This window comes from Halobacillus sp. BAB-2008, assembly GCF_000328325.1.
Classification (GTDB): Bacteria; Bacillota; Bacilli; order Bacillales; family Halobacillaceae; genus Halobacillus.
This window is the reverse complement of sequence record NZ_ANPF01000001.1, coordinates 1-57,671: the sequence shown is the minus strand read 5'-3', so window position 1 is coordinate 57,671 and position 57,671 is coordinate 1. Positions and strand designations below refer to the sequence as shown.

At 47.4% G+C, this 57,671-nt stretch carries 55 protein-coding genes, 3 pseudogenes and 1 riboswitch; of the genes and pseudogenes, 13 read left to right on the top strand and 45 right to left on the bottom strand.

Annotated elements, in window-relative coordinates; all coding sequences use genetic code 11:
• Positions 1–19: 19 nt before the first annotated feature.
• From D479_RS00285 to rpoE, 3 genes are all read right to left on the bottom strand, one after another.
• Positions 20–385, bottom strand: a complete 366-nt coding sequence (locus D479_RS00285) for a response regulator (protein WP_008632294.1) — start codon at positions 383–385, stop codon at positions 20–22.
• Positions 386–632: 247 nt separating this feature from the next.
• Positions 633–2,237 carry a CTP synthase gene (locus D479_RS00280; RefSeq protein WP_008632293.1) on the bottom strand — a complete coding sequence of 535 codons (1,605 nt, stop codon included), beginning with the start codon at positions 2,235–2,237 and terminating at the stop codon, positions 633–635.
• 237 nt (positions 2,238–2,474) lie between these two features.
• Positions 2,475–3,020: a DNA-directed RNA polymerase subunit delta gene (gene rpoE, locus D479_RS00275; RefSeq protein WP_008632292.1), complete on the bottom strand. Its 546-nt coding sequence runs from the start codon at positions 3,018–3,020 to the stop codon at positions 2,475–2,477.
• Positions 3,021–3,362: 342 nt separating this feature from the next.
• Here rpoE and D479_RS00270 point away from each other — a divergent pair, with 342 nt between their 5' ends.
• Positions 3,363–3,677: a hypothetical protein gene (locus D479_RS00270; protein WP_008632291.1), complete on the top strand. Its 315-nt coding sequence runs from the start codon at positions 3,363–3,365 to the stop codon at positions 3,675–3,677.
• A 43-nt stretch (positions 3,678–3,720) separates the two neighbouring features.
• On the opposite strand, the gene icmF is transcribed toward D479_RS00270, so the two are convergent.
• From icmF to D479_RS00230, 8 genes and pseudogenes are all read right to left on the bottom strand, one after another.
• Positions 3,721–6,966 (bottom strand): fused isobutyryl-CoA mutase/GTPase IcmF, encoded by a 3,246-nt coding sequence (icmF, locus tag D479_RS00265; RefSeq protein ID WP_008632290.1) that lies wholly within the window; start codon positions 6,964–6,966, stop codon positions 3,721–3,723.
• Positions 6,967–6,990: 24 nt separating this feature from the next.
• Positions 6,991–7,625, bottom strand: a pseudogene (locus tag D479_RS00260) (TetR/AcrR family transcriptional regulator).
• A complete protein-coding gene (meaB, locus tag D479_RS00255) occupies positions 7,615–8,565 on the bottom strand; it encodes a methylmalonyl Co-A mutase-associated GTPase MeaB (protein WP_008632289.1) in 951 nt (316 codons plus the stop codon). Before meaB ends, D479_RS00260 begins: the two are co-directional and overlap by 11 nt.
• A gap of 23 nt (positions 8,566–8,588) precedes the next feature.
• Positions 8,589–9,728: an acyl-CoA dehydrogenase gene (locus tag D479_RS00250; RefSeq protein ID WP_008632286.1), complete on the bottom strand. Its 1,140-nt coding sequence runs from the start codon at positions 9,726–9,728 to the stop codon at positions 8,589–8,591.
• Between the two features lie 13 nt (positions 9,729–9,741).
• Positions 9,742–10,888: pseudogene (locus D479_RS00245) on the bottom strand (acyl-CoA dehydrogenase).
• Positions 10,889–10,909: 21 nt separating this feature from the next.
• Positions 10,910–11,761, bottom strand: a complete 852-nt coding sequence (locus tag D479_RS00240) for a 3-hydroxybutyryl-CoA dehydrogenase (RefSeq protein WP_008632284.1) — start codon at positions 11,759–11,761, stop codon at positions 10,910–10,912.
• A gap of 13 nt (positions 11,762–11,774) precedes the next feature.
• On the bottom strand, positions 11,775–12,962 hold the full coding sequence (locus D479_RS00235; protein ID WP_008632282.1) for an acetyl-CoA C-acetyltransferase: 1,188 nt from the start codon (positions 12,960–12,962) through the stop codon (positions 11,775–11,777).
• Positions 12,963–13,115: 153 nt separating this feature from the next.
• Positions 13,116–15,248, bottom strand: a complete 2,133-nt coding sequence (locus D479_RS00230; protein ID WP_008632281.1) for a heterodisulfide reductase-related iron-sulfur binding cluster — start codon at positions 15,246–15,248, stop codon at positions 13,116–13,118.
• A gap of 187 nt (positions 15,249–15,435) precedes the next feature.
• On the opposite strand from D479_RS00230, the gene D479_RS00225 reads away from it, so the two are divergent.
• On the top strand, positions 15,436–16,626 hold the full coding sequence (locus D479_RS00225) for a phospholipase D-like domain-containing protein (protein ID WP_152413286.1): 1,191 nt from the start codon (positions 15,436–15,438) through the stop codon (positions 16,624–16,626).
• Positions 16,627–16,628: 2 nt separating this feature from the next.
• Here the strand turns inward: D479_RS00225 and D479_RS00220 are convergent, their stop codons facing one another.
• The 6 genes from D479_RS00220 to speE form a co-directional block, all read right to left on the bottom strand.
• Positions 16,629–16,808 (bottom strand): DUF1427 family protein, encoded by a 180-nt coding sequence (locus tag D479_RS00220; protein WP_008632279.1) that lies wholly within the window; start codon positions 16,806–16,808, stop codon positions 16,629–16,631.
• A gap of 187 nt (positions 16,809–16,995) precedes the next feature.
• Positions 16,996–18,663, bottom strand: coding sequence for an arginine--tRNA ligase (gene argS / locus D479_RS00215; RefSeq protein WP_008632278.1), 1,668 nt, complete (start codon positions 18,661–18,663; stop codon positions 16,996–16,998).
• Positions 18,660–19,100: a DUF1934 domain-containing protein gene (locus tag D479_RS00210; RefSeq protein WP_008632277.1), complete on the bottom strand. Its 441-nt coding sequence runs from the start codon at positions 19,098–19,100 to the stop codon at positions 18,660–18,662. Before D479_RS00210 ends, argS begins: the two co-directional genes overlap by 4 nt.
• A gap of 88 nt (positions 19,101–19,188) precedes the next feature.
• Positions 19,189–19,635, bottom strand: coding sequence for a hypothetical protein (locus D479_RS00205; protein WP_008632276.1), 447 nt, complete (start codon positions 19,633–19,635; stop codon positions 19,189–19,191).
• A gap of 80 nt (positions 19,636–19,715) precedes the next feature.
• Positions 19,716–20,588, bottom strand: a complete 873-nt coding sequence (gene speB, locus D479_RS00200) for an agmatinase (protein WP_008632275.1) — start codon at positions 20,586–20,588, stop codon at positions 19,716–19,718.
• A gap of 6 nt (positions 20,589–20,594) precedes the next feature.
• A complete protein-coding gene (gene speE, locus D479_RS00195; protein ID WP_008632274.1) occupies positions 20,595–21,425 on the bottom strand; it encodes a spermidine synthase in 831 nt (276 codons plus the stop codon).
• A 131-nt stretch (positions 21,426–21,556) separates the two neighbouring features.
• Here speE and D479_RS00190 point away from each other — a divergent pair, with 131 nt between their 5' ends.
• Complete coding sequence (locus D479_RS00190) at positions 21,557–23,200, top strand: transglycosylase domain-containing protein (protein ID WP_008632273.1); 1,644 nt, start codon at positions 21,557–21,559, stop codon at positions 23,198–23,200.
• Positions 23,201–23,205: 5 nt separating this feature from the next.
• On the top strand, positions 23,206–23,607 hold the full coding sequence (locus D479_RS19730; RefSeq protein ID WP_008632272.1) for a hypothetical protein: 402 nt from the start codon (positions 23,206–23,208) through the stop codon (positions 23,605–23,607).
• 67 nt (positions 23,608–23,674) lie between these two features.
• On the opposite strand, the gene D479_RS00185 is transcribed toward D479_RS19730, so the two are convergent.
• From D479_RS00185 to D479_RS00165, 5 genes are all read right to left on the bottom strand, one after another.
• On the bottom strand, positions 23,675–24,016 hold the full coding sequence (locus D479_RS00185; protein ID WP_152413285.1) for a YolD-like family protein: 342 nt from the start codon (positions 24,014–24,016) through the stop codon (positions 23,675–23,677).
• A gap of 124 nt (positions 24,017–24,140) precedes the next feature.
• Positions 24,141–24,683, bottom strand: coding sequence for a YwhD family protein (locus D479_RS00180; RefSeq protein WP_008632268.1), 543 nt, complete (start codon positions 24,681–24,683; stop codon positions 24,141–24,143).
• Positions 24,684–24,804: 121 nt separating this feature from the next.
• A complete protein-coding gene (locus D479_RS00175) occupies positions 24,805–26,805 on the bottom strand; it encodes an ABC transporter permease subunit (RefSeq protein WP_008632267.1) in 2,001 nt (666 codons plus the stop codon).
• Positions 26,806–26,933: 128 nt separating this feature from the next.
• Positions 26,934–27,434 (bottom strand): hypothetical protein, encoded by a 501-nt coding sequence (locus tag D479_RS00170; RefSeq protein WP_008632266.1) that lies wholly within the window; start codon positions 27,432–27,434, stop codon positions 26,934–26,936.
• Positions 27,435–27,447: 13 nt separating this feature from the next.
• On the bottom strand, positions 27,448–28,743 hold the full coding sequence (locus tag D479_RS00165; RefSeq protein WP_008632265.1) for an HD domain-containing protein: 1,296 nt from the start codon (positions 28,741–28,743) through the stop codon (positions 27,448–27,450).
• 192 nt (positions 28,744–28,935) lie between these two features.
• Here D479_RS00165 and D479_RS00160 point away from each other — a divergent pair, with 192 nt between their 5' ends.
• Entirely contained in the window at positions 28,936–29,778 is an 843-nt protein-coding gene (locus D479_RS00160) for a lipoate--protein ligase family protein (protein WP_008632264.1), read from the top strand.
• A gap of 20 nt (positions 29,779–29,798) precedes the next feature.
• Here D479_RS00160 and D479_RS00155 read toward each other — a convergent pair whose 3' ends face one another.
• The 3 genes from D479_RS00155 to pta all read right to left on the bottom strand — a co-directional run bounded on the left by D479_RS00155 (position 29,799) and on the right by pta (position 33,330).
• Positions 29,799–30,926, bottom strand: coding sequence for a hypothetical protein (locus D479_RS00155; protein ID WP_008632263.1), 1,128 nt, complete (start codon positions 30,924–30,926; stop codon positions 29,799–29,801).
• A 64-nt stretch (positions 30,927–30,990) separates the two neighbouring features.
• Positions 30,991–32,148 carry a hypothetical protein gene (locus D479_RS00150; RefSeq protein ID WP_008632261.1) on the bottom strand — a complete coding sequence of 386 codons (1,158 nt, stop codon included), beginning with the start codon at positions 32,146–32,148 and terminating at the stop codon, positions 30,991–30,993.
• 210 nt (positions 32,149–32,358) lie between these two features.
• On the bottom strand, positions 32,359–33,330 hold the full coding sequence (gene pta, locus D479_RS00145) for a phosphate acetyltransferase (protein ID WP_008632260.1): 972 nt from the start codon (positions 33,328–33,330) through the stop codon (positions 32,359–32,361).
• A gap of 250 nt (positions 33,331–33,580) precedes the next feature.
• On the opposite strand from pta, the gene hemQ reads away from it, so the two are divergent.
• From hemQ to D479_RS00125, 4 genes are all read left to right on the top strand, one after another.
• Entirely contained in the window at positions 33,581–34,318 is a 738-nt protein-coding gene (gene hemQ, locus D479_RS00140) for a hydrogen peroxide-dependent heme synthase (RefSeq protein WP_008632257.1), read from the top strand.
• Positions 34,319–34,503: 185 nt separating this feature from the next.
• A complete protein-coding gene (locus D479_RS00135) occupies positions 34,504–34,926 on the top strand; it encodes a cell wall hydrolase (protein ID WP_008632255.1) in 423 nt (140 codons plus the stop codon).
• A 21-nt stretch (positions 34,927–34,947) separates the two neighbouring features.
• Entirely contained in the window at positions 34,948–35,412 is a 465-nt protein-coding gene (gerQ, locus tag D479_RS00130) for a spore coat protein GerQ (protein ID WP_008632246.1), read from the top strand.
• Positions 35,413–35,480: 68 nt separating this feature from the next.
• On the top strand, positions 35,481–35,729 hold the full coding sequence (locus D479_RS00125) for a hypothetical protein (RefSeq protein ID WP_008632244.1): 249 nt from the start codon (positions 35,481–35,483) through the stop codon (positions 35,727–35,729).
• On the opposite strand, the gene D479_RS00120 is transcribed toward D479_RS00125, so the two are convergent.
• The 6 genes from D479_RS00120 to D479_RS00095 form a co-directional block, all read right to left on the bottom strand.
• On the bottom strand, positions 35,726–36,094 hold the full coding sequence (locus D479_RS00120) for a DUF423 domain-containing protein (protein WP_008632242.1): 369 nt from the start codon (positions 36,092–36,094) through the stop codon (positions 35,726–35,728). The two genes, D479_RS00125 and D479_RS00120, sit on opposite strands and share 4 nt — an antisense overlap.
• Before the next feature lie 15 nt (positions 36,095–36,109).
• Positions 36,110–36,394, bottom strand: a complete 285-nt coding sequence (locus D479_RS00115; protein WP_008632241.1) for a YwdI family protein — start codon at positions 36,392–36,394, stop codon at positions 36,110–36,112.
• A 164-nt stretch (positions 36,395–36,558) separates the two neighbouring features.
• A complete protein-coding gene (locus D479_RS00110) occupies positions 36,559–37,902 on the bottom strand; it encodes a sodium-dependent transporter (RefSeq protein WP_008632240.1) in 1,344 nt (447 codons plus the stop codon).
• Positions 37,903–38,031: 129 nt separating this feature from the next.
• Positions 38,032–38,250 (bottom strand): hypothetical protein, encoded by a 219-nt coding sequence (locus D479_RS00105; protein ID WP_008632239.1) that lies wholly within the window; start codon positions 38,248–38,250, stop codon positions 38,032–38,034.
• A 103-nt stretch (positions 38,251–38,353) separates the two neighbouring features.
• Positions 38,354–38,656: a hypothetical protein gene (locus D479_RS00100; protein WP_008632238.1), complete on the bottom strand. Its 303-nt coding sequence runs from the start codon at positions 38,654–38,656 to the stop codon at positions 38,354–38,356.
• Positions 38,653–40,305: an AarF/ABC1/UbiB kinase family protein gene (locus tag D479_RS00095; protein WP_039870319.1), complete on the bottom strand. Its 1,653-nt coding sequence runs from the start codon at positions 40,303–40,305 to the stop codon at positions 38,653–38,655. Before D479_RS00095 ends, D479_RS00100 begins: the two co-directional genes overlap by 4 nt.
• A 170-nt stretch (positions 40,306–40,475) precedes the next feature.
• On the opposite strand from D479_RS00095, the gene D479_RS00090 reads away from it, so the two are divergent.
• Positions 40,476–41,366 (top strand): GNAT family N-acetyltransferase, encoded by an 891-nt coding sequence (locus D479_RS00090; protein WP_008632235.1) that lies wholly within the window; start codon positions 40,476–40,478, stop codon positions 41,364–41,366.
• A gap of 26 nt (positions 41,367–41,392) precedes the next feature.
• Complete coding sequence (locus D479_RS00085) at positions 41,393–42,259, top strand: fructosamine kinase family protein (RefSeq protein WP_008632234.1); 867 nt, start codon at positions 41,393–41,395, stop codon at positions 42,257–42,259.
• Between the two features lies 1 nt (position 42,260).
• Here the strand turns inward: D479_RS00085 and D479_RS00080 are convergent, their stop codons facing one another.
• On the bottom strand, positions 42,261–43,232 hold the full coding sequence (locus tag D479_RS00080) for a DUF523 and DUF1722 domain-containing protein (RefSeq protein ID WP_008632233.1): 972 nt from the start codon (positions 43,230–43,232) through the stop codon (positions 42,261–42,263).
• 200 nt (positions 43,233–43,432) lie between these two features.
• Here D479_RS00080 and D479_RS00075 point away from each other — a divergent pair, with 200 nt between their 5' ends.
• The gene (locus tag D479_RS00075; protein WP_008632232.1) at positions 43,433–44,785 is read left to right on the top strand and encodes a YjiH family protein; all 1,353 of its coding nucleotides are present in this window, start codon (positions 43,433–43,435) and stop codon (positions 44,783–44,785) included.
• 81 nt (positions 44,786–44,866) lie between these two features.
• Here the strand turns inward: D479_RS00075 and D479_RS00070 are convergent, their stop codons facing one another.
• From D479_RS00070 to D479_RS00030, 9 genes are all read right to left on the bottom strand, one after another.
• A complete protein-coding gene (locus tag D479_RS00070; RefSeq protein ID WP_008632231.1) occupies positions 44,867–45,529 on the bottom strand; it encodes a type 1 glutamine amidotransferase domain-containing protein in 663 nt (220 codons plus the stop codon).
• 60 nt (positions 45,530–45,589) lie between these two features.
• Entirely contained in the window at positions 45,590–46,606 is a 1,017-nt protein-coding gene (locus D479_RS00065; protein ID WP_008632230.1) for an acyltransferase family protein, read from the bottom strand.
• Between the two features lie 204 nt (positions 46,607–46,810).
• Positions 46,811–48,052 carry an aminopeptidase gene (locus tag D479_RS00060; protein ID WP_008632228.1) on the bottom strand — a complete coding sequence of 414 codons (1,242 nt, stop codon included), beginning with the start codon at positions 48,050–48,052 and terminating at the stop codon, positions 46,811–46,813.
• 22 nt (positions 48,053–48,074) lie between these two features.
• Positions 48,075–49,499 carry a deoxyribodipyrimidine photo-lyase gene (locus D479_RS00055; RefSeq protein ID WP_008632227.1) on the bottom strand — a complete coding sequence of 475 codons (1,425 nt, stop codon included), beginning with the start codon at positions 49,497–49,499 and terminating at the stop codon, positions 48,075–48,077.
• Positions 49,500–49,611: 112 nt separating this feature from the next.
• Positions 49,612–50,079: a 6,7-dimethyl-8-ribityllumazine synthase gene (ribE, locus tag D479_RS00050; RefSeq protein WP_008632226.1), complete on the bottom strand. Its 468-nt coding sequence runs from the start codon at positions 50,077–50,079 to the stop codon at positions 49,612–49,614.
• 15 nt (positions 50,080–50,094) lie between these two features.
• Positions 50,095–51,288, bottom strand: coding sequence for a bifunctional 3,4-dihydroxy-2-butanone-4-phosphate synthase/GTP cyclohydrolase II (locus tag D479_RS00045; RefSeq protein ID WP_008632224.1), 1,194 nt, complete (start codon positions 51,286–51,288; stop codon positions 50,095–50,097).
• 12 nt (positions 51,289–51,300) lie between these two features.
• Positions 51,301–51,951, bottom strand: coding sequence for a riboflavin synthase (gene ribE / locus D479_RS00040; protein ID WP_008632222.1), 651 nt, complete (start codon positions 51,949–51,951; stop codon positions 51,301–51,303).
• Between the two features lie 5 nt (positions 51,952–51,956).
• On the bottom strand, positions 51,957–53,048 hold the full coding sequence (ribD, locus tag D479_RS00035) for a bifunctional diaminohydroxyphosphoribosylaminopyrimidine deaminase/5-amino-6-(5-phosphoribosylamino)uracil reductase RibD (RefSeq protein WP_039870282.1): 1,092 nt from the start codon (positions 53,046–53,048) through the stop codon (positions 51,957–51,959).
• 130 nt (positions 53,049–53,178) lie between these two features.
• Positions 53,179–53,327, bottom strand: a riboswitch (FMN riboswitch).
• A gap of 70 nt (positions 53,328–53,397) precedes the next feature.
• Positions 53,398–53,913: a hypothetical protein gene (locus D479_RS00030; RefSeq protein ID WP_008632218.1), complete on the bottom strand. Its 516-nt coding sequence runs from the start codon at positions 53,911–53,913 to the stop codon at positions 53,398–53,400.
• A 250-nt stretch (positions 53,914–54,163) separates the two neighbouring features.
• On the opposite strand from D479_RS00030, the gene D479_RS00025 reads away from it, so the two are divergent.
• Positions 54,164–55,828, top strand: a complete 1,665-nt coding sequence (locus tag D479_RS00025; RefSeq protein WP_008632216.1) for an alpha-glucosidase — start codon at positions 54,164–54,166, stop codon at positions 55,826–55,828.
• Positions 55,829–55,883: 55 nt separating this feature from the next.
• Here D479_RS00025 and D479_RS00020 read toward each other — a convergent pair whose 3' ends face one another.
• From D479_RS00020 to D479_RS00005, 4 genes and pseudogenes are all read right to left on the bottom strand, one after another.
• Positions 55,884–56,339 (bottom strand): OsmC family protein, encoded by a 456-nt coding sequence (locus D479_RS00020; protein ID WP_008632213.1) that lies wholly within the window; start codon positions 56,337–56,339, stop codon positions 55,884–55,886.
• An 18-nt stretch (positions 56,340–56,357) separates the two neighbouring features.
• The gene (locus D479_RS00015) at positions 56,358–56,831 is read right to left on the bottom strand and encodes a GNAT family N-acetyltransferase (RefSeq protein WP_008632210.1); all 474 of its coding nucleotides are present in this window, start codon (positions 56,829–56,831) and stop codon (positions 56,358–56,360) included.
• Positions 56,828–57,022, bottom strand: a complete 195-nt coding sequence (locus tag D479_RS00010) for an SE1561 family protein (protein ID WP_008632208.1) — start codon at positions 57,020–57,022, stop codon at positions 56,828–56,830. The genes D479_RS00015 and D479_RS00010 overlap by 4 nt, the downstream gene beginning before the upstream one ends.
• 229 nt (positions 57,023–57,251) lie before the next feature.
• Positions 57,252–57,653, bottom strand: a pseudogene (locus D479_RS00005) (hypothetical protein); the annotation flags it as partial.
• Between the last annotated feature and the right edge of the window lie 18 nt (positions 57,654–57,671).

Below are 57,671 nucleotides of genomic sequence, written 5' to 3'. Positions count from 1 at the left end.
CATCGAGAAAAAGTCATAATCACGCCTGAACCAAGGTCCCATTAACCAATTCTTTCAAATTATGGATGTCAAAAGGCTTCTCTATGATATGGGTAACGAATGGGAAATTTATTTCTTTTTCGACGCTGTCTTTGGAAGAACCTGTAATGATCATGACGGATGAATCGTACTCACGTTCATTCAGATAAGACAGAACATCCCTGCCATGCATGACCGGCAGGTTATAGTCCATGATGATTAGATCGAAGTTTTTCTTCTTCGTACAGTCACAGGCTTCTTTACCTGTTTTGGCGGAAGTGACGGCATACCCTTCCGCTTTTAATATTTCTTCCAGCAGAAGCCGTATTCCTGGTTGGTCGTCCACGATCAGGATGCTGTTTGTCATTCTTTTCCCTGCCTTCCCTGTTTAAGTCTCTGCCTAACCCTAATTCCTTTATTTTCTCTAGATATGTACATTCGAGAAGTCCCGCTCATTTTCCTGCATGCAAGGGGTAATAGAAGAAAATATACTTCTGTGCAGAAGAAAACGAACGACCCTCCATTCTTTTGCCAAGATTGGAGGGTCGTTCGGATGTTTTTCAAGATTCCCAGAGCCCTTGCCTGGATGGGTTCGGACTTATGGAAGCTTTCTCTTACTGATTTGTCTTCATTGCAGCCCCGATAAAGCCGTGGAAAAGCTCTTGCGGGCGTGTAGGGCGAGATTTAAATTCCGGGTGGAACTGACTCGCCACGAACCAAGGATGATCTTCGACCTCAATAATTTCAACAAGGCGGCCGTCCGGGCTTGTACCGGAGAACTTGAAGCCTTTGGCCTCCATCTGCTCTCTGTAATGGTTATTGAACTCAAAGCGGTGACGGTGACGCTCGTAGACGACTTCCTCTCCGTATGCTTCCATTGCTCTTGTACCCGGCTGCAGACGGGATGGGTAAATACCAAGACGGAGTGTGCCGCCAAGGTCGGAGATATCTTTCTGCTCTGGAAGCAGGTCGATGATCGGGTGTTCCGTAGCAGGATCAATTTCTGCAGAATGCGCTCCCTTAAGACCAAGCACGTTACGGGCAAATTCAACGGTAGCCAACTGCATACCCAGACAGATACCGAGGAAAGGAATACGCTCTTCACGAGCATAGCGGATGGCATCAATTTTTCCTTCAATACCACGATCTCCGAATCCACCGGGAACGAGGATACCGTCGACTGCCGACAAGTATTCCGCAACGTTTGATTCATTCAAGTCTTCGGAATTGACCCATTTCACATCAATGTCGGAATCATAGCCGTAGCCTGCGTGCTTCAATGCTTCGACGACAGAGATATAAGCGTCAGGAAGCTCGACGTACTTCCCTACCAAAGCAATCGTCGTCTTATGCTGCAGATTCTTCACGCGGTCGATCAACTCATTCCATTCTTTCATATCCGCCGGAGGACAAGACAAGCCGAAATGATCCAATGTCAGCTGATCAAGGTTCTGTTCTTGAAGCGTAATCGGTATTTGGTAAAGCGTCTCTGCGTCGCCTGCTTCAATGACTGCATTCTTATTAATATCACAGAAGAGCGCGATTTTCTCCTTCATATCTTCAGAAATAGGCATTTCCGTACGCAAAACAATGACATCCGGCTGAATTCCAAGAGAACGGAGCTCTTTTACACTGTGCTGTGTCGGTTTCGTCTTCATTTCTCCTGCCGCTTTCAAATATGGTACAAGCGTACAGTGAAGGTACATAACGTTATCACGGCCGATATCGCTCTTAATCTGACGGATCGCTTCAAGGAATGGAAGAGATTCAATATCCCCTACTGTACCGCCGATTTCCGTGATGACGACGTCTGCATTCGTTTCGTGCCCTGCACGGAAGACCTTGTCCTTAATTTCTTTGGTGATATGTGGAATGACCTGGACGGTTCCACCGAGGTAGTCTCCACGACGTTCTTTCTTAATGACGTTGGAATAAACTTTACCAGTCGTCACATTGCTGAATTTATTCAGATTGATATCGATGAAGCGCTCGTAGTGACCAAGGTCAAGGTCTGTCTCTGCACCGTCATCGGTTACGAAAACTTCTCCGTGCTGATACGGGCTCATCGTTCCCGGATCGACGTTGATATAAGGGTCAAACTTCTGAATCGTCACTTTCAAGCCTCTGTTTTTAAGCAGACGCCCTAGTGATGCAGCCGTAATCCCTTTCCCTAATGATGAAACGACACCGCCGGTTACAAAAATGTACTTTGTTGCCACGTTGAATCCCTCTTTCTCTATTTGTCTTTTTAGTTATTGACTAATAAGCGATTTTGATAAGGGGTATAAAAAAGAAAATACGGGAGCATGCCATGTCCCGGTATCTTCCGCTGTTCTGTTGTTTTCCATGCAAAAAATAAAAAACGCTCCCCGGTCCGGGGAGCGTTTGGAATTTCGTTTCGGAAATTAAAGAGCCCAAATAAGATTGTACTGATATGACTTTTAAAAGTCAACCACTTATCTGTCGTCTTCTTCATCCTCATCGCCAATGAAGCTGATGTCATCCTCTACAATCTCTTCTTCTTCTTCATCGAGGTCATCTTCTTCATAGTCGCCTTCGAAATCGTCATCGTCCTCATCCAAATCTAGATCTTCGTCTGTCAGTTCCAGATCTTCTTCTAAATCTTCATCTTCTTCATTATCATCGAATTCAGAAATGCCAAGCTCATCTTCCAGCAGCTTGGATGGTTTCTTTTTCTTCTTCTTTTTACGCTTCTGTGGAAGACTGGCAATTTCTTCTTCCATTTGTTCTACAGGATACCAGCGCTTCAGCCCCCAACGGTTCGTTCCGATCGTCATGAATTGACCATCGACGTTGATGTCTGTGTAGAACTGCGCGATGTACTGCTCTTTCTGCGCTTCTGTAAATCCTTTAATTTTGGCGATACGATTGAACATCTCGTTGAAATCGATCGCTTCTCTTTCTTCTTCCAATATAATAGTAGCCAGTTCAATCATGGATATTTCATCAATTTGCTCTTGGCTAAAGTCTTTTAAGCTCACGGTCCAGCACTCCTTTAAATAGACAGAATAGAATAAATGACCTCTTAGGCATACGAATCACATTTAATCATACCATCCATTATATGATTTGCCCGTATAAAAATCAAATTGCTTTTATGACTCTTTATCTATTACCTTTTGTAGCCAACTTCACATAAATATAAACCCTGGAAGCAGGATAAAGCTTAGTTACACTTGGTATTCGCGCTTTATTTCCATTATAATTAAACCGATATGGGGGCTGCCTCTTTGAGAAGCGCCCTGAGCGACCGGAACCTCTCTATCGTATCATTCCCCGGGTTACGTTCTATCCCCATCATTTATGTAAAGGAGAGACGCAGTATGAAAACACACCCATTTAACTGGATCGCAACCATCATCTTCGTCATCGCTGCAGGCATCTGGTTGTTCACGAACTACGGCCTCGTCCATTCCAAGCATTTGGAGGAAGCGGTGATCACAGGGAAATCCCATACGGATGACGGATATTTCGTCATCGTCGATGATAAGAAGCTCCACGTCAAAGATACGAGCACATGGATGCTGCTGGAAGAAGGCGAAACGTATAATCTGACGTATGAATGGTATGGAATAAAGAAACCTTACGTGAAAGAAGTCAATCAGCCTCACGACGACGATCAAGTCGGAGGCCACTAATAAATATCGCCCTTGCACATCGCAAGGGCGTATTTTTACGACTTTACATATTACGACGGTACTGCCCCCCGACCTCATAGAGGGCGTTGGTGATCTGTCCGAGACTTGCCACTCGGACGGTTTCCATTAATTCAGCAAAAATGTTCCCGTCATTCGCTGCCGTTTCTTTCAGGCGGCGAAGCGAAGCATCCACTACATCTTCATGGCGACTCTGGAAATGGCGCAGTTCTCTTATCTGATGCTCCTTCTCTTCTTGAGAAGCACGCGCAAGTTCCATGGCATCAATTTCCTCCTCGGACGGCGGATGCGGATTCAAATACGTATTGACTCCGATGATCGGCAGTTCCCCCGAATGCTTCTTGCCTTCATAATAAAGTGATTCTTCCTGAATTTTCCCGCGCTGATACTGTCTCTCCATTGCACCGAGTACTCCGCCTCGATCATTGATGCGTTCAAATTCCTGAAGTACAGCCTCTTCCACAAGGTCCGTCAACTCTTTAATGATGTAAGATCCTTGCAGAGAATTTTCATTCTTCGTCAGACCGAATTCTTTATTGATGATCATTTGAATCGCCATCGCCCTCCGCACGGACTCTTCGGTCGGTGTCGTGATTGCTTCATCATAGGAATTCGTATGCAGGGAATTACAGTTATCCTGGATGGCCAGCAGCGCCTGTAACGTTGTACGGATGTCGTTAAAGTCAATTTCCTGGGCATGAAGCGAACGTCCGGATGTTTGAATGTGATACTTTAACTTTTGGCTGCGTTCGTTCGCTCCATATTTATCACGCATGACGACAGCCCAAATCCTTCTTGCGACCCGCCCGAGCACACTGTACTCCGGATCAAGACCGTTCGAGAAGAAGAAGGAAAGGTTCGGGGCGAACTTGTTGATATCCATCCCTCTGCTCAAATAATATTCTACATACGTGAAGCCGTTCGCCAGTGTGAAAGCGAGCTGAGTAATTGGATTGGCGCCTGCCTCAGCGATATGATAACCGGAGATGGATACGGAATAATAATTACGCACATCCTGGTCGATGAAGTACTGCTGGATATCCCCCATCATACGTAGAGCGAACTCTGTAGAAAATATGCACGTGTTCTGCCCCTGATCCTCTTTAAGAATATCCGCCTGCACCGTACCCCTTACAACGTGGATCGTCTCCGCTTTAATCCGTTCGGCTTCCGACTGATCCGGCGCTCTTCCCTTCTCTGCTTTGAACTTCTCGATCTGCTGATCGACAGCGGTATTAAAGAACATCGCCAGGATAATCGGAGCGGGACCGTTAATTGTCATGGAAACAGAAGTGGAAGGAGCAACCAGATCGAAGCCCGCGTACAGCTTTTTCATGTCCTCCAATGTACAGATATTGACTCCGCTCTCCCCGACTTTCCCGTATATGTCCGGTCGTTCATCCGGATCTTCTCCGTACAAGGTTACAGAATCGAAGGCCGTACTCAGACGTTTGGCATCTTCCCCTTCTGATAAATAGTGGAATCTGCGGTTCGTCCGCTCGGGGGTCCCTTCTCCAGCAAACTGTCGTTTCGGGTCCTCTCCTTTCCGCTTAAAAGGGAAGACACCTGCTGTAAACGGGAATGCCCCGGGGACATTTTCACGAAGCAGCCACAGAAGGCGGTCCCCCCAGTCCGAATAGGTCGGTAAGGCGACTTTCGGTATTTTCGTACCACTCAAACTTTCGGTCGTCAGATCCATTGTAATTTCTTTGCCGCGAACTTGGAACGTGTACGTATCTCCGCTGTATTTGTCATGGAGATCATCCCAGCCGTCGACCAGCCGCTTCGCTGCCGGATCGATGGAAGCTTCCAGATCGTCTATCCTTTGTTTCAGCTGTTCTTTTCCTGCTCCTTCTTCAAGCAAATGGAAAGATCCTTTCAATTGGTAGAGCTTGCGCGCTTGAGCTGCCTGCTTCTCCGATTCTTCGTGATAGCGGCGTACGGTCATCGAGATGTCCCGTAGATACTGTTGTCTCTCATTCGGGATGATGACGTTCTGTTTCTCTACTTTTCCGGTTTTCGAAAAGGACGTTTCTTCCTGCCACTCATAAGTTTCTTTCAATTTATCTACAAGGGCGGCGAATAACGTGTTCGTCCCCGGATCATTAAACTGACTGGCAATCGTTCCGAAGACCGGGAATTCGGCATCACTCTCATGGAACAGCATCCGGCTCCGCTGGTACTGTTTCTTCACTTGAGCCATGGCATCCTCCGAGCCTTTCTGCTCGAACTTGTTAATGACGATAAAATCAGCGAAGTCAATCATATCAATTTTTTCAAGCTGGGACGGTGCCCCGAATTCTGCAGTCATTACATACATCGATAGATCCGTGACATCTGTTATGGCCGCATCCCCCTGGCCGATCCCACTCGTTTCGACGATGATGAAGTCAACACCGGAAGCTTTCAGCACGCGGATAGCGTCGCTAACGGCCGTCGAAAGCTCGGATCGCGCTTCCCTCGTTGCAAGGGAGCGCATGTACACTCTCGGATGGAAGATGGCGTTCATCCGGATCCTGTCACCAAGCAGGGCTCCTCCCGTTTTCTTTTTCGTCGGATCAATCGATAGAATAGCAATTTTCTTATCTGGAATTTCATTCAGGAAACGACGAATCAATTCGTCTGTGAGCGAGCTTTTCCCTGCCCCTCCTGTGCCTGTAATACCAAGGACGGGAACTTCCCTGTCTGTTTTCTGTTTGACTGCTGTATCAAAAGCAGCCACAAGCTCCCGTTCTTCCTTCGGTTTATTCTCTACGTACGTGATGAACCGCGCAATCGATTGTGGATTCCCCGCAGACAGCCCTTTGACTTCTTCCTCTACATCAAGCGGCGGCAGGAAATCGCACTCTTCGATCATTTTATTGATCATGCCCTGAAGCCCGAGCGTTCTTCCATCCTCCGGCGAGAAGACACGGGCAACCCCGTAAGCGTGCAGTTCTTTGATTTCACGCGGGATGATGACACCTCCACCACCGCCGTAAACGCGGATATGTCCCGCTCCCTTCTGCTGAAGGAGGTCCACCATATATTTGAAATACTCCACATGTCCGCCCTGATAGGATGAGATAGCTATTCCCTGAACATCTTCCTGAATAGCTGCATTCACTACTTCTTCTACGGAGCGGTTATGTCCCAAGTGGATGACTTCCGCCCCTGTTGATTGCAGAATCCGCCTCATAATATTGATGGACGCGTCGTGCCCGTCAAACAAACTGGAAGCGGTTACAAAACGAACCGGATTTTTCGGACGATATACAGCCGGTTGTTTCATCTTCTCCTCCCCTTTCTATCCATTTCATTCTTTATTACCAGATGGTCTTTTCTCCTTGAGGGGAAGTCCCTCCAATAAAAGCCGAACCTGCAGATCCGCATACGCTTCAATCGTGAACGTCCTCTGCAATATCCAACGCCGGAATCCCCACATCTGGCCCTGCACGAATATATTATTGGCGATCAATTGAACCTTCTCTTCGGAACAGGGGCCTGAGATATGCTTACGGATCACCTCTTCCAGCATCGCAACCATTTCTCTTTCTTTCTGCAGAACGTAATCCTGCGCATCCTTCGGAAGGGATTTGACCTCCTGGTACATGACTACCACTTCATCCTGCATTTCATCCATTAAATAAAAGTACGAATGGACCGCCTGGATCAGGCTGCTTACCTGTGCCGGATCGATATCATCTTCCATCCGCGCCTTTACGCGCTGGTAGATAGAGTCACATACGAGGAAAAGGACATCCTCCTTCTTACGTATGTATTCATATAACGTACCAATACTGAAGCCGGACGCTTGGCGATCTCCCGTGTCGTCGTCTTGTGGAAACCTTTCTCGATGAACAAGGTGACCGCTCCTTTGACCATCTGGTTTCTCCGCTTCATCACTAAAGCTTCGTCCTTGATCGTCGAGGGGACTTGTTTATCGGCCATTCTTTCCACCCCTCTCTTTCCATTCGTCCACCCATGCACGAGCAAGCTTATACGGATCGGCGTCAGGTCGGTTCAAGCATTCGCGTTTATGAGAATCGGACTCGACTTCCGTTCGAACATCCCGCCACAGCTCTTCCCTGATCAGATCATATACTTCGAGCTGTAATTGCTGCTTCCGACGCCGCTGTCCTTCATCGGTTTCGTGTAAATACGTCCGGTGTGCTTCGATCCCACCCCATAGGTCATCAAATCCTGTGGACTCTGTGGCAATCGTCTTTACAACCGGCGGATCCCACCCTTTTGTCTGGACAATCATCTTGTATTCATCAAGCGTAGAGGCAAGCTTCCTCACACCAGGAAGATCGGCCTTATTAATGATAAAAAGGTCTGCGATCTCCATGATCCCCGCTTTGAAAATCTGGAGAACGTCCCCGCTGTTCGGCGTCAAAACCAGCCCGGTCGTATCCACTACCTTCATGATATCAAGCTCCGACTGTCCGACACCGACCGTCTCGACAAGAACGACATCGAATCCACAAGCATCACATACGCGGATACTATCCTTTGTCGCTCTTGCCACTCCGCCGAGATGTCCTCTCGTCGCCATACTGCGGATGAATATTCCCGGGTCGAGGAAATGTTGATTCATCCGCGTACGATCTCCGAGCAGAGCCCCGCCGCTGAACGGACTTGTAGGATCGACCGCAAGAACAGCGACGGTCAGCCCCTGTTTGCGGATATAGGACAGAAGCCGGTTGATCAAAGAGCTTTTTCCCGCTCCAGGGGAACCGGTGATCCCAATATAGTGCGCCTTTTTCTGTATGGAGAAAATGTCACTCATCCATTCCAGCTTCTCTTCATCATCATTTTCAATCCGTGTGATGGCTTTAGCGAGTGCGCGAATATCCTGATTACGTATCCGTTCTGCGAGTGGGTGCATGATTCTTCACCTTTCCAGCCTGGTTATTTCGTCACCATCCGACCGATGACAAGTCTTTGTATCTCTTGTGTCCCTTCATAAATCTGAGTAATTTTGGCATCTCTCATGTAACGCTCGACAGGATAATCCTTCGTATACCCGTATCCTCCATGCACCTGTACCGCTTCCGTTGTCACCTTCATTGCTGTATCTCCTGCGAAAAGTTTCGCCATCGCCGATGCTTTCGAATATGGAAGACCCTCTGATTCTAAATAGGCAGCCTGGTACGTTAATAACCTGGATGCCTCGATTTCCGTAGCCATATCGGCCAATTTAAAGGAAATGCCTTGCAGTGCCGCAATAGGCTTACCGAACTGCTCTCTTTCTTTCGCATAAGCAACGGCTTCGTCAAGTGCACCCTGTGCTATTCCCACTGCCTGAGCGGCTATACCATTACGGCCGCCGTCCAGCGTCATCATAGCAATTTTGAATCCCTGACCTTCCTCACCAAGCAGATTCCCCTTCGGTATCCGGCAGTTTTCAAAGATCAATTCGGTCGTTGGAGATGAACGGATCCCCAATTTCTTCTCTTTTTTGCCTGTCGTGAATCCCGGGGTATCCTTTTCGACAATAAAAGCGCTGATTCCTTTGTTCCCTTTGTCCATATCTGTTTTGGCGAAAACGACATAGATATCCGCCACTCCACCGTTTGTAATCCATACTTTACTGCCGTTCAACACGTAATGATCCCCTTCAAGCTTAGCATTCGTGCGCATGGAGGATACGTCACTCCCGGCCCCCGGCTCGGAGAGTGCATAGGCACCCAGCTTTTCACCGGATGCAAGGGCTTGAAGGAACGTTTTCTTCTGCTCCTCGGAACCAAATTTATAAATCGGCCAGCTGGCGAGTGAGATATGAGCGGATAATGTAACGCCGGTAGAGGCACACACCCGAGACAATTCCTCCACAGCAATAACATAGCTGACGAAATCCGAGCCGATACCGCCGTACTCTTCCGGCCACGGAATGCCCGTCAGACCGAGTTCGGCCATCTTATTAAAAATAGTCCTGTCGAAGCGTTCCTCCTCATCCCTTTCCGCTGCTGTCGGTTCTACCTCTTTTTTTGCAAAATCGCCCACCATTTTCCTCAGCATTTCCTGTTCTTCTGTCAACGTAAAGTTCATCCTTACAGCCTCCCTAATCTCTGAGCAAGTGATTGCCGATTACAATCCTTTGAATTTCACTTGTTCCTTCATATATTTCACAGACTTTGGCATCCCGGAACAGCCTTTCTACCGGGTAGTCCTCTGTGTATCCGTATCCTCCATGAACCTGAACGGCTTCAATCGCCGCTTCCACCGCAGTCTTGGATGCCATCAGTTTAGCAATCGATACTTCCTTGCCGCATTTCTTGCCTTCCGCCTGAAGGAAGGCAGCATGGTAGACGAGCAGCTTGGACGCTTCCACCTTTGTCGCCATATCTGCGAGCTTGAATGACACCCCCTGAAGATGGGCAATCGGGCGGCCGAACTGCTCCCTTTCCTTCGCATAAGCGATGCTGTGATCCAGTGCTGCTTCCGCAATCCCCAATGACTGAGCAGCAATACCAATTCTTCCGACGTTCAAATTGGAGAGAGCAATTTTATACCCTTCTCCTTCCTGCCCAAGAAGCTGGCTTTCCGACACCTTACACTGATCGAAATTCAAGGAAACGGTACTGGATCCATGCAGCCCCATTTTCTTCTCCGCTTTCCCGATCGTAAATCCAGGGGTATCTCGTTCCACAATGAATGCACTCAGCCCCTTCCCTGCCGGCACCTCCGGATTCGTCCGGGCGAAAACGATAAACGTATCTGCTTTTCCTCCGTTTGTTATGAATACTTTGGATCCATTCAATACGTAATGGTCTTCCTGCTTGACCGCGCGTGTCCTGAGACTGCCAGGCATCCGATCCAGCACTCGGTTCCGTGAGCGCGAAAGCACCCAGGTATTCACCGGAAGCAAGTTTAGGAATGTACCGCTCCTTCTGCTCCTCTGTTCCAAAATATAGAATCGGATTCGTGCCGACAGACGTGTGGACAGAGAGGATCACTCCGAGCGTCGCACTGACTCTTGAAATCTCATGAATGGCGGTTATATAGGAGATGTAATCCATTGCGGCTCCGCCGTATTGCTCAGGGATTGGAATGCCCATTAAGCCGAGCTCTCCCATCCTTGCTACCAGTTCTTCCGGAAAACGGTCTTCCTTCTCCATCCGTTCTACTGCAGGAGCCACTTCCTTCTCCGCGAAGTCCCGAACCATTTTCCTCATCATCTGCTGTTCATCCGTGAATCGCAAATCCATCGCCGTTCTCCCCTTTACCGGTTAATCGTAGATGTAGAAACCACGTCCAGATTTCTTTCCAAGCCAGCCAGCGCTGACGTATTTCCGAAGCAATGGACACGGACGGTACTTACTGTCACCGAATCCTTCATGCAGTACTTCCATAATAGAAAGGCACGTGTCGAGTCCGATGAAATCAGCAAGGGTCAGCGGTCCCATCGGATGATTCATGCCCAGCTTCATCACAGCATCGACATCCTCCGGGGTAGCCACACCTTCATAGACGGTATAAATCGCTTCATTAATCATCGGCATCAGAATACGGTTGGATACAAAGCCCGGGAAATCTTCTACCTCCACAGGTGTTTTCTCAAGCTTCACCGTCATCGCTTCCACTGCTTCATAAGTAGCATCACTCGTTTGGATCGCACGGATGATTTCGACAAGCTTCATGACAGGAACCGGATTCATAAAGTGCATGCCGATCACTTGTGATGGGCGGTTGGTTGCCGCTGCAATATCCGTAATCGGCAGGGACGACGTATTAGTCGCAAGAATCGCGTGTTCCGGTGCAATTTCATCCAGCTGACGGAATACATTCGTTTTGACATCCATCTTCTCTACTACCGCTTCAATGATCAAGTCACAGTCAGAAGCCTCTTTCAAATCTGTGGTTGTCGTTATCCTCCCAAGCACATCCCGCATATCCGCTTCCGTGATACGGCCTTTATCGACCGCCCGCCTTAAACGGTTTTCTATTCCTTTTCTCCCTTGAATCAACGCATCTTCACTGATGTCGTTGAACTTCACCTCAAGTCCAGCCTGTGCGAATACCTGGGCTATTCCAGACCCCATTTGGCCGGCCCCGATCACCATCATTCGTTTCTTCGTCATCGCGCTCTCCCCCTTACGCTTTTGGTACTTCAATCAAAACCGCATCCCCTTGACCGCCGCCGGAACAGATAGCAGCAATACCAAGTCCGCCTCCGCGGCGTTTCAGTTCAAGAGCCAAGGTAAGAATAATCCGTGCTCCGCTTGCCCCAATCGGATGCCCTAGTGCAATCGCTCCCCCATTAACGTTGACTTTCTCAGGATCAAGCCCAGCGATTTCTCCACTCGCTAGCGCTACAGCCGCGAACGCTTCGTTCACTTCGAATAGATCAATTTGATCCATCGACTTCCCTGCTTTCTTCAACAATTTATTGATGACAAGCCCCGGCGTCTGTGGGAAGTCCTGCGCCTCAACGGCTATTTCATCATGTGCAATGATTGCAGCAAGCGGCGTCTTCCCTAGTTCAGACGCTTTCCCTTCTGACATCAGGACCATTGCACAGGCTCCATCATTGACGCCTGGTGCATTCCCGGCTGTTATGGAACCCGTTTGATCGAATACAGGACGCAGCTTGGCAAGAGCCGTGACAGAAGTATCTTTTCGGGGAGCCTCATCACGGTCGACAATAACAGGATTACCTTTGCGCTGTGGTACTTCGACAGCCGCAATCTCTTCTCCAAGCACTCCGGATTCGATCGCTTTCACTGCTCGTTGGTGGCTGCGATAAGCCCATTCATCCTGCGCCTCTCTGGAGAGATCGAATTGTTCCGCCGTCCTGTTCCCGTAAGTGCCCATATGGACGTTTTCAAACGAACAAGTAAGTCCGTCATGGATCATCATATCTTTCACTGTACTGTCTCCCATCCGAAGCCCCCACCTGGCTTTGGACATAATATACGGAGCGTTGCTCATGCTTTCCATTCCCCCGGCAACGATAATTTCTTCTTCTCCCAACCGGATGAATTGATCTGCCATCGTAACACTTCTCATACCAGAGGCGCACACTTTGTTTATCGTTTCCGTCTTTACATCCCATGGAATGCCGGCATTTCGAGCCGCCTGTCGGGATGGCAGCTGGCCCTGCCCACCTTGAAGGACGGACCCCATGATGACTTCCTGAACATCCTCTGCATCTATCTCCGCTCTGCTCAAAGCCGCTTTGATCGCCGTCCCTCCAAGCTCCGATGCAGTAAGAGATGAAAGACCTCCACCAAGTTTAGCGAAAGGGGTACGGGCACCTGCTACGATTACTGTTTTTGTCATAGATCGTTCCTCCTCATTTTTGATAACGCTTTCAAAATTAGTGATTGAACGCTCGCTCGATGTATCTCCATAAGGAAAGTGTACAAAAAATTCTGTACACTTTCCACAATTTTCGAATTATTTAGATCTTTTTCCTGTTGGTCAAACGTTTAATCAAGCGGACTGTTCTTCCTTACTTTCAAACATGGATTTTGCAAGTATTTCCGCAATATCCATCGTACTTACCTGTTCTTCTACTTCCTTCGCTTTCGTCCCATCAGACAGCATCGTCAGACAGAATGGGCACCCGCTTGAAATCATCGTCGGTTCAACAGCAAGAGCCTGTTCCGTTCTTGCCACGTTGACACGATTTCCTGATTTCTCTTCCATCCACATCATTCCGCCACCGGCACCACAGCACATTCCATTGGAGCGATTGCGTTTCATTTCCACCACTTCAACACCGGGAATCATTTCTAGCACTTCGCGCGGTGGTTCGTACACTTCGTTGTAACGCCCAAGATAACAGCTGTCATGATAGGTGATCCGTTCGTTAACGACACCCTCCGGTTTTAACTTGCCATCCTTCAGCCATTCCGCCAGCATTTCTGTATGGTGGTAGACTTCCGCTTCCAACCCGAAATCCGGATACTCATTCTTAAAGATGTTGTATGCGTGTGGATCAATAGTAATGATTTTCTTTACTTCGTGCTTTTCAAATTCTTTCATGTTCTTCTCCGCGAGCTCCTGGAAGAGGAATTCATTCCCCATCCGTCGCGCTGTATCACCGGAATTCTGCTCTTTGTTACCAAGAATAGCGAATTTGACGCCCGCTGCGTTCATCAGTTTCGCAAAAGCGATAGCGATCTTCTGGCTGCGGCTGTCATAGGATCCCATCGAGCTTACCCAGAAAAGATACTCGAAGGTTTCTCCCGCTTTCTTCAACTCTTTAACTGTTGGGATAGTGGCGTCTTCATCAAGGCTGCGCCAGTCTTCCCGTTCCTTCTTAGAAAGCCCCCATGGATTACCTTGACGCTCGATGTTCATCATCGCTCTTTGTCCGTCTGCATCCATCTTCCCTTCCGTTAAAACGAGGTATCTGCGAAGGTCGATAATCTTATCCACGTGCTCGTTCATTACCGGGCACGCATCTTCACAGTTACGGCAGGTAGTGCATGCCCAAAGTTCTTCTTCGGTGATGACATCACCGATCAAGCTTTTGCTTTGGACAGCATCCAGTGTTGCCGCTGCTTCATCGGACCCACTCGACCTCGACATCTGGGCAAGTGTATTCCCTTCCGTGCCGGAGAACGCGTAGGCTGGGACCCATGGTGACTTTCCTGTAACGGCAGCACCTTTTTCAGTCAGGTGGTCTCTCAACTTGATGATAAGATCCATCGGAGAGAGCATTTTTCCTGAGCCGGCAGCCGGGCAGACATTCGTACAGCGGCCACATTCGACACAAGCATAGAAATCGATCATCTGCAGCTGATTGAAATCCTCAATTTTACCGACACCGAATGAAACATCTTCCTCCGCGGCATCTTCATCGATTTCAAAATTGATCGTCTTCAGCTTCCCAGGCGGTTCTTCTCTGCTTAAATAAACGTTGACCGGTGCGGCGATTAAGTGTGCATGTTTGGATTGTGGAACATAAACCATAAATGTGAGCAGGATAAGCAGATGGATCCACCACATGACAAAAAACACAGTCGCAGCGGCTGCTGGCGGCATCCACGAGAAAGCGCTTGCAATAGCGGACGCAACAGGTTCTGTCCACGCTCCTTCATGACCGTGCCATATAAGCCCCATTCCATTCCCTACAAGTACGGTGACCATCAGAGTTCCGATAAAAATCAATACTAGTCCCGCTTTAAATCCGCGCTTTAAGCGGACAAGTTTCTCGATATATCGACGATAGAAAGCCCAAATAACGGCTACCAGAATGGTCAGTGTTACAATTTCCTGGAAGAAGGTGAACCCTGGATAGAACGGTCCTAACGGCAGGTGACTGTCCGGTGCCAACCCTTTCCAAATAAAATCGATGGCCCCGAATTGGACAAGAAGGAAACCATAAAACATCATGACATGAATGATTCCTGATTTCTTATCTTTCAACAGCTTTTTCTGGCCGAACACATAAATCCAAATCTTTTTTAAACGTTCTTTCAGTTTGTTATCATACTCAAATTTCTTCCCTAAACGGATGTATGCAACCCTTGTCCTGATAACGCGTGTGAACAAGTAGAGACCATACACCGTGACAGCAAGGAACAAGACCCAGTTTGCCACTAATAACGGATTCATGAACTCTCCCCCTTTTTCTTTATCACCGGGCAATTCCCGCAGCACCCGGAATGTTGAATTTTCTGACTCTTATACATCAACTATAAATTATGAATGAGCATTCAGTCAATATATTTTCGCTATTTCCTGTTGAAATGTAAGGAACTGGGGAAACTATTAGGAAAATCGATCTGCAGGAGGAATGTTCGTGGTCGTCTTCTATATCATTTTATGCCTTTCCATCTTCGCCTTATTACTGATTCTCGATTTCAAATTCGGACGTGCCTCTCACCTTAAACACGCCCGTAGACTGCCGTTCTTTGAAGGAACAGGAGATGCCCGATTATACACGAACGGATCTTCCCTCTACGAGGACCTTTTTCAATCGATTCGAGATGCTGATAAACAAGTGGATGTCCAGTTCTTTTCCATAGAAACCGACTACATCAGTGATAACTTTCTTACTGTCCTCAAGGAGAAAGCGGAACAAGGTGTTCCCGTCCGTCTGCTTGTCGACCGCCTCGCCGGTTTCAAAATGAATAAACACATCCAGAAGGAACTTACAAATAATGGAGTCATTTTTCAATTCGCCGAAACTCCCGGTTTTCCTTTCTTATTCTACAAAATGAACCGAAGGAACCACAGAAAAATCACCGTTATTGATGGAAAAATCGGCTATGTCGGCGGTTTTAACATTGGCAGGAATTATATTGGTGAAAATCCGAAATTCGGAAATTGGCGGGATTACCATCTTCGGTTAACCGGTGAAATCGTCCAAGGACTCCACGATATATTTGAAGACGATTGGCAGATATCGAAAGGAAACAAGGTTCCACTTCCTAATGCACCCGGCAGGAAGAAAGAACGTGGGATCACTCTCTTTCCTACAGACGGGGTGGAACTGGAAGACGCATTCATGGAACTCTTCCGTTCTGCCGAAGAAGAAATTCTGCTCGGTTCCCCTTATTTCGTTCCTACCGAGCGCTTGATGACCGAACTGGAAAAGGGCTTAAAGCTTGGCATCACTCTCCACGTCATGGTACCGCTGAAATCAGATCACCCTTTCGTCAAAGAAGCCGGCATACCTTATCTGGAAAGGCTGTACCGACTGGGCGCACATGTTCATTTCTACGACGCCGGATTCTATCATCCAAAAATGACGATCATTGACAAAAAGATCGTCGACATCGGGACGGCTAATTTTGACCGAAGAAGCTTGTTCCTGAATAAAGAGGTGAACACGATCTTGTACGATCCAGTGTTTATCCAAACGGTCCGCGATTCCTTTTTTAAGGATATGGAAGATTCGATTCCTTTTGACGACCACTGGTTAAAGCATCGTTCTTGGAAGACCAGAATAAATGAAAAGATCGCAGTTCTCCTGCGACCTCTTCTGTAGAATTATTTCATTAAGGAAGAAAAGAAAGGACCAACCCATCCGACTATTTTAAACCCCAAATAAATGCCGATGATTCCAGATACCCCGGCAAATGCCGGAGGTGCCGGAATCGGCAGCTTGCAAAGAGCGAAGACGATACCGACCACCAGCCCTGTTACTAAAGCGAAGATGATTTCTTTCACATTTCCACAGCCTTTCTCCACAAGAGACGTTTCTGCCTTTAGCTTTCACGTCCGTCTGCGAGCTCATGCATTCTTTTACATCCTATCAGTAAGGATATAAAAAGATGTCAAAAAAACCGGACGCCCCCGCCTCATTCTGTTTACAGAATGAGAGGGATCGTCCGGTTTTTTCATTCATTCGATGTGTTTACATCTGCTCCGGAGCAGACACACCGATCAAGTTCAGAGCATTACGCAGGGTCGTACGTACTGCCTGCATCAAGGCAATACGTGCAGCAGTCGCTTCTTTATTGTCTTCATCCAGAACTTTGACAGCGTTGTAGAAGCTGTGGAGATTGGAAGCGAGATCAAACGTGTACTGGGTAATACGGTGAGGTATCCGTTTGTCAGCGGCGTCAGCAACCACCTGTGGGAATTCACCAAGTCGTTTCAGCAGGTCCTCTTCTTTCTCGGAAGCCAGATGACTTCCATCGAAGGAGTCTGCCTTCAACCCTTTCTCTTCTGCTTGTTTCAACATCGTACAAATGCGGGCATGCGCATACTGCACATAATAGACAGGGTTCTCGTTGGATTCTGAACGTGCAAGGTCCATATCGAAGTCCAAGTGAGAATCGCTGGAACGCATGGAGAAGAAATAGCGCATAGCGTCAATTCCCACTTCTTCCATCAGCTCACGAAGCGTGACAGCTTTTCCAGTCCGCTTACTCATTTTCACTTTCTCTCCATCCTGGAACAGGTTGACCATTTGAATGATTTCCACTTCCAGTGTGTCTTTATCGTAACCAAGCGCTTGAATAGCCGCTTTCATACGTGGAATATAGCCGTGGTGATCCGCTCCCCAAATATTGATCAGCGTATCAAAGCCTCGGTCCAGTTTATTTTTATGATAAGCAATATCCGGTGTCAGATACGTGTAGGAGCCGTCATTTTTAATGAGTACGCGGTCTTTGTCGTCATCAAAGCGTGTCGTCTCAAACCATGTAGCATCTTCTTTCTCGTAGACATACCCCTGGTCTTTCAACACCTGAAGAGCATCTGTGATCTGATCTCCCTGGTACAAGGATGTTTCCGAGAACCACTCGTCGAACGGAACGCGGAATTCTTCGAGGTCTGTCTTGATATTGTTCAGAAGGAACTTCAATCCGTACTCACGGAAATATTGAAGACGTTCTGCATCCTCGACGTCCACCCATTTCTCTCCGTCTTCTTCTACAAGCTTATTACCAAGACCGATAATATCCTGACCGTGATAACCATCTTCCGGCATTGCCCACTCTTTACCAAGGGCCTGCATATAACGCGCTTCAACGGAATACGCCAGATTAGCCATCTGATTTCCTGCATCGTTGATATAATATTCACGGGAAACGTCATATCCTGCTGCATCCAGGACGTTACAGAGCGAATCGCCGACAGCTGCTCCGCGAGCGTGGCCGAGGTGAAGCGTACCCGTCGGGTTGGCAGATACGAACTCGACTTGTATCTTATGGCCATTGCCGCTGTCTGTACGGCCATAGGCATCACCTGCCTCAAGAATGGTCGGGACAAGCTCCGTCAGATACTGATTGTTCATATAGAAATTGATGAACCCGGGGCCGGCAATTTCAATCTTCTCGATAGAAGCTTTCGAATGATCGAATGCTTCAACCAGCTCTGCAGCGATGGCGCGGGGGTTCTTTTTGGCGATCCGTGCCAGCTGCATCGCCATGTTCGTCGCATAGTCTCCGTGGGCTTTGTCCTTTGGCTGCTCCAGAACAACTTCCGGGAGCTCTTCCTCTGCAGCCAACCCGGCAGCCACGACGGCGCGGCTGATTTCTTCTTTCAATTTCAGTTCCATTTGTTCAACGATATTCATGTTTCGCTCTCCTCCTCAAACGTCAACGTCAAGCGGTGGGCTTGAGTCACTTCGTGATTTAACGTCATCGTATAATTCAAAAACAGTCGTCCTGGAACGGTTTCCGCCGGGGAACGAAAATCCAATTCCTTTGTATATGTCTTCATATGGAAATCACCATAGGTGTGATGATACAGGTTTTCTGTTTCCGCGGATTCTATGAATACCTGGCGCATCTCCACGCCTCCGCTCCGCTTAATGCTGACATGACCCGGCTTGACCGTCACCATCGTGCGGACCGGATCGCCTTCCTCCTGATGCTCGATAAAGGTGAGCACTTGAGTATCGCCGCGCGTGAGAAATTGTCCGGACTCTTGGATTTCCATCTTCTCCACACGATCTCCATCCCTTATTTCCGTGACGAGCTGCACCTGGACGTCCCTAGCGTTACTTGGCATATTCCCCTCCACCTTCGTTCCTCTGATTTACGTACAAGATATAACTTATTTATTATAAGAATTCATATAAAAAAACGCAAGCCGCCCCTCAGCCCGCAAGCAGCCGCACCATTTCCTTTATCTCGCCGATCTGCACGATATGTCCTGGTATCGTATAAGCCCCATATAAGATAAGGATAGCCAAAACGAGGGTGCGATACCATCCTTTGGAGAGATATTTTTGGAATGGGCGCTGATCAGGAACGAAAACAAGCAGCAGAAAAGGAAGCAGAATACCGACAGCAAGCAAATCCACATTCCATTGGGACTGCTCTTCCGAAACAGCCAGTGTGAACTTCAGGACATCATCGATCTGCTCTTCCACGTCCAGGCCCGCTACCTTATCCTTCGTAAGACCTTGCTCTATTGTCAACGTCCCTTCATTCCAGGTATAGCTGTAGTTGGACGGATTCCATTCGCCGACAAACGTGACGAGTAAAAGCCCGACCATCACGACCGCATAGATGATCATGATAATTCTTCTTTTTTTATTCAAAACAAAGCCGCTCCTTTGTATAAAAATCAAATAGAAAAACCACTATGATCCGCTCACAGTGGCTTGTTCTATTCTATCATTTATTTCACGAACCCTAAAAGCATTTCACGGACGAATTTACTCGCGACGATCGGTGTCATCTCTGTCGGGTCATAGACAGGAGCTACTTCAACGAGATCCGAACCGACGATATTCATGTCACTCGCTGCCATCGCATGGATGCTGGCAAGCAGCTCTTTCGAGGAAATACCGCCGGCTTCCGCCGTACCTGTGCCCGGTGCAAAAGCGGGGTCAAGCACGTCGATGTCGATCGTTACATAGACCGGACGTCCTGCCAAGGTTGGAAGCACTTCCTTCAACGGCTCAAGCACTTCGAATTTCGACATATGCATCCCGGACTCTTCGGCATACTGAAATTCTTCCCTCATGCCGGAACGGATTCCGAACGAGTACACGTTCTCAGGACCGATAAGTCCGCACGTCTTCCTGATCGGTGTGGAGTGGGAAAGCGTCTCTCCTTCGTACTCTTCCCGCAGATCCGCATGGGCATCGATGTGAATGACGGCAAGATCGGGGTACTTCTTATACATTGCCTTTATCACAGGCCATGTAACCAAATGTTCTCCGCCAAGTCCAAGTGGATACTTCCCTCTCTCCAATAAGTCATCCATAAAACCTTCGATAATATCAAGACTCCGGGCAGGGTTCCCGAATGGAAGCAGCATATCCCCTTTATCATGGTAACGTACTTCTTCCAAATGCTTGTCTAGATAAGGACTGTACTCTTCCAACCCGATCGAAGCTTCACGAATCCGGTTGGGACCGAAACGGGATCCGGGACGGAAGCTCACCGTCCAATCCATCGGCATGCCGTAGATGACAGCATCCGCCTCTTCTTCTGTCGCTCTGCTCATAATGAACACTTTGCCGGAATACGACTCATCAAAAATCATGGCCTGTCACTCCTCCGTCAAATCTTTTACGAATTTCGGAAGAGCGAAACTCGCTTTATGAATCTCTTCTGTATAGTACTTCGTATCAATAGACGTGAACCGCTCCTCTTTCACTTGAAGTGGATCGTACACTTTACTTCCCATCGTGAATGTCCAAAGACCGCTCGGATACGTCGGAATATTCGCCGTGTACACTTTCGTGATCGGGAACGTCTCTTTCACATCGCCGTACACCTGACGGATTAAATCTGCTTTGAACCATGGATTATCCGTCTGCGCAACAAAGATTCCATCTTCTTTCAACGCTTTGGCAATCCCTTCATAGAACCCTTTAGAGAACAAGTTCACAGCAGGGCCCACCGGCTCGGTGGAGTCGACCATGATCACATCATACTCCTGCTCACTTGTCGCAATATGCATGAAGCCGTCATCTACTTTGACTTCCACACGCGGATCATCCAGCGCTCCGGCAATGGATGGAAGATATTTCTTGGAGTATTCGATGACTTTGCCGTCGATTTCGACAAGCGTCGCCTTCTCCACCCCTTCATGCTTTAAGACCTCACGAATCACACCGCCGTCTCCGCCGCCGACAACAAGGACGTTCTTCGGATTTGGATGAGTAAACAACGGTACATGGGCAACCATTTCGTGATAGACGAATTCATCTTTCTCTGTCGTCATGACCATGTCATCAAGAACGAGCATGTTCCCCCATTCTTCCGTTTCCAGCATTTCCAACTCTTGAAAATCTGTCTTTTCCTTATGAAGCGAACGATTGACTTTCGCTGTAATACCGAAATTCTCGGTTTGTTTCTCGGTAAACCATGTACCCATGTTTCATTCTCCTTTTTCATCTATAAGTAGTTCCATTGTATATAAACTTTCACAAGAAGTTTATTTTACTACGTATTCTCACATAATAATAGCAGTCTTTATACATTCTTAACAGTTGGGAGTATAAAAAGATGCGCTCATTATTTAAACGTACGTATAAATGGGGGAAGCGAGGGTTCAAGCTGGCTTTGTTCGGTTTGATTGCCGGAGTTGTCCTCACAATCGGTGTATTGATTGCAGCCGTCATCCAAGGGCCTCCTTCCTTGACGACTGAACAAAATACGGTCTTCTATGGATCGGACGGAGAAATTATCGGCGAGGATCAAGGAGCCGAAGAACGCTACTGGATCGACATCGATGACATGCCGGAGTCCTTGAAAGATGCCACCCTTGCCATTGAGGACAGACGCTTTTATAACCATTTCGGCTTCGATTTCAAGCGAATCGCAGGCGCGGCTCTCACAGATTTGAAGCAGATGAGGATGGCGGAAGGAGCCAGTACGATCACACAGCAATACGCCAGGAACCTGTACCTTTCCCATGACAAGACATGGACGAGGAAGCTCCATGAAGCAATGTATGCCCTACGTCTCGAAATCTTCTACAATAAAGATGAAATTCTGGAAGGCTACCTAAATACGATTTACTACGGACACGGTGCCTATGGAGTAGAAGCAGCAAGCAGGTATTACTTTGATAAAAATGCGGAAGAGCTCTCTTTGAAAGAAGCCAGTATGCTTGCCGGAATACCTAAGGGACCGAGCTATTATTCTCCATTAGATAATGAAGAAAATGCGGAAGAACGTCAGGAGCTTATATTGACGGAAATGGAGAATAACGGCTACATCACGCCATCTGAGAAAGAGGCGGCCGTAACCGCAAGCATTACGTATGCAGATCCCGACAAATCCGAGGAGAAGGAAATTGCTCCTTATTTTCAGGACCAGGTCGTGACAGAAGCAGCCGGCATCCTTGACGTAAGCAGGGAAGAAATTGAAAGCGGAGGCTTCCATATCCATACGACGTTGAAGGAAGACCACCAGAATATCCTCGAAGAAAAGGTGAAGAAAAATATACCCGCGGAGGAAGAGATACAGGTCGCTGCTGCGGTCATGGATGATCAGACCGGAGCCATCACAGCCATGATCGGCGGGAAAGATTACGAAGAGAGCCCTTATAATCGTGCCACCCAGGCGGAACGACCGGTTGGATCCACGATCAAACCATTCCTCTATTACGCAGCGCTGCAGGAAGGCTACTCTCCAGTCACCATGATAGAAAGCAAACCGACAGAGTTTGAAGTGTCCGGAAAAAGTGAACCGTATGCTCCGACGAACTTCAACGGAAAGTTTGCCGATAAACCGATTACGATGGCTCAGGCTCTCGCCATATCCGATAACATCTATGCCGTCTCTACCCATATGGACATCGGACCGGAGAAGCTTGTCCGGACGCTGCAGGATTTCGGTATCGATAAGCAATTCAAACCGAACCCTTCCCTTGCCCTCGGCTACTCCTCTGTATCCCTTTTGGATATGGTAACCGCCTACGGCAAGCTCGTGCAGGGAACAGAATCGATCTCCGGGCATACGGTGAGCAAAATCACCGATCAGCACGGGAGCGTCTTGTATGAATATGAACCGGTTTACGATAAGGGTAAAGCCATTGATAAGAAAACGGCATTCGCCGTGACGCATATGATGACAGGCATGTTTGACTCGGGCTTAACGCCAACTACGCAGACGTCACCGGTTCACCAATCAACGGCAAACTGACACGTATGTATGGCGGCAAATCAGGAACAACGGATACCGACAGCTGGATGGTCGGCTTCAGTCCTCAGTATTTGTCCGCCGTGTGGATCGGGTATGATGAAGGCGGCAAAGTACTCGAAGACTTTAACGACCATCGCTATGCCAAGAACATCTGGGCAGATACGATGGAGGCTGTCCACGAGCCGCTTCCTGAAGCTTCTTTCATTCCACCGCCAGGCTTGAAAGGCGTCTATATCGACCCTGACACCGGGGCCCTCTCCGGACCGAACTGTCCTAAGGAGCGGCTTGTGTATATGGAGAAATCCGCAATTCCTGATGAAGTCTGCGGCGGAGATGACAGCAAGGATGTAGAGGAGGAATTCAAGAATGACCCTTGGTTCAAAGATGTGGTCGACTGGTTCTTCTAATTTCAATATTCTCCTAAAAATAAACCCGGGCGATCCGATAAACGGACGTCCGGGTTTTCTTTATCTGCTATAAAATAGCCAGATCCGCAAGATCATCTAAACGGAAGCTGTAGGGCTCTTTCGTTTTCCAGTTTATTGCGTTCACCCGCCGCTCCGTTTTGTTCAACTGCTTCAGCTTCAGTATGACATCCTCGTAATCAAAACCGTTATGCACTCTGGCTTTTACAGTAAGATCATCTTTCCATGCCCGCTGCAGCAGAAAATCGACTTCCGCCGCCTTCTGCTCATCGATGATTCCTTTCTCCACCCGTTCATCCTCTTTCCACAGGTTTTTAATCATTTCTACATGCTCCGGCAGCATTAAGGACGTCCACTTGATCGTCCCACGGTCACGATTTCGATTATCCATTTCGCTCTCTCCTCCAAAACGAACGTTTGTTCTCATTTTAACACAAAAAAGCAAAAGGTATACTGGGTTTTCAAGGGAATGACACATAAAAAATCCACCCCCGCAGATGCGGGAGCGGAACATTTCATTCTACTCCTAGCGATTCCTTTAAAGAAGACGTCGTATTTTCCCACAATTCCGGCTTGAAATCCCGTAAGTAGTCACCGAGAATTTTCTTGGACTTTTCATCCATGTGATCAACGACATACTTCCCTTTCAATGACTTATCCATATGATTCACGTGCTCAGGCATCAGTTTGTAGCCGCGCTTGATGGAACGGTCGACGACGATTTCGCTCGCTGCCACTCCATAATAACAAGGTTTGCCTTCTTTAAACTCCACCGTGACCCAGGCAATCCAATACAGCAGACCGTTCTTCACGACTTCTCTGTCCGTAATGAACTTGATCCGCTTCTCGACTTTACTTCTCGCATGAAGAGCTCCCATATCGACGTAGGCCTCTTCTTCATTCGGATCGACGATGACAGGCGTCATGTTCTCCAGGCTTATGGAACCGACACCGTAACCGCCGTGGCCGTCCGTGGAGTCGTCCTTAATGATGGTAAACTGATTCTTTTTCTTATCTTCCGAGTCTTTGTTGTTTTTGAACTGATCGAATTCTCTCATGCTTTAAACGCTCCTCCTCATTGTGTACACCAGCTATTTTGTCCCATTTTAACATACAACAGCAGGATTATTGTCAAGGAAGCGTCGAACACCCCATTAATCAAACGCTTGTTTAAGTCTCCTATGATTCATCTCGCCTCCAGCCCTCGCCGGACGCCCGCTTCATAAAAGTGAAGTCCTCCGTAGCAGGATCTTTATATCGGGGTTGTCTTTTCTCTTTCTTAGATCGTCGGGCACGGAGCAGGTGCAGTCCTTCCACCGGCACCCCTACCCTCCGCTGCTGGACATCTTTGATTCCCTGGATGATAAGCTGCATAGAGGCGATAATAACGACAAAACAAAGAAGAGCGGGAATGATCAGCCACCACCGGCCGGTCATGAGAGAATTCTTCGCAGAACCGATTAACCCTGACCATTCGTAGGTCGTACTCAGCGGTGGATCGTTCTGATATGGTTCGTACGTAACTTTTGTGCCGCCGAAGTAAATATTAAATACGCCGAGGTGAATGAAAATCAGCAGCGTTTGAATGAATTGCTGCCCGAAAACAACCCCTATCCTTGCACTCATATGTGGAAGCAGATGCTTCCATAGAAGATGGACGGAACTGCCTCCAAGTACTTTGGTACTGACAACAAACTCTTCTTTCATGATCCCTTTCATTTCCTTTCCGAACAGCGTTACGACAAGCGGAGCAGCCAGCAGAGTAAGGATCAGAGCCTGGTACAGGATCCGCTCGGTTTCCGTCGTCACAAACCCTCCCTCCGGCATCCATAACACCGGCCGGAGAAGCAGGTAGGCGATGACCGTCATCGGCAGGAAGTGCATGCCGTCCACCAGCTTCTCGATACCCTGCTGCCATTTCGACGGCAGAAAGAACGTATACGGGACTGCCAGAATAAAGCCGATAAAGATGCGCAGGAAAGCGATAGCCAATGCAAAAAGGATCGTGTATTTCGCCCCGACAAGCAATTGATCAAATACGCTGAATCCAAGGACGTCCGTCCCAAGAAAAACGTACTCCGGTGTATGGGGCGCACCGCTCACCAGTCGATCATTCTCATCGTATATTTGAAAGTACTGATCGACGAGGGGATCGGCAGTCATTGTATAGAAGATGCTTACGATAACCGTCGAGACGATGATCAGGAAGCCGGTCAGGAATTTGACATTCCTAAAGTGGGCGAGTATTTCTCTCCAGATGAAGGAGAACCGCACTCCTCCCGTACGTTTTCCTGTGCCCATAAAGGAATTCATGTGCAAATTCTCTTCTTCCAAGCGCCGTCCATCCTTGATCAGGAAAGACTCCGTTCCCTGATACAGTAAATAAAATGGAGTGAACAAAAGAAAAAGGACAAAAGCAGAAACAATAGGCCGGAAATCGTCTATGAACACCGTTGTGATTCCGTTGATGTTAAATATGTATTCAATGATCAATAGACTGGAAAGCGCTCCCCAGACGATGATTTTTGAATGGGAAAAGGCGCTGGAAACGATGTTTCGCACCACATGAACGGAAAGGATGTTCCATTTCGTCAATCCCTTCCCCAGCGCCAGCTGCACATAAGGCTTTGCCATCTCTTCCTCCATTAACAGCAGAAGAATCCTGTACATCATGACCATCGGAAGCACCGCAATGGCGATGATCGGAAGCAGATAAATCTTATCCTCTCCAAGCGAAGTGAACGGGGCTATCAGCCATCCGGTCTGTTTGAAGAACCAAACGATGAAGAGCTGTAAAGAAAAAGCGAGCAGAAGATCCGGGACAGCCTCCAGAAGGCCGACGATACGATCGACTACGGTCCGGATCCATTTCGGCAGGAATAAGGTAAAGAACGCACCGAAAAAAGCAAGGGCGACACCAAGCAGAATGCCTCCAAAGAAGAGAAGCATGGAATAACGATACGGCTCCCATATATAATCAAGCATCGGCACCTGCTGACCTTTGAACCAATATGTCCATTCAGTTGGATGACCAAGACTCATAATAAGATCCCGCAACTGCAGACCGTAGCTGCGCAAATCAAAGAAAGCCCCCTCATAAAACAGCGCCGGCGACGCGCTGATCAATACAATCCCGATCAGCCCCAGCACATAATAACCAATGAACTTCACTAATTTCACAACTCAATCCCACCTTTTTTCTAAATAATCAGACATATAGATAAAAAAAGAAAAGGCATACTCACGTGGTACACCTTTCCGCTGTCGGAAAAAAATCAGGATAATCAACCGGATCCTATAGTCCCAGTTTAATGAATAGCACGCAATTTTTCAATAAATTTCCAAGCGTCAGCTATATCTTCTTCCGTATACTTTTGAGCGCTTTTTACTGTGAACACCTTCTCCGCTATTTCATCCTTCGGTAGATCTTCAAAGAAAAGCATCGTCGAAACCAGCTCTAAAAACCGGGAGCTCCGTCCGTTCATTTCTGCAATCTGTGCGTGAAGCGGCGGCAGGTTCATTTCATAGTGGGTGAGGAATTGCCTGCCGCTGTCCGTCAATTGATAGCGGTATTGATAGTAATTCTTTTTCTCTTCCCTCGTTTCCCTGATAAATCCCAGATTGCACATCTCTTCTACACGCAGCGTCAACTCTTCCGAATACGGTCCGTAAAAATGGAACTGGTACCGCTCTTCGAAAGGAATGTCACATTTCTTCAAAATATAGATCATCTTCTGCAGCTTCTTCCTTCCGACGATTTCATCGGTACTAGAAAAGAACTGCATCAACTTCGCATGGTTTTCCAACATGGAAGCTCACTCCTTATCCATACAAAATTTCCATAATCCGCTTCTTCGTCTTACTTCGATTCGACATATCACGCAGTAGATCCATCGGGAAATAAAGCTTATGGTCGGTCCGCTTCTTCCCTGAAATAGACTCCACAATATCCGACAGACGGGAAAGCTCCTTCAATTCATCGTTCGGCTGCAGGAGATGAATAGGCAGACGTTCCCCTTCTTCTCCTGGACGATAGAAGTCATAAGGAAGGTCCGAGCTCGAATCTACAACCAAATAATAGTCAGGATTCAGTCCCGCCTTCTGGAACAGCTTATACAGCTCCATCCATTCGTTCATCTGGGAATTAGGGTTGAACTCGACATACTTGAAGAGTCTGCGGTTGACGAACCGCTGGCACAGATCACGAAGGACCGGGTCCTCCTCTTCCATCCACGTCTGAAAATAGAAAAGTGTCACAGGTTCATCCAGAGCCAAGTACTCTGCTAATGTCGGTTTCCCTGCAAAAAATGAAAGGAAATGGACTGGGGACAGCCGGAAGGTATAGTCACTCTCGTAAAGCTCTTTCGCTCTGTGAAGGATTTTCGATAAGATGACTTCCGCACTCCTCGTCACCGGATGGAAATATACCTGCCAGTACATTTGGTATCTGCTCATAATATAGTCTTCGACAGCATGCATACCGCTTTCCTTCACAACGACCTGATCTTCCATCGGACGCATGACCCTTAAGATCCGTTCCATGTCGAAGTGGCCGTAGCTGACGCCTGTGAAGTAAGCGTCACGCTGCAGATAATCCATACGATCGGCATCGATCTGACTCGAAATCAAGCTGACGACCAGCTTATTCTTATATGTTTTGTTAATGACATCCGCAACTTTTTTCGGGAACCCTTTTTCTACACGGCTGAGGACCTCGTTTACTTCTGTATCACCAAGAAGAATTGCCTGGGTGAATGCCTCATGATCGAGCTTGAAGACTTTCTCGAACGAATGGGAGAAGGGGCCGTGTCCGAGGTCATGAAGCAGCGCAGCACAAAGACAGAGAAGCCGTTCCTGGTCGTCCCAGTTCGGCCGATCTTTGAAGTTATCTATAATTCTCCTTACAATTTCATAGACTCCGAGCGAATGATTGAAGCGGCTGTGCTCTGCTCCGTGGAACGTTAAATACGACGTCCCAAGCTGCTTGATACGCCGCAGTCTTTGAAATTCGGCGGTTCCGATCAAATCCCAAACCACCCTGTCCCGTACGTGGACATAACGGTGGACAGGATCTTTGAACACTTTTTCTTCGCTTAGTTTCTCATCACGATAGGCCATCTGCTTGTCCTTTCTAAACGACATTTTCCTCTATTATATACCTTAAAATCCGACAAAAAAACCTGAATACATACATTAAATTCCAATATTATTTTTTCATCCTCCGCAGATTTTACCTTTCCCAGCTGATTCATGCAACACTCATCTTTTGCTATAATAGAACAGAATGCAAAAAAGGAGTACGGAACTACAATGACTAACATCCATCCATTATTAAAAACAAAAGCATATCGCTTTATTGACCAAAGCAATCTCGGTCCCACCTTTTCGGCCCTTCAGTCTTTCGCAACCGATGACGCACTGTCCATTTCTGTCGGTGAACGGAGGAGTCCGACCGCCGCACGGCTGTGGGTCCATCACGACACGGTCGTACTGGGAATCCCTGATGCCAGGCTTCCTTACATCGAGGAAGGAATCGCCTATTTGAAAGAGAACGGCTATAAAGTGATCGTCCGTAATTCGGGCGGTCTGGCTGTGGTCCTGGATGCCGGGGTTTTGAACCTTTCCCTCATCTTCCCTGATTCCAAAGAGGTCAACATTCACGAAGGATATGAAGCAATGGTTTCCTTCATTCAATTCTTGTTTGCGGATTTAACCGACCGCATTGAAGCCTATGAAATTACCCGGTCCTACTGCCCGGGTACGTACGACTTGAGTATTGACGGCAAGAAGTTTGCCGGTATTTCCCAGCGAAGGGTTAAGAACGGTTCTGCCGTCCAAATTTACTTGGACGTCAGTGGAAGCGGTCGGGAAAGAGCCTCCCTGCTGAAGGAATTCTACAACATCGGGAAACGCGGAGAACAAACAAGATTCACTTATCCAGACATCGATCCCTCCGTCATGGCATCCTTGAACGAATTGCTCGGCACCGAACTTACCGTATCCGATGTAAGAGACCGAATTCTCTACAAACTGTATGAACTATCCGGTTCCATGACGACCAATCCCCTCGAAGGCGTGGAAATCGAATGGTTCAATAAACGCTTCGATCAAATGGTCAAACGGAATGAAAAAGCGCTCGAAAACCTTACTTGATAGGTTTCGAACGCTTTTTTTCATTTCTTCTTTCTGGTCATACCCGCAAAGTCGAACATCATAGAAAAGACAATACCGATGAAATAAAGAAACTTGCTCAGGAGGAAAGCCACAGGCACAGAGAGAAAACCTACGAAGGCGTGATTAACCGCTGCATCCAAATATCTCGGTGTTTCTGAAAATAGAAGATAACCGAGAAGCCCTCCCGTCATGAATGACGCAAGGACAAGGAGCATGTCCCGTCCAACCATGAGGAAATTGCGAAAGGCGAACGGAGTCTTGGCATATCGGAAAACACCCAGGATGAGCATCGTGACAACGGTGAACCCATACGACCACGGCCCTGCAAAAACGGCGCCGGATACCTCCCAGAACGGCATCCAGAACAAGGAGAGCAGGAAACTGATCAGCAGCCAGCTGTTGAATACGCGCTCCCCGATCTTTTTCCAAGCTTCCTCTTTTTTACGCTGCTCCTGCCTCTTTTCTTCTGGAATGAAAACAGGAACGTCTCCATGCTTCACTACCCCGAGTTTATGGGGAAAAGCGAGCCCTCTTTCGGTTTCACCATAGGGACGGGCGGAGTCCAACACAACCCCCAGCGCATAATCCGGATAATGAGTCAGCTCGTATTCTGTTTCATAAACAGGAATACCCTCAGGAAGGATCTTACATGCAACCTTCCACTCTTCCGGTGTAAGTCCCATTCCCCTGAATTGCTGCTGCCCCTCCTCTTCCCAGCTCAATACAAGTACGGGATAAGCTATACTGCGGGACGGGGCTTCCTGCCTGTATATATTCCTGATTGCCCTCCCTGCGTATAGAGCTGTAATCTCTGCAAAAGGAATGGTCTTCTCGATCGTTTCTTCTCGTTCCGGGAGATGGAAATACTCATAGAAGCCTTCCTTTGTCACCTTTTTTATCGATGTGTACCTTTTCTGTTTGTCCCGAAGCATTCCTATGCCGACCAACAAGCAGATGCTGCCGGCGAAGATGCTGAGCAGCCCGGCAACCCAGTGACTGTGCCTCGACACCCAAATAGATATACTCAATAATGCCGTTCCCAACAGAGTTAAAATCCCACCCATGATGTACATAAGTGCTTTGGATGCGCGATTTATCTCGCTTTTAAACGTCAGTTCTTCCTGCATGTCTTCCACCTTCCCTCAAATCTTTCCTTGTTTCTTGTCCTACGATGGAATAGATAGATTGGTTTCATTCCATATCGATATTACGGCGCGGTTTCGTTTTTCCTTTGAAGAAACCCGAATGAAGGAGAGCCGCATACATCAATACACCAAGAAGATATAAGAACTTACTTAGGAGGAACGCGGCAGGGATCGACCAGAATGAAAGCAGGGAATGATTGACGACAGCGTCCAGATGACGGGGCGTTTCTGAAAACAGCAAATAGCCAAGGTACCCGCCTCCCCCGTACACGGCGATGACAAACAGCATATGCCGACCGACAAGCAGCATGTTCCTCCATCCAAGAGGTAAGCGGGCATAGACAGTACCGACAAGTATCATCGTCAAGATGATAAGCACCACAGGCCACGGGCCGACGAACAGTTCATCAACCACTTTCCACGAGGGCATCCATAATACGGCGAGCAGGAAGTTCAACACCAGCCATCCCCCCAGGAGACGCCCCGCCATCATCTCCCGCAGACGCGTACAGCGCTTTTTCTTTTCTCCAACCTCATCCGGAATGTACTTGGGCAACTCTTTCTGCTTCACATACCCTAGTTCATACGGATATGGAAACCGTTCTCCGCTGTCCCTGTAGTATTCGGCATCTGCCAAGGGATCACCCAAAGTATCATCGGGATACTGGGTGAGGTCATAAGGTGTGCTGTAAACCGGAAGCCCTGCCGGAAGGTGACGAAGAGCAGTCGGCCACTCCTTCTGTTTAAGTACCACACCACGGTAATGACTGACTCCGTCCTCCTCCCAGCGGAACACCAGAAGTGGATGAGCAAAAAATTTGGTCAGACGATCCTGCCGCATCACCATTTCCACTACTCTTCCCAAATATAAGGCGGTCATTTTCTTATAGGGAATCAGCTGTTCCGTCTCCTTCTCTTGCTCCGGAACAAGAAAATAGTGATAAAACCCTTCCTTTGTAATTCTTTTGACAGATGTATAGCTTACCTGCTTGTTACGGAACATCCCCACTCCTAGCAGCAGGAACAGAAGGGCCGGGTAAAGCGGAATCAGCCCGATGGACCAGTGACTCGCTCTGGATACCCCCAAGGTTATGTAAAGAAAAAAAGCACCCCCTAAACAAGAGAGTATTCCAAGTCCAATCCCCATAGCCTTGTGTCTTTTACTTACTGATTGTTTATAAGTTAATTCGTTATTCGAGTCCATGAATACCTTCCGCCTTCCTCTTCCTTTCTAATTACATATAAGCACAAGAGAGCGAAATTGCCAAAGCCAAGGTGCACATGGATCGTTTCCATCGACTTCCCCGATGACATTGCAAAGAGGACATCTCCTTCCTAGTGGAAAGTGCCACCTCGCTAAATACTCCAACAAAAAAAAGCCGGCACGATGGCCGGCTTTTTTTGTTTGTTTCTATTATACAGATTGAGCGGCAGTAATGATTGCCAGTTTGTAGACATCATCTGAATTACAACCACGGGAAAGGTCGTTAACTGGTTGATTCAATCCTTGTAGAATTGGACCTACTGCATCAAAGTTACCAAGACGCTGAGCAATCTTGTATCCAATGTTACCCGCTTCAAGGCTTGGGAATACGAACGTATTCGCTTCGCCTTTCAGTGGAGAATCCGGAGCTTTCTTCTCGGCTACAGATGGAACGAAGGCTGCGTCGAATTGGAATTCCCCATCGATAACCAACTCACTGTTCTGCTCTTTAGCAATTTGAAGCGCTTCGGATACTTTTTCCGTTTCCGGAGATTTTGCAGATCCTTTCGTAGAGAAGCTCAACATCGCTACCTTAGGGTCGATATCGAAGAGTTTCGCTGTTTCAGCACTCGCAAGGGCGATCTCTGCAAGGTCCTGACTGTCCGGCGTAATGTTGATCGCGCAATCAGCGAACACATACTTCTCTTCTTCCCTTACCATTACGAACACACCGGAAGTCTTCTTAATTCCTGGTTTTGTCTTGATGATCTGCAGGGCAGGTCGTACAGTGTCTGCCGTAGAATGAGCCGCACCGCTGACCAGGCCGTGAGCTTTGCCCATGTACACGAGCATAGTTCCGAAGTAATTCTCGTCCTGCAGGATTTCACGAGCTTTCTCTTCTGTCGCTTTTCCTTTACGGCGCTCGACGAAGCTAGCAACCATTTCATCATATTCCGGGTAGTCAGAAGGATCAAGAATTTCTGCTCCGTCAATATTTACATTGATTTCAGAAGCCTTCTGTTCTACTTTATCCTTATTTCCGACTAGTACAGGTTTCACTAGGCCGTCTGCACCAAGCTGGCTTACTGCTGTAAGAATACGTTCGTCCATTGCTTCAGGGAATACGATTTTCATGCCTTTACCGTCAATTTTAGCTTTCAGAGTATCAAATAGGTTACTCATGTTTGTCCCTCCAATTTTCATTCTGTTATATATGATAAGACCTTTTGTGTTTAAATGAAAGTGGTACGAGAGAAAATTTCCTTTTGAAGCGATTTCATTTTATAACTTTACCCTATTTGTCACTTATTGATACGCAACCTTGACAATTCCGTGAGCATCCACCGTTTCGTTATCTCGGACCTTTCATCTATGTTATATTGAGAAAGGAAGTAAACACCACACACCCTACTATAAAGGAGCGATTGATCCCATGCCTGAAGCAGTAGTTACAATGGATGGCTGGTATTGCTTGCATGATTTCCGTTCCATCGACTGGACAGCGTGGAAGTACGCATCCACCGAAGAACGGGAACAGGCTGCCCGCGAATTCCAGGAATTGATCACCAAATGGGAAAGCACCGAGCAGAACAAAGAAGGCAGCCACGCCTTATATACGATCGTCGGCCAAAAAGCGGACTTTATGATGATGATCCTGCGACCGACAATGGAAGAATTGAATGAGATAGAAACAGCCTTTAATAAATCGAAGCTGGCTGAATTCACAAAACCAGCCTATTCCTACGTTTCGGTCGTTGAGCTTTCCAATTATATGGGGAATACCAACGAAGAAGATCCTGAAATTCAAGCACGCTTGAAACCGACCCTCCCTAAGTGGAACCACATTTGCTTCTACCCGATGGACAAGCGCCGTCAGGGCAACGATAATTGGTACGTACTCGAAAAAGACGAGCGCGCCAAGCTCATGTACGCACATGGGATGACAGGCCGTCAATATGCAGGGAAAATCCGTCAGATCATCACGGGCTCCATCGGCTTTGATGACTGGGAGTGGGGCGTCACCCTCTTCGCACACGACGTGCTTCAATTCAAAAAACTCGTCTATCAGATGCGGTTTGATGAAGTGACTTCCCGTTACGGCGATTTCGGTTCCTTCTATATCGGTAACATCCTCAAGCCTGAAGCGCTTGATCAGTTTTTGGAAGTTTGATTGAAAAATGAACGATATATCCGAACCTTCCCTTTTGTAAGGGGGGTTCGGATTTTTTATGCCCTTCTCCACTAACCTCTAACCCCTCTCCAGGCCCACATGGAAAAGTCATCATTATTTTTCAGGGCTGGTCATATAGTGTTAAAGAACATGCAAACATGCCTTATTTGAAGTGAGGTGACAGCATGGCCGTCATTCCCTTTACAGAAGCGGACGTTAAGTTACTGGCGAGATTAATGAGGGCTGAAGCCGAGGGGGACGGACAATTAGGCATGCTGATGGTGGGAAATACAGGGGTCAACCGTGTCCGCGGCGACTGCATCGACTTCACAAATATCGATTCAATCCAGGACATGGTGTACCAGAGCCCGGGCGGCTTTGAAGCCACCCAAAAGGGTTATTTCTACCAAAGAGCCAGGGAGAAGGATATCCGACTGGCCCGCCGAACCATCCGCGGGGAGCGGTTCCATCCTGCAACCAACTCCTTATGGTTCTTCCGACCTCAAGGAGACTGCCCTGCTCAGTGGTACGGTCAATGGAACACTGGAAGATATAAGTCCCATTGCTTCTATTCACCGACAAGGGCTGACTGTCCAAGCGTATATTAAATCCATGAAGGAGTGGTTTAAATGGCACAGAATAAACCTCAATCAGGGCAAGGTGCACCGATGTACGGTCAGGGTCAAGCCCCGTTCTACGGGCAGAATCCGTACATGTATTATTACCCTCAACAGGGGCAGGGAGGAATGCAGCCTCCGCAGGTCCAGCCCGGGACATATTCAGGCAGTATCAACCCACCGAACATGCTGCCGTCGGAAGAATCCTATATCGAGAATATTCTCCGTTTGAACGCCGGCAAAGAGGCGACTGTTTACATGACATTCGAGAACAACGATCAATGGAATGCTAAGGTATTCAAAGGAATCATAGAAGCTGCTGGACGGGATCACATTATTCTCAGCGATCCACAAACAGGCAAGCGATACTTACTATTGACGATTTATCTGGATTACATCACCTTTGATGAAGAAATAAACTATAACCTTCCATTCGGAGGCTCTTCCGCCGGATTCGCTCAATACAACCCTCGATGACAGAACCAATCAAAAAAAACTCGCTATTCGTAGCGAGTTTTTAACTATTAAGCGAAAAGGGTGAGGCTATGAAGTCCCCATATGAAAGCTACCAGAGAGCTCAGCTTGGTGCGCTGGCACTTGTCGTCGTGCTCATTGTAGTCGGACTGTTTCAGCTGGAGCACCGCTGGATCCTCCTCTTGATGTTCTATGTTCTTGCCGCCAGCATCGCATTTGAAGCACTCATTGACAAAGCACGCGAGCAGAAAGTGAATATGATCATCCACTTTACCTGTGCTGTGATTATCTTTCTGTTTACGACTCTTCTCTATTTTTAAACATGTTTGATGACTGCATACCCGAGCAGAATCCAGCCGATCAGGAATGACAGCCCGCCGAGCGGTGTAATCATTGCAAATGTCTTAATCCCGGTCGGCGCATAAATATAGAGGCTTCCGGAGAACAGGATAATTCCAATGAAGAAAAACCAACCGGCCCCTGTCATCGCACCCGTCTGGATTTTGCTCATTAACAGAGCGGTAACAAACAATGCCATCGTATGGAACATTTGATAATCGACTGCTTTCCCCCACTGTTCCAAGCCCTTCTCCGAAACTTTCCCTTCCAATCCGTGGGCTCCGAATGCTCCAAGTGCCACGGATAAAAAACCATTAATAATCGCTAATACCAAAAAGATTTTCATTCCATTCATCCCTTCTTAGAAATCAAAAATCGAGGGCCCGTTCGCCTCCCCGTGATCGACTTTCTTTTGTTGATCCGGACGGCTTGGTGCATCGACCCCCATCATACGACGGATTTCTTCTGCCGTCGGCTCCTGGACAGGTGCTTCCGTTCTTACCGGCTCCTCTTCCAATAACAAATCGGCCAGCAGGCGGATCGAGCGGACATGCTCGCGTACTTTTTGCTCGTCCCTATACTGAAGCATTGCTTCCTGTATTTCATTCGACATTTTCTTAAGCACTGTTTGATTCGTGATGGCCATATATTCAAACTCCTTTTTCTAAAAAAGATCCTCTGTCGTAGTTTAACACGCCTGTAACATCCCTGTCTTTCCATCTATGAAAGGTTTCAATAATTTGTAAGAATAGCTTCCCGCCTAAAGCAGAAGAACATAGAGCAACCCCCGATTATGCATCGGGGGTTGTTTCAAAACTGTATAATGCCGATCTGATACAAGAAGATCAGGATGATGATGATCGGCGCTATGAATTTCACAATGATATACCACAAACCTCCGATGGATGATCCAGTCAAATCCGTTGATTCCAGAGCGTCCGCTTTCCTATAATACCAACCGACAAGGAGCGCCATGGAAAGGCCGCCCAGCGGAAGAAGAATATTAGAGGCTACGTAATCCATGGAGTCAAGAATATTCAAATCCCCGATCGGCGTGATGCCTGACCAGATTCCAAATCCTAAGGATACCGCAATTCCAAGGATGAACATGATGGATCCCATCACGATACTCGTCGCAAAGCGACTCCAGCCGAATGCACGCATGAAGTAGGCAGTCGGTACTTCCAGGATAGACACGGAAGAAGATAAGGAAGCAAGGATGAGAGCCAGGAAGAATATGATTCCGATCATCCCGCCAAACGGCATTTGTTCAAAAATACTAGGAAGCGTAATGAAGACCAGAGGCGGTCCGGAGCTCGGATCAATGGCAAAGGCGAATACGGCCGGAAAGATCACCAACCCTGCAATGACCGCAAAGAAGGTATCCATCAAACCAATGCCGACAATAGCTCCCGGCAGTTTATTTTCTTTAGACAAGTAGCTTCCGTATGTCAGCATCCCGCCCATTCCCAGGCTCAGGGAGAAGAAAGCCTGTCCGAGAGCAGCGAAATAAATGGAAGGATCCCTGAATGCCGACCAGTCCGGCTGGAAGAGAAACTTCACTCCTTCCATGGCTCCGTCCAGAGAAAGACTGAAGAAAGCAAGAATAATCAGAATGATTGCCAGAAGCGGCATAAAAATTTTGTTCGCTCCTTCAATGCCTTTCTTTACTCCTCCAAGAACGATCACGATCGTAATCATCATGAATAAGGCCGTCCATAAAATTGGCTGCCAAGGATTGCTGATAAATTGACCAAACGCACCATCATACCCAATATCCGGCTGGGTAAAGTACGATCCGTTCACGTACATCCAGAAGTAAAAAATCGCCCATCCGGCAACAACCGCATAAAATCCAAGAATTAAAAATGCACTGGCAATTCCGAAAAAGCCCGTAACGAACCAAGGCGTACCTGGAGCGAGCTTCCGGAAGGAGCCGACAACATCACTTTGCGCCTTTCTGCCGATACTCACTTCTGTTAACAGTAACGGAACACCAATCAACAGTACACAAGCTAAGTAGAGGATCAGGAAAGCTCCCCCACCGTTGTTACCTGCTACATAAGAAAATCTCCATATATTACCTAACCCGACAGCCGAGCCCATTGCCGCGAGCATAAACCCGAGCTTTGAGCCCCATTTCTCTCTCACCATTTTCCAACCAACCCCTTCTGTTTTTGCAACGGATGAACCTTATTATCTTTCTTTTCTGCATGTCGAAATATTCATCAGCATACCACAAAACATCGGCAATTCCTCTAGATTTCTGAAATTTCTCATTATTTACAGACGCAGATCAATTCTGGAAGCCTGCCGCGCTTTGTTCTCTTTCTTAGGCGTCATTTTCTCTTGGAACTGCATGCAGCTGCTCCCGGTTGTACGGAGTATATACGCGGAAGGCAATTCCTTCGTTTTAAACTCATAGGCGCTGCAAGATCTGGGAAAGGCCGGATTCCATGTCGTTCGGAAATGCCTGCACTTAAAACAATTGATCTTGTCCATCCCGATCCTCCTCCTTTTCTACTTGTGACTGCATCATAGCACAGCTTCCCTTTCCCAGAAATAACGAGATGCCCGCTCCTTTCCCCGGAGCAGGCATCTCGTTTCATTTATTATCCAAATGGAGGTTTTCCAGCCTTTGAATGCGGGCTTCGAGCTTTTCATATTCTTCCCGCGAAACAAATCCTAGCTCTTTGAATTGATCCTGCATTCTTGCTTTCGCTTGATCATTCCATTCTTTATCTTTCGTTTCTCCCTTGGCAATCCAATTATTCACCATGGATTTCGCCTGAGTCGGACTGATTTCTCCCCGCTTCACCATTTCGTTCACCATCTTTTCGAACATCTCTTTCCCACTGATTGCTGCACCGATTCCCAAATGGAATCCTTTCTTCAATAAATCGCTCATTGTTCATCCCTCCTATTATGATGAATGCCCTTCAACATCCGGACATGTTTAATGGAACAAATGAAAAATCCAAGCAACCCGACTCCCATAAAAACGCCGCTGATCCACACGCTCGGAAGAACAGGGACAACAAGTGTGTAATACAGGGCAGCTACCCCTGACACGAATATAAGAAACGAGAAAGCCGTGTAAACCAAATAAAACTGATGGAACAGGCGATTTCTTTGATGATAGCTCTTCCATTCTCTTTCCTTGTCGCCATCCTCCAAGTACTCGATCAGCGCACGTGGGAACGATAACAGAGGACGAACGGTTTCCTTAATGACTTCTGTGTACAAAGAGGCATTCGATCCGTCGCCCGACACCCACTGTTTGATGACAGGTCTCCCCCATTGAATCAAATCGATGTTCGGATAGACGGCACTGAGGACACCAATGATAATAGAAGTCGCCCGACCCAAAAATGCATAGTCAGCTGGAAGCTGAATCGGCTGATCTTTGACAAATTGCTGTAAATCAGAAAGCATATCATTCATCATATGCGCATCCAACTTGTCAAAGTTCCCGTCTAAATACATCTCTGTCGTCTGCTTAAGCAGCTTCTTCACCCGCTCGGTATCTGCATTAGGGAGAAGAAAGTCCATCTCCTGCAACGCCTCAATTACTCTGTCGTAATCATCCAAAATAAATCCCTGCACCATCGTCCTCAGCGCATCAGCATCTTCCTGTTTGATTTCACCAACCATACCGAAGTCGATGACAACGACCGTTCCATCTGCTTTCAGCATCAGATTCCCTGGATGAGGATCGGAATGAAACATGCCTGCATCAAGAAACTGGGCGATACTTAAATCAAAGAGCGTACGAGCAATCTGTTCCCGGTCTATTCCATTTTTCTTTATGAACGAAAGGTCCGTGATCTTCGTTCCTTCCACCCATTCCATCACAAGTACGCGTTTAGTCGAAAGATCGCTGTAATATTCCGGAATATAGACAGATGGAAAGTCTCCAAACCTTTTCTTGAAATGACGGCCATTCTCCAACTCCATTGTAAAATCAAGCTCATTGCTGATGACTCGGACGACCTCCCTGTACAGGGCTGGTAAATCGGCTTTTTTCCCATAGACCGTAAACTTATTCAACATCCAGAAAACGATCTTCAAGGCACGGAAATCCATCCGGAACGTATCTTTCACTCTATAGCGCTGTACCTTGACCGCCACAGGAGTGCCGTCTTTTAAGTACGCCTTATACACTTCCCCTATGGAAGCAGATGCGACCGGTGTTTCTTCTATTGTAGACAGATGTGTATCGACCGATGCGTTCCAGTCTTCTTCTATCGTTTCTTTGGATCGGTAGAATGGAACGGGCTCCACCCTGTCCACAAGTCCTTCCAGCTCCTTAATGAAAGAAGAAGGAAGCAAATCTCCTCTGGAACTCAAAAACTGCCCGAATTTTATCAGAAGCCCACCAAGATGCACCGCTTTTCTTCTATATTCTTCTGCCTGATCTGATAGCATTTCTTCCCATTTACGCTTCGTATCCTGATCCCATATCCTGTGACGCTTCTCGAACCAGTAGATGCGAATCAGGAATTTCATGGACATCCAAACGATGACGGTAATCCTGTATATGGATATGTACTTCATACGCTCCACAAGTTCCATCCCCCCGTTCTTATGTACTTTATCATTCCCCCATCTCTGTTGAATCAATCATCCATATATGGAAGAAAGATGAAAGACAAGACCAGTGTCACAGTTGCAAAAAAGACGGGTGATGTGTAAGAATTTGTTTATATACGGGAGGAGGAGCAAGCATGCAGATTCGGGAACTGGAAGTAAGAGAACTACATAAAGTCGCCGGTTGGCTCCATCGGATGAATGAACAGGACCATCACTATGTTGCTTGGATGGCATCCGATGCGAACGAAATTTTCGAACAAATATGGACATTGACACAATTTCAGGAACCGCTCGCTTATGTGGCTTGGGACGGGGATGAAATCATAGGATTCCTTGGGATTCTGCCTTTTTTCGAACAGAAGCTGTGCCGACTTCTCGGTCCGTTCGCTCTTCATCAGCAGGAGCTGGTCATTGAGAAATTGTGGGACAAAGCTTCTCTTACTGTTCAGCTTCACTTTGACATTGTCAAACTAGCTTGTTTTGAGGCGAACGAAGCACTTGTCGATTTTGCGGAGAAACACGCCTTCGATCTCTATAACGTAGAACGCACTCTGGCTTTGCACAAATCCAGTTATTACCCTTCCGACAAACAGGACGGAGCGATCGTTGAAATTCTTCGCGATGACTACACCGCACTGGATAAACTTCACCCTTCGGCCTCCTACTATACGACAGAAGAGATGCTGCGCTTATCAGAAAAGGACGGCAATCATTTATGGGGGTATGCAGCCGATGGAACCATTGCAGGGTACACATACTTTGAAACCATTGCCGAAGAACAGGAAGGGGAAATATGCTTCGTCAACGTCGGGCGCGAATACCGTGAGAACGGAATCGGGACTGCTTTGATGGAACACGCGCTCCAATATGCTTTCTACGCACTGGAACTCGACGTAGTCACTATCTCTGTACGGACGAATAACAGACAAGCAGCCAGGCTTTATGAACAGTTTGGGTTCCGGGATATCCATACGATACGGGCTTATCAAAAAGCGACAAAACCAGTAACGCAAACCATTCACTAAAAAATGATGTTTCAGGAGGGGAACGAATGAAGGAACTCGTGGGTGACATCTTAAGGAAATTGGATGATGAGGCTCCCATCATGACGATTGATACAGTAAGCGGCGGCGATATTAACGAAGCCCTCTTTGTAGAAACGGAGAAGCAGGACTACTTCTTTAAGCTTAATCAACAGGTCCCCTCTCACTTCTTCCGAGTAGAAGCGGAAGGATTAAAGCGGATCCGGGAAAGTCGTTCGATACGGGTGCCCGAAGTGTATTATTTTGATGAACCGGAGAACCGAGAACCAGGAGCTCTTGCTATGGAATGGATTCATTCAGGAAAGCTGAAGCCGGCCTCCGAGCTCGGAAGACAGATTGCCCAAATGCATAAGCAGACAGGAGAAGCTTACGGATTCGGTGAACCGACCTTTGTCGGCCAGCTCGACCAGCCCAACGATTGGTGCTCTGCCTGGACGGATTACTATGCGGATTTCCGGTTAAAGAGCCAATTGCAATATGGCATATCAAACGGAAGAATCACAGGGCAGCGCCGCAGCCGGCTCGAGCAGCTGATTGCCTTCCTTGACCGCTGGGTTCCAGCACATCCGCAGGCTTCGCTTCTGCACGGTGATCTCTGGGGAGGAAACTGGATGGCGGATGAAAACGGCTCTCCCTGCCTGATCGATCCTTCCGTCCTGTATGGAGACCCGTGCTTTGATCTTGCCATGACGGAATTGTTCGGTGGATTCCCTTCTGAATTCCTCCACCATTACAGGGAGGTTGCTGACCTTCCGCCACACTACCATGATACCAAACCGATCTATCAACTCTTCTACCTGCTCGTACATTTGAATATATTCGGGGAGAGCTACGGTGGACAGGTCGACAGAATATTAAAACACTATGCGGGGTGATTCAGGAATAGGCCCTGCCCTTTCCTGAATCCGATATTTCCAAGAGATCAGATGGATACGGCTCAAAATACGTCTGGTCTTTTAAATACCCGCTGCGGAAGCGGACCGTCCATGTATTCAATACGCTCAGCACCGCACTCAACGGCACCTTCTCTTCTTTGTATCGTTTGAGCAGCGTCTGGAAGTCCTCTTTCTCTTCTGCCGAAAGCTCCTTCTTGAAATACCCGGCGATATGCTGACAAACATTAATATGTGACGCAGCTTTTGCCGGCTCTGCCATCAATTCATAAAGCAGCGGTTCATATTCATGGAACACACCTTGTATAGACAGATGATCATGATTGGCAACCACTCTCCCCATCTTTTTCAACGTCCCGGGATGATAAGCCATGAACAAGTACTTATTGGAAGAATGAAATTTCTGAAGGTCCTTCATCTGCCCGTGTGCTTTCATCTTCCGGAAAGAGGCCAGCGTGAACAATTTCGTAAAGTAATGATGCCTTAATGTGAAATTCTTCAAGCGTCCTTCTTCCTCCAGGGCAAGACCAGGATACCTCTTTAGGACTCCCCTCGCAAAGAAACCGGACGACTTCCCAGACACTTGCGGATGGTCTATATCGTAGTAGACTTTCACATCCTGCATACCGCATGTCGGAGAACGATTCTTCAATAAAAACCCGTCCACCTCACTGCCGATACTATTCAGAAAAGATTCCGTAAAAGCATTCATTCCTGTCGTCAAATCTTCTCCTGTTTTCGGCTGAACGAGTCTTTCCTTCTCTCCTCCGACAATACGGATCGTCTCCCTGGGCACTCCAAGCCCGATTTCCACTTCCGGACAAACCGGCACGAACTCTACATACGGAGCCATCCGCTGGACTGCTTTATCCGGAATGACCGCTCCGTTGTACCTCACTTCATCAAATTCCAAACAGCGGCTCACGACAACTTTGGGAACAACGAATTCTTTCACAATAATCCCCCTTTTTTCTAATTAAAGTCTGTAGTATTAGCAGAAATTCCTCATTTCCCCAATAGATAAACATACAAGGACGATCCTCTACAAATTTCCTATTGGTTTTTGTCCCAAAACGTAATAGAATAGATAATGCTGTATAATTATTCTCAAATGCTTATAAATAAAACAACACTGAACGACAGGAGAGATTCCGGATGAAAGCTAGAGACTTTAAGCTTACTTCACACCTGCGCTTCATCATTCCGTCCCTGATCGGTATTTTTCTTTTTATGTTCCCGATCTCCGGCGAAGACGGCGCGATTACGATTCCTATCGCCATACTGGCTGGATGGGTCGAGACAGGTTTAGCTGATTACTTATCCTTGATCATGACGATCATTATTACAATAACTGCCATCGGCACGATTTTGACGAAGCTGGCAGGACCAAATGCATTGGAGGATAAACCGTTCTTCCAATCATTATTTAATGTGTCACCCGTTTGGGCATTTACTCGTGTTTTAGGAATGATTTTCGCCATTATGGTGTACTTCCAAATCGGCCCGGAGGCCATCACCTCTGAGAATACCGGAGGCATGCTGCTCGATTCCCTGCTCCACGTCTTATTTGCCGTGTTTCTGTTCGCAGGCTTGTTCCTGCCGCTTTTATTGAACTACGGCCTGCTCGAAATGTTCGGCGTCGTGCTGCAGAAGATTATGCGGCCGTTGTTCCGTTTGCCGGGAAGATCTTCGATTGACTCCCTCGCATCCTGGCTCGGAGATGGAACCATCGGTGTCCTTTTGACAAGTAAACAATACGAAGAAGGCTATTATACTAAACGGGAAGCTGCCGTCATCGGGACGACCTTCTCTGTCGTATCCATCACCTTCAGCCTTGTGGTCATTAAAGAAGTAGGGCTGGGAGATATGTTCATACCATTCTATTTGACCGTCGTCGCTGCTGGATTTATCGCTGCTTTAATCATGCCGCGTATTCCTCCGCTCTCACGCAAAGCGGACACCTATGTTACAGAGGAACCAGCAGACCAGAACGAAGAAGTACCCGAACACCACAATCTGTTCACTTACGGCTATGCCAAAGCCGTAGAAAGAGGAAGCAAGTCTACAAGCCTCGCCAACTTCTTCAAACAGGGAGCGCAGAACATCCTGGACATGTGGATGGGTGTCGCCCCGATTGTCATGGCTCTAGGGACGCTGGCTCTAGTGGTAGCCGAATTCACTCCATTCTTTGCATGGATTGGAACACCGTTTATCCCATTACTTGAGCTCATGCAGGTTCCTTATGCGAAAGAAGCATCAGAAACCATTCTCGTCGGATTTGCCGATATGTTCCTGCCTGCCATTATCGGTTCTTCCATCGAAAGTGAAATGACACGATTCATCATTGCTGCACTTTCCGTAACTCAGTTGATCTACATGTCTGAGGTCGGTGGGCTGCTGCTCGGATCGAAGGTGCCGGTCAATATGAAGGACTTGTTCATTATCTTCCTTGAACGTACCATCATTACACTTCCGATCATTACACTAATTGCACATTTCCTGTTCTAAAATCCTAACTCCCGCCGAGAATTCTCTCTCGGCGGTTTTTTTCATACATGCATGTACTTAAAAAACCCGCTGAGATCACACTCAGCGGGTTTTCAATTCCTCTATAATTTTTTGGGCTGTACTTAAGCTGGATTGAGGATTCTGCCCGGTGATAAACGGAAGATCGACAACGACATGATCGCTGTAGTCCTCCCCCTTATCAAACACGGCACCGGATTCATTCATGCGGTCTTCCAGAGAAAACGGCACGACAGAAGCAAGCCCCGTCTTCTCTTCTTCTTCATTTGTGAATCCGGTCACTTTCCGACCTTCCAGGAGCAACTGATCGTTGTGGTCTTTCACTCCGATAAATCCGGCCGGCCCGTGGCAGACAGAGGCGATAACTTTCCCTTCGGTTAGAAAATGCCGAAGCAGTTCCTCTAAATGCTCATTAGCAGGAAAATCAATCATCGTCCCGTGTCCACCGCATAAGAAGATAGCACTGTATTTCGTAGGATCCACAGCGCCCAACGGAACCGTATCATGGATGGGTTCCATCACACCGTCCCAGAACCGGGGAAGTTCGTTACTATAGCTGTTCGGATCAATGGGAGGCCGTCCACCCTGAGGGCTGGCTGCGGTTACTTCCCAGCCTTCCTCCATGAATGCGGTGGCGGGCTCGACGAATTCAGATAACCAGAGTCCCGTTTCGTTCCCATCCATACGATCGGCATTCGTTACAATCATCAGGATTTTTTTCGTCATATCTGTACCCCTCCTTGCAAATATCTTTCCTATTATTCGCAAGTCCAGGCATTTCAATCATTAAGATTGGAAGGTGGAATCTTTATTTACCATACGGCTCCACCATTTCTTAATCAGTTGGAAGCGTCCTTCGATCAGCGGCTGGGTCAACGTCCTGATTATGCTGCTGGACAGTAGATATACGATAGCTGCCGCAATAATCGCGAGGCCGAGCACGTCGAATACGTTATCGACCTTAAACCAGCCGGCCTGACGGAAAAACTGGATGAAGAAGCCATGGAGCAAGTAGACATACAGGGTCTTTCCGCCCAAATAAGTGAGACGGAATTCTTTTCCCGGTATCCAGGAAAGAACACTGACCATCATAATTCCGGCTAGAACATAGATTCCCAAACGGACGATACCGCCCATTTCCGGACTGCCGAGTACCTCATATGACTTAGAACCTAGCAGCCATCCGGAACTGATCTCCGGAAACATCGCAATCAATACAGCGACAGAGGCCATAATCACAAGGCTGATTTCTCTTACCCTTCGCGTTCTCCACTGCTTCACATGATCTTTCGTCAACCAGTAACCAGCAAGGAAGAACGGGAAGAATACGAATGTTCGTGACAAGCTGAAATGGTGACCGATATCCGTAAAGTATCCAACCACCACTCCGATTTGGACGGCAATCGCCACCCCGAGAATCGGCGGTACCTTCTTGAACCAGTAAAGGAGAATATGCCAGCAGAACAAGCTGAACAAGAACCACAGGGACCAGTGCGGGTAGAAAATACCGGTCAATTCAGACTCTTTACCGATGAAGAAGTAATACCCGGTATAAACGAGTTGGAATATCAAGTAAGGAAGAATCAGCTTCTTCGCTAAGTTCATAATATAGTCCTTCTCGCCGGAGCCTTTCGCAAAGAATCCAGCAAGGAAAATGAATGCAGGCATATGGAACGTATAGATCCATGTATAAAGGGTGTACATAGGTCTGGAATCGCCGGTGAACGGCTGTATCAAATGTCCGAAAACGACAAGGAAAATCAACACCAACTTTGCATTGTCAAAAAAAGCATCACGCTTCATGTGGTCTCACCCTTCTTTATGAATAGAAAAAGTTGTCTCAGTAATTTATCTCTACCCTATTGTTACCACATTTATGAACAATCCAAGCGGTATTCATCGCAATTTAAATGAACTGTAATACGAATGTCAAGGATGGAAAGTGTTTGTAAATGATCCGTCAAAAAAGAAAGAGGACACCCCGTCCGACGGGGTGTCTTTCCTTGATTAATCTTCCAGGGGAATGGCCCATGCTCCTTTGCGGAAGATAGGTTCATAACTTCCATCATGGGTTTCTCCATCAATATCCAGCGCCCCGGAACCCATCATGAAGTCCTCGTGAATGAGACTGTCATTAACACCATGATGATCCATCTGCTCTTTCGTAAAGCCGGATCCGCCTGCTACATTCGTCGGATAAGCCTTTCCAAGTGCTAAGTGGCAGGAGGCATTCTCATCATAAAGTGTGTTAAAGAATATATGTCCGGACTGGGAGATCGGAGACTCATGAGGTACGAGAGCAACTTCCCCTAACCGTTTCGCCCCATTATCCATTTCCAATAAATGCTTCAGCGTCTCTTCTCCCGACTCTGCAGAGAAGTCGACCACCATACCATTCTGGAAAGTCAGTGTGAAATTATCAATCAGATTCCCACCGTAATTAAGAGGCTTGGTGCTTGTCACCGTCCCCTGCACTCCGTTTTTATGAGGCATGGTAAACACTTCTTCTGTCGGGATATTCGGGTTGAATTCAACCCCTCCTTCAGAAACAGCTGATCCCCCGTGCCAAATATGATCCTGCACAAGTTCGATGGACAGGTCCGTGCCGGGTCCCTTGTAGTGGAGTTTCTTGTACTGCTTTCCATTCAGGAATTCACGGATTTTTCGAAGCCTGTCATTATGGTCTTCCCATGCCTGTACAGCGTCTTCCTGATCGATTCTCGTAATATGGAAGATCTGCTCCCACAGCTTTTCCTGCGCTTTGTCGGCTGAATCGTCAGGGAACACTTTCTTTGCCCACGCTTTCTGTGGATAAGCGATGACAGACCAGGTGGTTTTGTCATTCATAACGTAGTCCCGATACTCGGTCAACGCTTCTGCACTCGCTTTATTCGCTTTCGCCACGCGTTCCGAGTCCACATCCTTAAGAAGGTCGGGGTCCGGCCCATAAATGCTGAGAAGAGCGTAGCCGTCTGCCACCATCTGCCTCAGCCCTTCTGCTTTCCATTCCGGAAAATGTTCCAGCACTTCCATCGGGGCATTCTTAAGCTTCATGTAATTCAACATTTCGTCGCTCCACTCCATGTGGACGTCCTTAGCTCCTCTACCGTATGCTTTCGCCCCGATGGTGCGCACGAAATCAGCTGCTTCGATGGGGGCGTTGATGATCAGCCCCTGTCCCTGCTGTAAATGAACACCTTTCTTTAAAGCAATATCTGCGTATTTTTCCAGTTTCCTCTGAAAACTCATCTATATACCTCCTCTAAGACTGTTATGATTTATCTTTGAATAATTGAATCGCTCTCTCACGCATTCGTTTATGATCAACCAACGGTTCCGGATAATCCTCCCCGATCATACACTTCGCTTTCTCTTGTTCGTTTTCCGGCATCTTCGCTGGTTCGTGGATATACTTCTTCGGGACGTCCCGCAGCTCCGGCAGCCATTCTTTAATAAACCGCCCATGTGGATCGAACCTTTCGGACTGCCGGGTCGGGTTGAATACGCGGAAATATGGGACCGGATCCGTTCCGGTTGAAGCTGCCCACTGCCATCCCCCGATGTTGGAGGCGGGATCATAATCGACGAGTTTTTCCTGGAAATAACGTTCGCCTTTCCGCCAATCCATCAGCAAATCCTTCGTCAAAAACGACGCAACCGCCATACGGAGCCGGTTGTGCATCCAGCCGCTCTCGTTCAACTGCCTCATCGCCGCATCAATGATAGGAAATCCGGTCCTTCCTTCTTTCCAACGCTCCAATACGTCTTCGTCATTATTCCAGGGAATCCCTTGATACTTTTCTACTACTTCTTCATCATGTGCATTCGGATAGAAGTGATAAATCATATTATAAAAATCACGCCAGGCAAGCTCGGATATATACGTTTCCACTCCTTCCGTTTTCTTACGGAAGTCGACCTGGTCATGGATCTGATGATAGACACTGCGTACAGAAATGGCACCGGTCCTCAAATACCTGGACATCAGACTTGTCCCATCGACCGCAGGGAAATCACGGCGCTCGTCATAATCGTAAATATCCGCATCAAGGAATTGTTCCAGACGTGCCCACGCATCTGCTTCCCCGACACCGCCGAAATCTGCTTCGATTTTTTCGAGCAAATCAGCATACGCGGATTCCCCTTCCTTGAACGAGGCACGCTCATCGACGGCAGCTTTCTTCAGTAACTCATCATCGACTTTCTGCACCGCCGGTTTCGGAAGCTGCTTCCACTTCTTCAGATAAGGAGTGAAAACTTTGTAAAAACCGCCATCCTGCTTCTTCACTTCATCGGCACCATGAATATGGTGGTCCAAGTAATGATAGACGTCGACATCCAGAGACGTTACGTATTTCTCGACCTGCTTATCTCTCTCATAGCCGAACCCTGTTTCGTCTCGGTTAAAATAAACCATATCGATCCCGGCAGTTTCGATTAAATTTTCAAATGCATCTTCTGTATCCCCTGTAATAAAATGAACCGGCGCCCCGGCATCTTCTGCTTTTTCAACGAAAGATGCAAGGGTTTGGAAGAAATAATCATGCCTTGCTGTAAATGATTCATTTAAAGCCGGGTGTATATGAAAGAACAGGAGAAGTTCATCCCCGTCCTTTGTATGCTCCAAAGCCTTCGCTAATGCTGTATTGTCCTGTAATCGTAAGTCTCTGCGGAACCAGACCGCTCTCTTTGTCATTGTTCTCTTCCACTCCTTCTCTATTATCCTTTCCTTTTTAATAAAAGCCATAAACCGGACGTATAAAAAAAGAGCCGCTCAGATGGAACTGAACAGCTCTTGGTGTATTAAATCACTCGAAATGCTTCATCAATGTAGCCATCTCGATCGCCGCAGTGGCTGCTTCCCAACCTTTGTTACCAGCTTTCGTACCCGCACGCTCGATTGCCTGCTCAATTGTGTCTGTTGTAATGACACCGAAGATCACCGGGATACCGCTCTGGTTCGATGCCTGGGAAACTCCTTTTGCTGCTTCGTTACATACATAGTCGAAGTGCGGAGTAGATCCGCGGATGACAGCACCAAGGGTGACGACTGCATCATATTTCCCTGAGTTCGCCATCTTGGAGGCTACAAGAGGAATTTCAAAAGCACCCGGTACATAGGCGACTTCCACATCATTCAGTTCTACACCGTGACGTTTGAACGCATCGACTGCTCCTTCGTACAGTTTACCTGTAATGAAATCGTTAAACCGTCCTACGACGATTCCCACTTTCAAACCAGTTCCTACTAAGTTTCCTTCTATTGTTTTAACCATGTTCCATCTCCCTTTCTAATAGTGAAATAAATGACCCATCTTGGATTGTTTCGTCTTCAAGTACCGCTCGTTCTCTTTGCGGGACGGCATCTGAATCGGGACTCTTTCTACAACTTCAAGTCCAAAGCCGCCGAGGCCGGAGATCTTCTTAGGATTATTCGTCAGCAATCTCAATTTAGTGATGCCAAGATCCTTTAATATTTGAGCACCCACGCCATAATCACGAAGATCCGGTCCGAAACCGAGTTTCTCATTCGCTTCGACCGTATCCAAGCCTTCTTCCTGAAGCTTATAAGCATGCAGCTTATTCAAAAGTCCGATTCCGCGCCCTTCCTGCCTCATATAAAGCAGGACACCGCTTCCGTTTTCAGAAATCTGTCTCAATGCATTGTGGAGCTGTGGACCACAGTCACAGCGATAGGATCCGAAGACATCTCCAGTCAGACACTCAGAGTGCACACGGACAAGCGTCGGTTCGTTTGGATCGATATCTCCTTTGACAAGTGCGATGTGGTCTTTATTATCAATATCGTTCGTGAAGGCAACAGCCCGGAAATCTCCGTATTCCGTAGGCATCTTCACCTCCACCTCACGCTTGACGTGGTTTTCTTTCTTATGGCGGTACTGGATCAAATCTGCAATCGTGATCATCGGGATATTAAATTCGTCGGCCATCTCCCGCAGATCGGGGACACGCGCCATCGTTCCGTCATCTTTAATGATTTCACAAATAACGCCGGCAGGCTTTGCTCCGGCCAGCCGTGCCAAATCCACCGCTGCTTCCGTATGGCCTGCCCTTCTCAGGACACCGCCTTCTTTAGCAATCAGAGGAAAAATGTGGCCTGGACGTTGAAAGTCAGCTGCTGTTGCCTCCGGATTCAACATCTCCCTGACAGTCCGGGCCCGCTCATCTGCAGAAATCCCGGTCGTTGTGGAGGTATGGTCGATGCTTACCGTGAACGCCGTCTGGTTCGGGTCGGAATTACTATCGACCATCGGCATCAACTCGAGATCAGAAGCCAACGCTTCCGTCACCGGAGCACAGACGAGACCCCGGCCGTATTTGATCATGAAATTGATCATCTCAGGAGTCGCATGTTCTGCAATTCCGATAAAGTCTCCTTCATTTTCACGGTCCTCGTCGTCACAAACGATGACGACTTTCCCCGCTTTCAAATCTTCCAATGCTTTTTCTATGGAATCAAACATAGTTTTCACCCCTTATGCAAATCCGTTATCTTTAAGAAATTGTTGCGACATACCAGCCGCTTGTTCATGCTTCTTTTCTGCCCCTAGAAAATGGGCTACGTACTTACCGATCATGTCACATTCTATATTCACTCGGTCCCCGCGGTCCTTCCCGCCGAGAACAGTATGCTCGACCGTATGAGGAATCAAGGATATCGTCACCTTGTTCTCTGAGACACCGAAGACCGTCAAAGATGTACCATCGACGGCAATCGATCCTTTATATACGAAATAATGAATGAGTTCGTCCGGAAGTTCAATCTCATAATAAACAGCATTCGACTCCGGCTTCTTGGAAACGATGGTGCCCGTTCCATCAATGTGTCCGGAAACTAGATGGCCGCCGAATCGCCCGCCGGCAGCCATGGCGCGCTCGAGATTCACCGGACTCCCCTGTTTTAATTCGTGAATATTCGTCGCTCGGTAGGTTTCCGGCATGACATCGAAGGTTACCGTTTTATCCGTAAAGCCTGTCACAGTAAGGCAGACGCCGTTTACCGAGATACTGTCTCCAAGCTGGACATCTTTTACTACCACATCTGCTTCGACCGTCACTTCCAACGCTTCCGTCTTATTCTTTACGGATTTCATCGTTCCTATTTCTTCAACGATTCCTGTAAACATTGTTTCTACTCTCCTTTTTTCACAGATACGACTTTGACATCGTCTCCCAGTATTTCCGTCAAGATCACTTCAAACGACTGGACGTTCTTCAATTGCTGGATCCCTTTGCCTCCGACAGGGGTCAGCGCCTCTCTGCCGCCGATCAGCTTCGGTGCGATATAGGTTACTGTTTCATCTACTTTCCCGGCACGGACGAAAGCATCCGCTATAGTCGCCCCGCCTTCTACCAGAAGGGAAGTAATCCGCTTCTTTCCAAGATAGCGAAGCACATCATCGACGGCAATAGTCGAGCCTTCCATTCGAATGACTTCCACATGATCCTGTTCTTCGAACAAGTCTTTCTTCTTTTGATCGTTCTCCAGAGTAAAGATCCATGTAGGCGCCTCGCCGTTTTGAATTAACTGCGACGATGGAGGAATCCTCAAATGTGTATCCATGACAATCCGAACGGGATGGGAACCCTGCCCTTCCATTCTTGTTGTCAGCTTTGGATTATCCATCAGTACTGTATTGATGCCGACGAGAATAGCGTCCGAAAGGTGGCGGTATCGATGCCCGTCAGCACGTGCTTTCTCGCCCGTAATCCACTGACTCTCGCCTGTCGATGTTGCAATCTTTCCATCGAGGCTCATGGCTGATTTCAACCGGACATAAGGCATTCCTGTCTGGATGGAATGGAAGAAAGCGCGGTTCAGCTTGTCGGCTTCCGCTTTCAGCACACCCATTTCTACTTCCAGGCCATGTGCTCTCATCATCTCTATTCCTCTTCCTGACACTCTCGGATTGGGGTCGTGGGATGCAATGATGACACGTCTGATTCCCGCATCTATGACAGCTTGTGCACAAGGAGGCGTGCGCCCGTGATGACTGCACGGCTCAAGCGTCACATAGATCTCTGCGCCATCCGCCTTTTCCCCGGCCATTCGCAGCGCATGCACCTCTGCATGGGCTTCACCTGCTTTGACGTGGACACCTACGCCGACAACTTGGTTATCTTTCACCACAACAGCCGCTACGGAAGGGTTAGGGCTCGTCTGCCCTACCGTGCTGCTCGCCATTTCCACAGCCATAGACATATATTTCTCGTCGCGTTCCATCTGCATCCCTCCGATTTTTGAAAAAAAAGACCCTGAAGAAGACATACTTCTCCAGGGTCGTTAACGTAATTTTTTTTGCGTACAGCAAACAAAGGGTACACTTGACTCAAGAAATGTACCATTACGTTCCTACAACCTTCTCCCATCCAGACTTTCACTGTCGGCTTTGGATTTTCACCAAATCAGGGAAAGCCGTGCTTAACACTGACTTTCCGTCGCGGGCTTGGAGCAGCTGCTCTTTCCGCCGGCTGGGATTTTCACCCGACCCCGAAGGTTCTCTTATTCGATTTGAACACTTTAAATATAACGGAAACGAACAAAATTCGCAATCCTTACGTCTGACAATCCCTTACACCCATTCGATCAGTCCGTCGATGAATGCTGTTTCGTCCTTATACACCTTATATAAAAAATACGTTAGCACAATCAGGGGAAACAAGAAGGAATCTTCAGTGACATCCTCAGAAACCGACAGATCCGCCCCCGTCTTCCATGTAAAAGGACGAATAACCGCCAGCTCTTTCTTTTTTGTTTTTACTTCTATTTCCTTATTCCAGTTCTCCTCCAGCTTTACGGCGTCTCCCCGTACCTCCCCTTCCACACAGAAATAAAGCAGACTTTTCAAGGGGTTGTCTTTAAAGATGAATTCCATGCCTGAGATGGAATAACGATACGCAGCAAAAAGGATGCGTCCCTTCTGAATACCGAAAGAAACCTCCTGAGAACGAAAGGAAAAAAGAAAATTATTCTCCTTTTCCAAGCCTCTTTTGGAAGTTTTATAAATTTCACCGATCACTTCTCCACAATCATTACTTACACAGATGCCACGTCGTTCCTTATCCTTAGCAATTTTGTACCCGCGCATCAAATCACCCTCCCGGTATTCTCTCTTATTGCTTACGCTTGCATCATGTAATAAGTTTCACACCTCTCCCTATTGTAAATCGAAAGATATTCGATTAGGATACAAATAAAAGAAAACGTTTGCACAAAAAGACTTATCTTAAAGTGGATGTTTTTTGATTTTTCTATATAATCAGTACTATATAGATATCCTTCGTCATGCAATCGATTGCATTAATAATTTTATTTCCTAAAGAAATGGAGCGATGGTTATGGAGCGTGTTTGGTGGAAAGAAGCGGTTGGTTACCAGGTGTACCCGCGGAGCTTTCAGGATTCGAACGGGGACGGCATCGGTGATTTACAGGGAATGATCGACCGGCTCGACTATTTGAAAGAAATGGGCATCGATTTTATTTGGATTTGTCCAATGTACAAATCTCCGAAAGACGACAACGGTTATGATATTTCTGATTACCAGGATATTCTTGAAGAATTCGGTACGATGGATGATTTTGACCGTCTATTGGAGGAAGTCCACCAACGCGGGATGAAGCTGATCATTGATTTGGTTTTGAACCATACGAGCGATGAACACCCTTGGTTTATGGAATCAAGGCAGTCGAAAGACAATCCAAAACGCGACTGGTATATTTGGAAGGATGGGAAAGAAGGAAGCGAGCCGAACAACTGGGAGAGTATTTTTGATGGATCGGCGTGGGAATGGGATGAAAAGACGGAGCAGTACTACCTTCACGTTTTCTCTACAAAGCAGCCGGATTTGAACTGGGAGAACGCCGAAGTAAGGAAGGCGCTCTACGATACGGTCAACTGGTGGCTCGAGAAAGGGATCGACGGTTTCCGCATTGATGCAATCAGCCATATCAAGAAGCGGCCGGGGTTTCCTGATATGCCGAATCCAAAGAAAGAGAAGTACGTCTCCTCCTTTGATATGCATATGAATCAGGAAGGTATCCACGAGTTCCTTCAAGAATTCAAGGAGGAAACCTATTCGAATTACGACGTCATGACCGTTGGAGAAGCGAACGGAGTCAGCGCAGATGAAGCGGATTTATGGGTCGGCGAGAATGGGAAGATGGATATGATCTTCCAATTTGAACACTTGGACTTGTGGGATCAGAATGCCGAACAGCAGTTGGATATTCCCGGACTGAAAAAAGTACTGACCCGTTGGCAGAAAGGCTTGGAAGGAGACGGGTGGAATGCACTCTTCATAGAGAACCATGACAAAGCCCGTGTCGTATCCACATGGGGAGATGATGAAGTGTACTGGAGGGAAAGTGCCACCTCCATCGCAACTATGTATTTCCTTATGCAGGGCACACCCTATATTTACCAAGGACAGGAAATCGGCATGACGAATTTCGCCTTCCCTTCCATCGAAGACTACGATGATGTGGCTGCAAAGAATTTGTATCAGAAGAAAAAGGAACAGGGAGTCCCTCATGAAGAAATCATGGAAATTCTTTGGAATACATCTCGGGATAACAGTCGGACTCCTATGCAGTGGAGCGATGAACCGAATGCGGGATTCACTACTGGAGATCCGTGGCTCCAAGTCAATCCAAACTACCAGACCATTAATGTCGCTGATCAGGAAAACAACCCCGCATCGATTCTTAATCATTACAAGAATCTGATCCGCCTGAAGAAAGACCATGATCTTTTCACATACGGCACGTACGAATTGATCATGGAAGACGATCCACACATTTACGCATACACGCGTACGCTCCATGACAAGACAGCGATCGTCTTTGCTAATTTGACCGGCAGCGTCGCCCGTGTTCAATCTTCTTTCTCCCTCGATTCCAGTGCTCTCGTCTTGTCCAATATGGAAGTACCAAAGCATATACAAGCAAAGGAATTTCCACTCAAACCGTTTGAAGCACGTGTATATATCGTTTCAAACAACTAAATACAACAGAAAAAAGGAGTGTCTCCCGCCGCAAAAGCCAGAGACACTCCTTTTTTTATTCAGCATCGGCGATCCTTACATCCGCCTCCAGACGAAGTTCAACATTTCCTTCGATCGCGCGGGAGATCATACAGCTTTTTTCTGCCTTCTCCACCAAACGGTTCAGCTTGGATAATTGCTTTTCATCAGAACCGGACTTTAAAACGACGCGTGGACGATGGATAATCGTCTTATAAGTAAAAACACCATTGGTAACATCGACAATTCCTTCCGAGTCCATATCCATTTCCTGCAAAGGCAGGTCGGCACGCTCAATCATGGCGGCCAGACTTATGATATAGCACGTTGAAGCTGCTCCCAACAGCATTTCGTCCGGGTTCGTGCCTACTTCAGGCCCGTCCATGCTTGCGGGTATGGATATTTTCGTCTTTAAGTTTCCTGCATCGATATGGCCGACTTCGTTGCGTCCTCCCGGCCATTCGGCTTTCAAGTAAAAATGATGATCTGCCATTCTATTTCCTCTCCTTATCTAAGGGGTCCTCGATCCTTGATGCTCCATAGCGATGAAATCAAACACATCTCCATTTGTCGCCTGCTCGAAACTCTTCGTGCAAGAAAAACCGCACCGCTCATAAACACGAATCGCCCGTTTATTAAAAGCGGCTACAGCTAAAGTGAAGCGTCTGTTTCCGTACAGGGACCGGCCAAACAGAAGCACTTGTTTGAGAAAGTACTCCCCTTCGCCTTTCCCGGTACGTTCCGGATGCAGTCCCAGGCTGATGTCCACAGCTGTGTTCTTGGTAAAGCTGAAAAACCCAATGAGGCTTCCTCCCTGGCTGACACTGTACGTCTCTGGATTTCTTCTAACTGGATCAATGAATTCCACGTAATCCTCTTCATCCGCTGTCATGTCATAAAAGTCATAAGGGGCAGGGTACTTCCATTCGGCGATCGTTTCCGCCTCCTGCTGGGTCATTTTGGTGAACTTCCAGATATCATTCATTCGCTTTTCTCCCAGTCCTGTTTAAACCGGGTCATTTTCATCTGCAACTGTTCAATCATATCCAGGACCCTGTTGAAATCTTCCATATCCACGTCTTCCGATTCCATGGTAGACACGACTTGATTCAACATATGAATCCGATTCTTAATGTAATGAAACTGTTCGGAAGGATGCTGTACGGCTTTGCCCATCGATAAAACCCTCCTGTCATAGTTAGTCACTCCATCGTTATTACTTCTATCTTAACCTGCCGGTATGTGGGTTGAAAAGAATTTGGCACAAAAAAAGCGGCATACCCTGCCGCTCTTACCTTTAACTTAGTTAAGAATCCTATTAAGATGTCGTACCACTACAGCTGCGGAACTCCGAACCATGAACATCACGAAGGGAGATATAACAAACTGCATGCTCTTTCCTTTCTCAGTCTTCCTGTACTTCTTTCTTTCCTGACAAGAACCACCCAAGAACGGCAATCAACACGAGGATAGAGTAGAAGATCAGCTTCCACGTCGTAGAATGAGCGAAGTGCTCATCGAGAATCTGAATATTCGGGTGGGCTAATGTAGAAACGACGAGCTTTACCCCTACCCATCCGACGATGACAAAGGCAGCAATTTCCAATCCAGGTCGTGATTTCAACAATTTAACGAAAACGTTGGCCGCAAAACGCATGATGATGATTCCAATCATACCTCCCGCAAGGATGACAGCGAATTGCCCACCGTCCAAACTCCCCACTTCCGGAAGAGGTGTTTCCGGCAAAGCGACTGCAAGAGCTACCGCAGCAAGAATCGAATCGACCGCAAAGGCCAAATCAGCAAGTTACCACTTTTAAAACCG

Bases quoted from the DNA above. Each gene is read 5' to 3' on its own strand.
- D479_RS00025 (WP_008632216.1), top strand. From the start codon at position 54,164: ATGGAGCGTGTTTGGTGGAAAGAAGCGGTTGGTTACCAGGTGTACCCG.
- D479_RS00020 (WP_008632213.1), bottom strand. From the start codon at position 56,339: ATGGCAGATCATCATTTTTACTTGAAAGCCGAATGGCCGGGAGGACGC.
- D479_RS00240 (WP_008632284.1), bottom strand. From the start codon at position 11,761: ATGACGAAGAAACGAATGATGGTGATCGGGGCCGGCCAAATGGGGTCT.
- D479_RS00190 (WP_008632273.1), top strand. From the start codon at position 21,557: ATGCGCTCATTATTTAAACGTACGTATAAATGGGGGAAGCGAGGGTTC.
- D479_RS00090 (WP_008632235.1), top strand. From the start codon at position 40,476: ATGCAGATTCGGGAACTGGAAGTAAGAGAACTACATAAAGTCGCCGGT.
- D479_RS00120 (WP_008632242.1), bottom strand. From the start codon at position 36,094: ATGAAAATCTTTTTGGTATTAGCGATTATTAATGGTTTTTTATCCGTG.
- speE (WP_008632274.1), bottom strand. From the start codon at position 21,425: ATGGGTACATGGTTTACCGAGAAACAAACCGAGAATTTCGGTATTACA.
- meaB (WP_008632289.1), bottom strand. From the start codon at position 8,565: ATGCACCCACTCGCAGAACGGATACGTAATCAGGATATTCGCGCACTC.
- D479_RS00060 (WP_008632228.1), bottom strand. From the start codon at position 48,052: ATGAGTTTTCAGAGGAAACTGGAAAAATACGCAGATATTGCTTTAAAG.
- D479_RS00235 (WP_008632282.1), bottom strand. From the start codon at position 12,962: ATGACAAAAACAGTAATCGTAGCAGGTGCCCGTACCCCTTTCGCTAAA.
- gerQ (WP_008632246.1), top strand. From the start codon at position 34,948: ATGGCACAGAATAAACCTCAATCAGGGCAAGGTGCACCGATGTACGGT.
- D479_RS00160 (WP_008632264.1), top strand. From the start codon at position 28,936: ATGACTAACATCCATCCATTATTAAAAACAAAAGCATATCGCTTTATT.
- D479_RS00150 (WP_008632261.1), bottom strand. From the start codon at position 32,148: ATGGACTCGAATAACGAATTAACTTATAAACAATCAGTAAGTAAAAGA.
- icmF (WP_008632290.1), bottom strand. From the start codon at position 6,966: ATGAAACAACCGGCTGTATATCGTCCGAAAAATCCGGTTCGTTTTGTA.
- D479_RS00115 (WP_008632241.1), bottom strand. From the start codon at position 36,394: ATGGCCATCACGAATCAAACAGTGCTTAAGAAAATGTCGAATGAAATA.
- D479_RS00015 (WP_008632210.1), bottom strand. From the start codon at position 56,831: ATGAATGATATCTGGAAGTTCACCAAAATGACCCAGCAGGAGGCGGAA.
- pta (WP_008632260.1), bottom strand. From the start codon at position 33,330: ATGAGTAACCTATTTGATACTCTGAAAGCTAAAATTGACGGTAAAGGC.
- D479_RS00065 (WP_008632230.1), bottom strand. From the start codon at position 46,606: ATGAAGCGTGATGCTTTTTTTGACAATGCAAAGTTGGTGTTGATTTTC.
- D479_RS00085 (WP_008632234.1), top strand. From the start codon at position 41,393: ATGAAGGAACTCGTGGGTGACATCTTAAGGAAATTGGATGATGAGGCT.
- D479_RS00075 (WP_008632232.1), top strand. From the start codon at position 43,433: ATGAAAGCTAGAGACTTTAAGCTTACTTCACACCTGCGCTTCATCATT.
- ribD (WP_039870282.1), bottom strand. From the start codon at position 53,048: ATGGAACGCGACGAGAAATATATGTCTATGGCTGTGGAAATGGCGAGC.
- D479_RS00180 (WP_008632268.1), bottom strand. From the start codon at position 24,683: ATGAGAGAATTCGATCAGTTCAAAAACAACAAAGACTCGGAAGATAAG.
- D479_RS00135 (WP_008632255.1), top strand. From the start codon at position 34,504: ATGGCCGTCATTCCCTTTACAGAAGCGGACGTTAAGTTACTGGCGAGA.
- D479_RS00170 (WP_008632266.1), bottom strand. From the start codon at position 27,434: ATGTTGGAAAACCATGCGAAGTTGATGCAGTTCTTTTCTAGTACCGAT.
- D479_RS00010 (WP_008632208.1), bottom strand. From the start codon at position 57,022: ATGGGCAAAGCCGTACAGCATCCTTCCGAACAGTTTCATTACATTAAG.
- D479_RS00210 (WP_008632277.1), bottom strand. From the start codon at position 19,100: ATGCCAAGTAACGCTAGGGACGTCCAGGTGCAGCTCGTCACGGAAATA.
- argS (WP_008632278.1), bottom strand. From the start codon at position 18,663: ATGAATATCGTTGAACAAATGGAACTGAAATTGAAAGAAGAAATCAGC.
- D479_RS00185 (WP_152413285.1), bottom strand. From the start codon at position 24,016: ATGGATAATCGAAATCGTGACCGTGGGACGATCAAGTGGACGTCCTTA.
- D479_RS00285 (WP_008632294.1), bottom strand. From the start codon at position 385: ATGACAAACAGCATCCTGATCGTGGACGACCAACCAGGAATACGGCTT.
- D479_RS00250 (WP_008632286.1), bottom strand. From the start codon at position 9,728: ATGAACTTTACGTTGACAGAAGAACAGGAAATGCTGAGGAAAATGGTG.
- hemQ (WP_008632257.1), top strand. From the start codon at position 33,581: ATGCCTGAAGCAGTAGTTACAATGGATGGCTGGTATTGCTTGCATGAT.
- D479_RS00055 (WP_008632227.1), bottom strand. From the start codon at position 49,499: ATGACAAAGAGAGCGGTCTGGTTCCGCAGAGACTTACGATTACAGGAC.
- D479_RS00070 (WP_008632231.1), bottom strand. From the start codon at position 45,529: ATGACGAAAAAAATCCTGATGATTGTAACGAATGCCGATCGTATGGAT.
- D479_RS00125 (WP_008632244.1), top strand. From the start codon at position 35,481: ATGAAGTCCCCATATGAAAGCTACCAGAGAGCTCAGCTTGGTGCGCTG.
- D479_RS00105 (WP_008632239.1), bottom strand. From the start codon at position 38,250: ATGGACAAGATCAATTGTTTTAAGTGCAGGCATTTCCGAACGACATGG.
- D479_RS00270 (WP_008632291.1), top strand. From the start codon at position 3,363: ATGAAAACACACCCATTTAACTGGATCGCAACCATCATCTTCGTCATC.
- ribE (WP_008632226.1), bottom strand. From the start codon at position 50,079: ATGGTTAAAACAATAGAAGGAAACTTAGTAGGAACTGGTTTGAAAGTG.
- D479_RS19730 (WP_008632272.1), top strand. From the start codon at position 23,206: ATGTATGGCGGCAAATCAGGAACAACGGATACCGACAGCTGGATGGTC.
- D479_RS00095 (WP_039870319.1), bottom strand. From the start codon at position 40,305: ATGAAGTACATATCCATATACAGGATTACCGTCATCGTTTGGATGTCC.
- D479_RS00110 (WP_008632240.1), bottom strand. From the start codon at position 37,902: ATGGTGAGAGAGAAATGGGGCTCAAAGCTCGGGTTTATGCTCGCGGCA.
- D479_RS00100 (WP_008632238.1), bottom strand. From the start codon at position 38,656: ATGAGCGATTTATTGAAGAAAGGATTCCATTTGGGAATCGGTGCAGCA.
- D479_RS00165 (WP_008632265.1), bottom strand. From the start codon at position 28,743: ATGGCCTATCGTGATGAGAAACTAAGCGAAGAAAAAGTGTTCAAAGAT.
- speB (WP_008632275.1), bottom strand. From the start codon at position 20,588: ATGATTTTTGATGAGTCGTATTCCGGCAAAGTGTTCATTATGAGCAGA.
- D479_RS00230 (WP_008632281.1), bottom strand. From the start codon at position 15,248: ATGAATCCGTTATTAGTGGCAAACTGGGTCTTGTTCCTTGCTGTCACG.
- ribE (WP_008632222.1), bottom strand. From the start codon at position 51,951: ATGTTTACAGGAATCGTTGAAGAAATAGGAACGATGAAATCCGTAAAG.
- D479_RS00155 (WP_008632263.1), bottom strand. From the start codon at position 30,926: ATGCAGGAAGAACTGACGTTTAAAAGCGAGATAAATCGCGCATCCAAA.
- D479_RS00030 (WP_008632218.1), bottom strand. From the start codon at position 53,913: ATGCGCGGGTACAAAATTGCTAAGGATAAGGAACGACGTGGCATCTGT.
- D479_RS00045 (WP_008632224.1), bottom strand. From the start codon at position 51,288: ATGTTTGATTCCATAGAAAAAGCATTGGAAGATTTGAAAGCGGGGAAA.